Source organism: Georgenia satyanarayanai (genome assembly GCF_023715365.1).
GTDB lineage: Bacteria > Actinomycetota > Actinomycetes > Actinomycetales > Actinomycetaceae > Oceanitalea > Oceanitalea satyanarayanai_B.
This window is the reverse complement of the sequence record NZ_JAMBNZ010000007.1, coordinates 1-57671: the sequence shown is the minus strand read 5'-3', so window position 1 is coordinate 57671 and position 57671 is coordinate 1. Positions and strand designations below refer to the sequence as shown.

Here is a 57671-nt window from a genome sequence, read left to right as displayed (position 1 = left end):
CCGGCCGCGTCGTGGCCACAGGCGGATCGGTCCTCCTCGAGAGCACCGTCGCGGGCCGCGCGGTCGAGACGAGCGACACCCAGTACACGGACATCCTCGACACCGTGGTCGGCGGTGCCCTCACGGTCACCGGCACCGACTTCGGTGCGCTGGTCTGTGGCAGCGAGGTCGATGGGCACGCCACCTTCGCGAGCAACGGCGAGGGCGTCCAGCTCGGTGCCGGCGGCGCGCTCGGTGAGTGCGAGCTCGGCACGAGCGTGTGGGGCGGCAACGTGACGGTCGCCGGCACCACCGGCCACGTCCAGGTCTCCGGCAACATCGTCCGCGGCAACCTCGACGGCACGGGCAACGAGTCCGTCGCCCAGAGCGACAACCGCATCCGCGGCGAGCTCCGTGGCCAGTTCGCCGAGCAGGCGCAGCAGCGCATGCGGATGCAGCTCGAGGCACCCGCCGCCGAGTCCGGCGCCGAGCGCGAGGTGCTCGAGCAGCTGCGCAGCGAGCGTCTGGCCAAGGCCGAGGCCGGCGCCGAGCAGGCCGGTCCCGCGAACCTCTGACCGACCCCGTGCCGGGGGCTGGTCGTGCACGCGCGCGGCCGGTTCCCGGCACAGGCGTGTCCGGGGCTGGTCGTGCACGCGCGCGGCCGGTTCCCGGCACAGGCGCGTCCGGGGCCGTGGTCGTGCACGCGCGCGGCCGGTTCCCGGCACAGGCGCGTCCGCGGCCGTGAACCGGTCTGCCCCGGCCCGGTGTCCGGCTAGCCTCGCACCGTGCGACTTCTCCGGGCATGGCTGCCCGCCCTCCTCGCTGCTGCGCTGTGGCTCGTCTCCGGCGTCATCGAGTGGCGGAGCCGGGCGGCGCCCGGCTTCCTCCTCCGCGTCCTCGACCTCCTCGCGCCCGAGACCGTGCCGGTCGGCCAGCTCCTGGCGCCCGCGCCGTGGCCCGCCGTCCTCGCCGGGCTGTCGGCCCTCGCCGTCGCCGGCGCCCACGCCGCCACGCTCGCCCTCGTCCGCGCCCGACGGCGGGAGGCGCCCGTCCTCACGACGCTCGCCGCGTACTGGATGTGCGCCGTCGTCGCCGGGGCGGTGACGGCCGCGATCCCCTTCGTCGCCGCCGTGGTCGGGGCGCTCGTCGAGGGGCGCATGCCGTCCGGCCTCGCCGGGACCTACCTCGTGACGGGAGCGCACTGGGGGCTGCTGTGGGGCTGGCTGCCCGCGCTGCTCGCCCGCGCCCTCGACACCGATGACGCCGCCGTGCGCTCGCGAGCTGGGCTCGTCGCCGCCGGGGCGCTCGTCCTCGTCGCCGCCGGGGTCGCCACGGCCGTGGCATCCCCGATGGCCGATGCCGCCCGGCAGGCGGCCATCCCGGCCGCGCCCGAGCCCGAGCCGGTGCCGACGGGCACCCCGGTGCCCGAGGTGGCGCCGGGGGAGTGGCAGGTCGACCCGCTGTGGTGCACGAGCGGCCAGCTCGAGTTCACCGCGGGCCCGGTCGACGCGGCGCTCGGCGTGCGCGCCATGCCCGTCCACGCCACCAACGTGGCGGACGCCGCCTGCGTGCTCGAGGGCTACCCCGACATCGCCCTCGGTGCCACGCGCACCGGCGCCGTCGACGTCGAGGTCGACTTCGGAGGGGACACCGTGGTGGAGGACCCCGGGTTGCGCCGCATCGAGCTCGCGCCGGGGGAGCGTGCGGTCACCGTCCTGGGGTGGCGCGCGCCCGCGGCCTCGAGTGCCGAGCCGGCCGACTGGCTGCACGTGGCGGGGTACCACGGCGGCAGGCGGGAGATGGTCGAGGTCGACACCGACATCACGGGCGGCACGGTCTCGGTGACGGCGTGGGAGCTCGCGGCGGACTGACGCGTCGCGGATGGTTCCCCAAGAACCCGCGGCTCCTGCCGATCCACCGGCGCAAGCACGGCTGAGCGCACCCCCTCGCCCGACCTGGCGGTGGGCAGGGCTGTCCCCTGGGGTTTCTAGGTCTGTTCGTGCTTGGCGGTGATGAGCTGGCCGTGGCGGGTGTAGAAGTGCCAGCGTCCTGCGGCGCGGACGATGGTGGTGCCGTAGGCGTGGACCCAGTCGTGGTGGTGCCAGCACAGCAGGATGCCGTGCTCCACGCAGGTGTCTCCGCCGTCGCGGTACCACTGCAGGGAGTGGTGGATCTCCCCGGCCCCGGGTGGTTGGTCGCAGTCGGGGTACTGGCACGTCTTGTCCCGGGCGATGATCGCGCGGACCATGTGGGCGGGGAAGATCCGCTGCTCCCGTCCCACGTCCAGGACGGTGGAGTCCGGTCCGAACACCACCCGGGACAGCGAGGACTCGCACACCAGCCTTGCCAGCATGGCCGGCGGGATGGGGGTGCCGTCCTCCAGGGTGGCCGGCTTGATGCCGGTCACCGCTCGGGGGTCGATGGCGGTGGAGATGACGTGGGTGTCACCGGGCTGCCAGGCGTCCATCCAGGCCTGCGCCTGCGGGGACAGCGTGAACGGATCCTGCGCGCTACGGCTGGGGTCGCGGGGGCCGCCGGGTGCGGTGAACAGGGCCTCTTCCCAGAAGCCGAGCTCACCGCCCGGCTCGTGCTCCCGCCCACCGGCTGTGACGGGCGGGCGGGGTGAGCCGGTGGCCCCAGCGAGGGCGCGCAGGGTCTCGATGTCGGCGGTGACGCTCACGTGGGGCCGGATGCGGGCACCCTTGCCCTGCTCACCGGCGTCCAGTGACTGCCGCGCCAGCGACGTCAGCGCCGCCGCCCGGCGCTGGGCCGGGGTGCGCTCATCACCCTTGGCCTTGCGGCCCATGTGCGCCCGCAGCGCGGTGTCCACGCTCTGCCCCGACAGCTCATCCAGCCACCCGTTCAAGTGGTAGCCGTCCATGGTCCGCGAGAGGGTCAGCTGTTCCTTGGCGCCGTCCTCGCGCCAGGCACGGTCGGCGGCCTCGGGGTCGGCAGCGATCGCCCAGTGGCTCACGAGCTTGGCGAAGGACCCGGCGTCCATCCGCTGAGCCTGCTCCACCAGGAACGCCTCACCGGCCTGGTCGTCGGACAGCTGGACCCGCAACCGGTCCGTGGCGGTCGCCCCGCGCACCAGGACGCCCACATGCTCCTCACTGATCCGCCCCTGCGCCAGCGCCGCCCGCGACAGGGGCAGCAGGTCCCGCAGCGCACGGGCGTGACGCACCTGCCGCGACGCACTCTGGGCGGTCGCGTCGGTCTGCGTACGCAGCCACGCGGCGAAGGTCCGCTGCCCGTCCAACGCCCACAGCCCGTTCGCCTCGATCGTGGACAGCATCTGCGCCTGCGTCCCGGACAGGACCCGCACCAGCTGCACCATCGTGCCGAGCGCCTCGTGGAGCCGGTGACCGTCGACCTCGTGCCAGTCCGTCCCCGCGATGCCGCCGGCCGCGACGAGCATGGCGCTCAGCCGCTCGACCGGGTCGGTGGACTGCCACGCGTGCTCGGGCGGGGACGCTGCGCCGTCGGCGACTTCTACGGCCACTGTCCCCACCCCCTCTTTCGAGCCTTCGTGTGCTGCTGGTCACATCGTCTCAGTGAGCACTGACATTCGACGGCGTGTCGCTGACCGGGCCGTGGACAGCGCCGCCAGAGACAACGTGGATGCCGGGCCCGCGCCGTCGACCATGTCCGTGACCACTGCACCCACCTCCTCGACCGTCGTTGTGCTCCCGGTCACATCGTCCCAACGACCACTGACATCGGTCGGCCCCCGGTCGGTGCCGCCAGTTGCGTAAGGTGCACCGCGTGTCCTTCGACGAGGTCCGCGAGGCGTACTCCGGGCGTGCGGGCGAGTACGTCGACGCCGTCGGCAAGATCGAGCACGCGACCGAGCGCGACCGGGACGCCCTGCTCGCCTGGGCGCGCGCCGTCGACGGCCCGATACTCGACGTGGGCTGTGGCCCCGGCCAGTGGACGAGCTTCCTCCACCACCGGGGCATCGACATCGAGGGCGTCGACCCTGTCGAGTCCTTCCTCGCGGACGCCCGCACCCGTTACCCCGGCGCGCGCTACCGGACCGGACGGGCGGAGGACCTCGGCGTCCCCGACGGCAGCCTCGGCGGGATCCTCGCCTGGTTCTCCCTCATCCACACCGACCCGCGCGACATCGACGCCCCGCTCAGCGAGCTCGCCCGCTGCCTGCGACAAGGCGGCAGCCTCGCGCTCGGCTTCTTCGTCGGGCCGGACCACGAGCCCTTCGACCACGCGATCACGACGGCGTACCTCTGGTCCGTCGACGGGCTCGGTCGCCGCGTGGCACAGGCGGGCTTCACGGTCGTTGAGACGCGCACCCGTACCACCCCCGGCACGCGCCCCTACGCTCTACTCGTCGCCGAGCGCCGCGCTACCGCCAGCCGAGCGCCGGCGCGAGGTGCGTGAGGACGCTCTCGATGACGTGGGCGTTGTACTCCACGCCCAGCTGGTTCGGCACCGTGAGCAGCAGCGTGTCCGCGGCGGCGATCGCCTCGTCCTCGGCGAGCTCCTCGACCAGCGTGTCCGGCTCACCGGCGTAGGACTTCCCGAACCGCGCGAGCCCACCCTCCAGCCGCCCGACCTGGTCGGTGGAGTGGGTGTCGCGCCAGAAGAGCTGGCGATCGAGGTCGCTGACGAGCGGGAAGATCGAGCGGCTCACCGACACGCGGGGCTCCCAGTTGTGCCCGGCGGCGGCCCACGCGTCGCGGTAGCGCTGGATCTGCTCGGCCTGGAGCTGGTGGAAGGGCACGCCGGTGTCCTCGGTGAGCAAGGTGGAGCTCATGAGGTTCATGCCGTGCTGAGCGGTCCACTCGGCGGTGGCGCGGGACCCGGCACCCCACCAAATCCGACGGCGCAGCCCGGGGGAGTGCGGCTCGATGCGCAGCAGGCCGGGCGGGTTGGGGAACATCGGACGCGGGTTGGGCTCGGCGAAGCCCTCGCCGTCGAGCACCTCGAGGAACCGGCGCGTGTGCGAACGGGCCATGTCGGCGTCGGAGGTGCCGTCGTCGGGCACGTGACCGAAGTGCTCGTACCCGCGGACCACCTGCTCCGGTGAGCCGCGGCTGATGCCGAGCTGCAGGCGGCCACCGGAGATGAGGTCGGCGGCGCCGGCGTCCTCGGCCATGGAGAGCGGGTTCTCGTAGCGCATGTCGATGACTCCGGTGCCGATCTCGATGCGGCTCGTGCGGGCGCCGACGGCGGCGAGGAGCGGGAACGGCGAGGCCAGCTGGCGGGCGAAGTGGTGGACGCGGAAGTACGCGCCGTCGGCCCCGAGCTCCTCGGCGGCGACCGCCAGGTCGATGGACTGCAGCAGCGCGTCGGAGGCGGAACGCACCATGGACTGCGGCGAGGGCGTCCAGTGGCCGAAGGAGAGGAAGCCGATGTTCTTCATGGCCGGGACAACGCTGCGGACCTGGGCCTATTCCGCGGACCCGGCGCTCTGGGCGCGGTGATGTGGCTACAGGGCTGAGCGCACGAGCTCGACGGCCTCGTGCATGGCGTAACGGTCGGCGAGCACGGTGAGCACGTCCCCCTCGGACAGCTCGGGCCCGTGTCGCCCCGACCTGGCGGCGATCTGACTGATGGCGCGACGAGCGCTCGTCGGGCTGAGTGCCACTGTGTTGAGCGCGAACTCGGCCGGGCTGAGTGGCTCGATCGTGCCCGGAAGCAGCGCAGCCGGGAAGTGCCGGAGGTTGCTCGTCACGATGGCTCCGGCGTCGGCGATGACGGCTGCCGCGAGAACGTGCTCGTCGTCAGGGTCGGGCAGGCCAAAACTCCCTTCGAGCGCTTCCCAACCTTCGACGAGTGCGTCGTCGAAGGCTGTTCGCATGGTCTCCACGAGACGATGGGAGCGTTCGCTCGCGGTCGTGTCGTCCGCGCCCCGACTGATCAGCTTGGCGTGCTCGGTCCGTTCGAGCTCGTCGAGGATGGCGTCGGACCAGACCGCGCGATACATCCCTTCGATTGCGAGCGACAGGAGAAAGTCCCGCTGGAGGCTCGGCCACAGCACGCTCGTGTCGAGGAGCGCCGTGAACATGCGCCGATCGTCTCAGGAAGTCCTTCTGCGGCGCTCCGAAACGGTCCGGCGAGCCTCTCGCAGAAACTCGTGCAGCTCGTCGGGGTCGGCCGGCTCGTCCTCCGCCGTCGCCGCAAGGGCCGCGTACTGTGCGGCTCGACGGTTCTCGCGGTACTCCAGGAGGTCCCCGAGGCGGATGCGCCGGTGCGTGCGGACCTTCTCGAAGGGGATCTCCCCGCCGTCGAGGAGCTTGATGACAGTCGGCCGCGAGACGCCGAGGATGTCGGCTGCCTCCTGGGTGGTGAGGATGTGGTTCGTCGGCGCGATGGTCACCGCCTGGCCGCGTCCGATGGCGTCGATGATCTGCCGAAGCATCGCGTGGACGTCCGGTGTCAGCTCGACCATGTCTCCCGCCTCTGCACCCGCGAGGAAGTAGCGGGGCTCGGGCGGCTCGTGGCCAGCACGCTCACGCGCAGCCATGAAGTCGATGATCTTGGCGACCTGGTCGCGCGTGGACTGATTCGGCAGGTACGTCTTCGTGTCCGCAGATGTTCGCATCACTTCACTCCTCATTCGCCCACAACGTAACCCTGTTGCGTTTCTTGCGTCTACGGTCTTTGCCCAACTGTGATGCGCGGCTCCGTAGAACGCACGTTGGGGTACGGGTCGCGGACGGACGCGATGCGCCGCGAACGAGCTACACGGCCGTCGCCACCCCCTCAGCCGGCGCAGGCGCTCCGTCCTCGGCCATCGCACCCGGAGGCACGTCGTCCTCCCGCCCGAAGAGGACGAGCAGCGCGACCGCCGTCGCCGTCCCGAGGATGAGCGCGAGCTTGGTGAAGGGCTCCGGGTCGGCGAGCGCGGCGATGACGAGGACGACGAGGGCGGCGACGGCGAAGGCCGGCACCCCGATCTCGATGAGCCCCCGTCGCACCTCCGCCTCGAGGTCCGACTCCGGCGCATGGGCCTCCCGCATCGACGGCACCGGCCGGGCCGGGAACTGCCGCCCCGCGTACTCGCGCCGTCGCTGAGCTCCTCCTGCTCGGCCGTGGACAGGCGGCGCATCCGGCAGTCGTCGTCGTTGTCCCACCGCTCGAGCCTGCGGCGCAGGTCCTGACGGCGGCGCTCGTACGCCTCGCGGTGGCCGTCCCACGAGCCGTGCTCGGGGTGGGAGTCCTGCACGCGCCGGTGGAAGTCGAACAGCCGGTGGCGGTCCTCCTCCGCCTGCCGGAGGCGGTCGGCCACCTCCTGCAGCAGCCGGATGATCTCCGAGAGGAGGTCGAAGCAGCCGTCGCGCGGGCCGGAGCGGTCACCGTCGGTGATCTGACGGGCCACGACGACGACGGCGGGTCCCGGCACCGGCCGGCCGACCAGCGCCGCCGTGGCCCGGTTCCCCGCGGACCGCTGCAGGGCGAGGACCGCGTGCACGGGTCCCGGCAGCGACTGGCCGACAGGCGAACGCGGTCTGGCGCACGACGCCGTACGTGCGGCGGAGTCACTGCCCGTCCTGTCCAGGACGGCACGTCCGGCATCCATGCGCCCTCCGACCCGCTACGGACCACGCGTGCTCCCAGGGTCCCAGCACCGCGGGGCGAAGCAGTGCCCGCGCTGGATACCCGATCGGGTAGGCCCGACGAGTTCCGCCGTCGTCGCCGGTCAGCACGGGCATGAGCGAGATCGTGGTGCAGGCGTACCTCACCCTCGACGGCGTGGTGCAGGGCGGTGGGGGACCGCACGAGGACGACGACGGCGGGTTCCCGCACGGCGGATGGGCGGCCGACTACGACGCCGCGCACGGCGGTGAGGGCTACGGCAACCTTGTGGAGGAGTGGGAGTCGAGGACGGACGCGCTGCTCCTCGGACGCCGGACCTACGAGATCTTCGCCGGCTCGTGGGGCGTGTGGGACGAGAACGCCGACGGCTTCACCGGCGAGCTCACGCGGCGGTACAACCGGGTGCCGAAGTACGTGGCTTCGCGCACGCTCACCGAGCTGAGCTGGGTGAACTCCCACCTCCTGGGACCGGACCTCGTCGCGGACGTCCGCCACATCCGGGAGCAGCCCGGCCGGGAGGTGCGCGTGTGGGGCAGCACCGAGCTGGTCCGCACGCTGGGAGAGCACGACCTGGTGGACGAGTACCGCCTCGCGGTCTACCCGCTGGTGCTCGGCACGGGCAAGCGGCTGTTCACGGCCGGGTTCACGCCCTCGACGTTCGCGCTCGCCGAGTCGTGGCCGCTGTCGTCCGGCGTCGTGGTGAGCCGCTACCGCCGTCGGGACCGCGCCTGAGCCCGTCGCCCGACATGCCCGCCCCTCGGCCCCGGCCTACCCTGCGAAGAGGCAAGGACGCACACACAGGAGGCAGTTCCATGAGCCAGACCCCCGGTACCGCCGAGCAGGACGTCGTCGACTTCCTCACCAACGACCACGCGCTGATGATCGCGCTGCTCGAGGAGATCCAGGAGACCGCCGGCCCGAAGGAGCGCCGCGACCTCGCGGACACGCTCATCGCGGAGGTGATGCGGCACGCCGTCGCCGAGGAGATGCACGTCTACCCGGTGATCGAGAAGCACGTGCCGAACGGCAAGGAGGAGGTCGAGCACGACAAGAAGGAGCACGACGAGCTCGTCGACGTCATGAAGCGCATCGAGGACCTCGACTCCGAGGACCCCCGGTTCCTGCAGGAGATCCGCGAGATGCACGCGTTGCTCAAGCACCACGCGAACGACGAGGAGACCGACCAGTTCCCCAAGCTCCGCCAGCACATCCCCCGGGAGGAGCTCGTCGAGCTGCGCGAGAAGGTCGAGGCCGCGATGAAGGCCGCGCCCACCCGCCCGCACCCCAGCGCCCCGCACTCCGAGCTCTTCCACAAGACGCTCGGCCCCGGCGTGGGGTTCATCGACCGGCTGCGCGACAAGCTCTCCGGTCGCAACACCGACGCCTGACTTTCGCGGACCGACGGCGCGGACCAGCCCTGCCGGTCCACGCCGTCGTTGCGTGTCGCCCACCTGATCCAACGCGCGCGGCGTCAAGCGCGGCGACGACGGCGGCGGGGTACGCGCCGTCGTCGTCGCCGCCGGGAACCGGGCCTCAGCAGACGAGGTCGGCAAGCTCCCGGAAGAACGCGCCGATGCCGGTGGCCCCGTTCCACGGGAGGTCACCATCGCCGGCGACCTCCACCATCCGGCGCGGCAGCTCCAGGCCGTGCGTGTCGGCCAGCGTGAGGAGCGTCGCCGCGATCTGCTGCGCGCTGGGGCGGGCGGCGGCGTCGAGGGCGGTGGCGGTCGACACCAGCCGCAGCAGCCGGACGGTGACCGGCTCGCCGAGGATCCAGTAGCGGGGGTCGTAGGGCGTGCTCGCCCGGTGGTGGGCCAGCTGGTCGGCGAAGCCCTCCAGGTACAGCGCGAGCCCGCTGGCCTGGTCGCCGTTGCGGTCGCGGCGCGAGCCCTGAGGCAGGATGCGGAGGCACAGCGGGAAGTCGGCCAGCGCCCGCAGCGTGGTCGCCACCTGGCGCGCCGTGGGGGCCGGCTGGTCACCGAGAAGATGACGGGCGACGTCGTCGCGGTGCAGGGCCGCGAGGACCCGCTCGGCGTGGTCGCGGGAGGAGAGGTGGGGCTCGTGGAGGAGGGACGCTGCGGTCACGGTGGGCTCCGGGGAGAGTGCGGCTGTACCCCTATGGTCGGGCGCCCGGCGCCCCGGATGAGGGGTCGAAGGGCCCACGTGCCGTGCGGGTGCGCACCTGGCCGGGCCCGCTGCTACACCAGCCCCGCGTCGTGGGCGAGGAGCGCGACCTGGGTGCGGTTCCCGACGTCGAGCGCAGCGAGGATGTGGGAGACCTGCGCCTTGACGGTCGCGACCGAGACGTGGAGCTCCGCGGCGATCTCCGCGTTGGTCAGTCCCCGCCCGACGGCGGCGACGACGTCCCGCTCCCGGGCGGTCAGCGCGGCCAGCCGGGTGCGGGCGTCGTCGGCCACGTCGGCGTGGTCCACGGCCTGCTCGACGAGCCGCCGGGTGACGGCGGAGGACAGCGTCGCCTCCCCGGCCGCGGCCCGGCGCACCGCCTCGGCGATCCGCGGCGGCGGCGTGTCCTTGAGCAGGTAGCCGGAGGCGCCGGCGCGCAGCGCCCCGAGGATCTCCTCGTCGGTGTCGAAGGTCGTGAGGACGAGCACCGCGGGGGCGCCGGGGCGGGCGCGCAGGCGGGCGGTGGCCGTGACGCCGTCGACCCGCGGCATGCGCAGGTCCATGAGGACGACGTCGACGGGGTGGCGGTCCAGTGCCGCCGGCACCTCCGCGCCGTCGGCGGCCTCGGCGACGACGGCGATGTCCTGCGCGCCGTCGAGCATCATGACGAGCGCGGCGCGCACGAGTGCGTCGTCATCGACGACGAGGACCCGGACCGTCACGGCGGCCATGGTAGCCACGCGGACAGGCGGAACTCCCCGCCGTCGGGACCGTGCTCGAGCCGGCCGCCGACGATCCGCACCCGTTCGGTGAGCCCGAGGAGCCCGGTCCCGGACCCGGGGATGTCGGCCCGCCCCGGCCGCAGCGGGTTCGACACGGTGACCTCGACGCCGGCGCCCGGGCCGCCGCTCACCCGCACCCGCACGGGCTCGGTCGGGGCGTGCTTGCGGGCGTTGGTCAGCCCCTCCTGCACGAGGCGGTAGACCGTCCGGCCGGCCATCCCGGGCGGGACGCCGTCGAGCGCGACGACGACGTCGACCTCGCCCCCGGCCGCCCGTGCCTCGCGGACGAGCGCGTCCAGCTGGTCGAGGTCGGGGGACGGCGGCGGTACCCCGCCCACGGCCGGGTCGTCCCGCAGCACGCCGACGACGTCGCGCACCTCCTCCAGGGCCTGGTGGACGCCGGCCCGCACCACCCCCGCAGCCTGGGCGAGCCGCTCCGGTGAGGAGTCCGGCCGGTACTCCAGCGCGCCGGCGTAGGTGGCGAGCAGGGAGAGCCGGTGCGCGAGGACGTCGTGCATCTCCCGGGCGATCCGGGTCCGCTCCGCGGTGACCGCCTCGGCGACCAAGCGATCGCGGTCCGCCTCCGCGCTCCTGGCCCGCTCGGTGAGGCCGGCGAGCAGGGCGCTGCGGGCCTGCGCCAGGGCTCCCGCGGCGAGCAGCGCGGCGTGGGTGGCGAGCACGAGCACCAGCCACCACCCGAACGCGAGCCCGTGCACCGGCCGCCACAGCCCGCTCACCGCGTGCCCCGCGACACCGGCGACGGCGACGGCGGCGGCGGTGCTGAGCCGTCGGTAGCGGCCGACGACGTAGGTGGCGGCAGTCGACGGCGGCGTGGCAGTCGGTGCGAGGGCCGCCAGCACGGCGAGCGCGACGGCGGCGGGGACGGGGCGCCGGAACAGGACGGGGATCAGCGCCACCGCAATCAGGCTGACCGTGACGTCGAGGGCCAGCGGGGCCGCGGGGCTGCCCGGGGAGCTGCGCTCGCCGACCAGCGTCCACGCGCTCAGCAGGCCCATCGCCGCGGTGGCGGCGGCGACCGTCCGGCGGGACGGACGCCGGCCCCGCGGGGGCTCGGTGCACGGGTCGGCCGTCATCCAGCGAGCGTACGGAGAGGCCCGGCCTGGCGGAACCGCCGAAGGTCGACCGGCCTGGTCCGAGTGGCCACCGGCCGTGGCCGGGCGGCCGATGACCGCGGGCGCAGGGCGGCGAGAGCGTGGGCGTACCCGAACACAAGGGCGTACCCGAACACAAGGGCGTACCCGAGCACCAGGAGGAACCATGAGCTCGTCATCAACCACGCAGACACGGGCGCGGCGCGGAGCGACCGTCGCCGGCGCCGCCGCGGCGGGGCTGGCCGTCTGGATCGTCACCGTCCCCGTCCTCGGCGTCGAGGTGACAGCCCGCGCCGGGGAGGGTGAGATGGTCGTCGGTGCACCGGCGGTCGCCGCCGCCGGAGTCGTCGCCGCGCTCGCGGGCTGGGGCCTGCTGGCCGTGCTCGAGCGGGCCGGTGCCCGGGCGCGCACGGTGTGGACGAGGGTCGCCCTTGCCGTGCTCGTCGCCTCGCTCGTCCCGCCGCTGCTCCAGGCGACCACGGTGACCGCCGGGGCCGTCCTCGTGGCGATGCACGTCGCCGTCGGGGCGACGATCATCGCCGGCCTCGGCCGCACCGCCCGCAGCGTGTCCTCGAGCGAGCGGTCCGGTGCCCTTCACCCGCAGGCCGCCCGATGAGTTAGCTCCGTGGCCGGGGTCCACACCTGGGACAGCACACCAGCACCGGGAAGGACCCCAGCCATGAGGGTCACCGTCAACACCTTCGTCTCCCTCGACGGCGTCATGCAGGGCCCCGGCAGCCCGGAGGAGGACACCAGCGGCGGCTTCGACCGCGGCGGTTGGATGGTCCCCGTCGCCGGCGAGGCCTTCGGCGCCGTCGTCGACGCCTGGTTCCAGCGGACCACCGAGCTCCTCTTTGGCCGCGTCACCTACGAGATCATGGCCGGGTTCTGGCCGCAGGTCACCGACCCCGCCGATCCCGTCGCAGGCAAGCTCAACGGCCTTCCCAAGCACGTCGTCTCGACGACGCTCACCACGCCTGTGTGGGACAACACGGCCGGCATCATCGCCGACGACGTCGCCGCCTCGGTCCGCGCCCTCAAGGAGCGGCCGGGGGAGGAGCTGCAGGTCCACGGGTCGTGGCAGCTCATCCAGACGCTGCACAACGAGAGCCTGGTCGACGAGTACCGCGTCATCGAGTTCCCCGTCGTCGTCGGGAAGGGCAAGCGGCTCTTCCACGACGGCGCGGCCCCGAGCGGCTTCGAGGTCGTCGACACCCAGGTGCTCGACGGCGGGGCGGTCTACCGCGTCCTGCGACCTGCCCCCTTCGGATCGGGGACGTACGCCGTCGAGGACGGGCGGGAGGTCACCGTCGAGCCCTGAGGCAGCAGCCTCGTTCCCGAAGGGGCGCCGTGGGCGGTGGTCCCGGCGGCGGGCCCGTGTGCGACGGCGGCCGGGGGAGGACCGTGATCGCCAAAAGCGAGCGGCATGGCTGCCGCTCGCCCGGTGTGGTGGGGCCACAAGGCCCCGGTGGTGTCAGTCGCTGTGCGCGCTCGGGCTCGGGCTCGGCTCGGCCATGGACGGCTCGAGCGGCTCGCCGTCCGCGCCCACGATGTCGACGAGCTCACCGATCCGGGTGACGTCCAGGAGGAAGCGCACCACGGGGGGCGGGCTGATGAACGTCGGTCGCTCGCCGGACGCCTGGATGAGGCGGCTCAGGGCGGCGAGCGCCGAGGAGTCCATGAACGTCACATCACGGACGTCGACCTCGACCCGGACGTCGTGCAGCACGGCCTCGTGGACGGCGTCGAGCAGCTCAGTCTTCATGAGCATGTCGAGCTCACCGCTGAGGATGAGCCGAACGCGGTCCGGCGACGCGATGAGCGTGACGCTGCCCGCTGCAGGTAGGGGGGTGTGGGGGTGAGCAGCCATCATGGCCTCTTCTCTCCCGGCAAGACAGGCGCCGCTGTCTTGTCGGTGATCTGGATATGGGCACCCGCACGTGGGAGAAGGTCGCAGGCTGAGCCGCGGAGGTCGAGCGTACCGCAGAGCATGGTGCGGATATAGGTCGGGATCGAGATTCGCCGGTTGCGTCAGTCGACAGAGTAAGTCTACGGTGTACATCTACGCAAGCGCGGCGCCGCCTCTCGGTCTGGTGCCGCGCTGCACCGGAAGGAACTCAGTGCCCACGTCCGAACGGACCACGGTCGACGCAGTCTCCAAGGGGAACGGTGGTAGCCGGCGTGAGCCGTTGAGCCGCGAGCGTGTCCTCACCACGGCGCTCGACATGGTCGACGCCGACGGGATCGAGGCGTTGTCGATGCGTGGGCTTGCGCGCGAGCTCGGTTGCACCCCGATGGCCCTCTACCGTTATGCCGACAGTCGGGACGCGCTGCTCGACAGTCTCGTGGAGAGCGTCCTGGCCAAGCTGGTCAGTACCCCCGTCACGGGTGACTGGGTCACCGAGCTGCGGCGCGTGGCTCACGGCTTCCGGGAGCTCGCGCTCGCCCACCCCCGCATGGTGCCGCTGCTCGTCACGCGTCCGCTGGCCACGCCTCTCGGGCTGCGCCCGCGCGGCACGCTGCGCCCGCTCGAGATGCTGCTCGGCCTGCTCATCAATGCCGGCTTCTCACCGGCCGACGCTCTACACGTCTACCGAACCTTCTTCGGGCTCCTCTACGGCCACGTCCTCACCGAGCTGCAGGAGGTGGTCACCGATCCGGAGGAGAGTGACGCCCTGCTCCGTCTGGGCCTCCACCGCCTCCCGCCGCAGGAGTTTCCTCACGTGCGCGAGCTCGCCAACGAGCTCGCGACCTACGACGGCGTCGCCGAGCTGGACAAGGGCCTCGACATGCTCGTCGCCGGGCTGCAGCGCCAGCTCCTCGGTCAGGCGGACTGACTGGGCGGCGGCACATGCCGCACCAGCGGGCATCGTTGCCTTCCCGACGGGGGAGCCGCGCTCGACGGTGGTGGTGCCGTTCCGAAAAGGACCGGCACCACCATCCGACCCTCAGCCGGCGAACGGCTCCAGGTGGCGGCCCAGATGGTCCGCCAAGATGTCCGCGTACAGCTCGTGGTGACGTGCGAGCACCTCACGAAGCGCTACGTCCAGGTAGCGGTTCCCACCACGATCCGTGGCGGTGAGGACATCCCCGTAGCCCACGTGCAGGATCTGACGGCTGTCGAACGTTGCCACGAGGTCCTGCAGCTCTCCGTCGCTCACGGCGCCCGGGTCCGGCGTGCTGTCGACGTCCGCCGACACCTGGTAGGTGGCGCGGGAGCGACGGTATGACTCGCGGCTCACTGCGTACATCTCCCGCAAGAGGTCCGGTTCGTGCAGCGCCACGACCTCGAGGGCGCTGAGGTAGCTCGTGCCGGACGTCTTGAGGTGGATGTGCCCGCCGGTCGCCTCGACCGCCGCGGCATAGATGCTGAACTTGTCCGAACCGGAGTGCAGCGAGATCTTGTAGCCGCCCAGCTGTTCGGCTACTGCGGCGTGGCCACGGAGGTTCACCGCGAGGTCGTCCACCCGGCCGAGGTACTCCACCCCCTTCTCGAAACCGTCCGCGTACCGCGGGGCGAAGCTCACCCAGTCCACCCCGAGACGCTGCAGCTCGGCGGCGACGTAGTAGTGCTCGGCAACGGACGTGACGAGGTCCGTCTCGTCGATGGCCACCTCGATCTCCACGTCGTGGCGGGCGCGCTCCCGAAGATGGCGGCTCAGACGCACGGTATCCGCTACGGCGGCGCCGTACTTGACGGCGCCGCGTAGCAGTTGGTCCTCCGTGATGACGAGCGGCGTCCCGGCGACGCTGATGCTCGTACCGCTGTAGCGCCGGACGAGTGCCGCTGGGTCGTCCTCGAGACTTCCCCAGGGCACGAGCGCGGAGATATCGCCTCGCGCGGTGTCCGGGTCCACGACGTGGTCGCCGGGGTCGAGAGTGAAGGTGGTGAACCCAGCATCGAGACCGCGGTCGATGCCCTCTGTGGTCTTGATGTGGTCGGTGTCGGCGCCCACGGCGCCGTTCCACTCGGCCTCGACGCATCCGAAGGTCGCGTCATCGAGGACTTCCTGGGCCGTCCGGCCGAGCCGGTCCATCTCGCGGATGGACTGCTGGGCGAACACAGGGGTCACGCCGTGTCCATGCCTCTGGAACGCACGCACGTGCCCGGGCGTCGCCAGGCCGAGCCGGTCCCCGGTTCCCATCGAGCGGCCGACGCCTAGCGGCCGTGGCCGGAGATTGTCGACCGTGGAGCGCAGCGCCGCGGCGTTGGTGGGCGACAGGGGGCCGGTGAGCTGGTACCCGTTGCCCGCAGAAGCGCTCACGCCCTCGAACAGATCGAGGTCCGGCGCGTGGGGAGTGCTCACCGCGAGGGTGCGCCGTCCGTAGGAGTCGCGCTCCACGGAGGCGACGAGCTGATTCACCGGCGCCCTCATGACGACCTCGTCGGTGATCCAGCGGTGGCCGTGGCGGGGTCGAGCAGAGCCGCAGAGTCGGCATCGAGGAACAAGCGGGCGTGCGGTTGGCGGCGCAGGATCGAGGCCGGCACCGCCGGCGTGATCGGGCCCTCGAGTGCTGCCTTGACGATCGCCGCCTTCCGCGCTTCGGGCGTGTTGACGAGCACCGTCGCCGGACGGAGCAGCGCCGGGATGGTCATCGTGAGGGCGTGGGTCGGTGCCTCCGCCAACGAGGAGAAGTGCCCCTCGCCGACCTGCTGCTGCCGGGACACCTCGTCCATCGCCACCAGGCGCATGAGATCGGGTGTCTCGAAGTCAGCGGGCGGGTCGTTGAACGCGAGGTGGCCGTTCTCCCCGATTCCCATGACGCAGACAGCCGGCTCCAGCTCCTCGATGAGCCGCGTGTAGCGAGCGAGCTCCTCCTCGACAGGCTCGTGGTCGCCCTTGACGCCCTCGAGTGCCTTGAGGTTGACCTTCTCGGCGAGGTTCTCCCGCATCCACCGCCGGAAGCTTGCGGGGTGCTCGGCCGACATCCCGAGGTACTCGTCCATGTGCAGCACGGTGATACGCGACCAGTCGATGTCGTCCCGGGCCGTCGCCGCCTCGGTGAAGGCGAGCTGGGAGTTGCCGGTCGCGAGGATGACAGCGATCTCATCCCTCGTAGCTAGCGCCTCTCTCACGGCGACGGCGAAGGCCTCCGCTGCGACGGCACCTGCCTCCTCGTTGGTGGGCAGGACGGTGACCTCGAGATCTCCGTAGTGCGTGCTGGTCATCGAATCGTTCCTTCCGTCGGTGCGGTGGTGTGCCACGTGCCCCGCAGGGCGACGGCGCGTGGCACGAGGTCGTGGTCGAACAGAGTGAGGTCGGCCCGGTAGCCGGGCAGGAGATGCCCGACGTCAGGTAGTCGGGCGGCGCGCGCGGGGACGGAGGTCACCATGGTGATGAGGTCGGGCAGCGGGAGCCCGAGGGCGTCCCGCGCGATCGGCAGCATGTGCCCGAGTAGAGTGGTGCTCCCGCCGAAAGAGTCGCGCTCGAGCGTCATGCCGACGCCGTCGACGACGTCGTAGCTCGTGGTCGCGATCTCGTACCGGCTGCCCTCAGGCAGCCCGGCTCCTGCTGTGGCGTCGGAGACGAGACACAGCCGGTCGCCGGCCCCGCGGTGCGCGAGGCGCATGAGGAGGGGTGGCAGGTGCTTGCCGTCAGCGATCATCTCGACCGTGAGGGTGTCCGACGCGAGCGTCGCCTCGAGCATTCCCGGAACTCTCCACGGCCCCCGTCGTAGCGTGGTGGACTGGCCGGAGAAGACGTGGATGACATGGCTGAGTCCGACGGCCTCGCAGCGCGCGAGGTCGTCCGCTGTGCCGTCGGTGTGCCCCGCGGCAGCGACGATGCCGGCGGCGACGAGCCGCTCGGTCAGGTGAACGGCACCGTCGAGCTCCGGCGCAAAGCTCATCATGGTGATGGCGTCGGCTCGCTCGAGCAGCATCTCCACGGAGCCGTCGCTGGGCACACGAAGCGCAGTTGAGTCTTGTGCACCGCGCTGCCCGTGCGAGAAGTAGGGGCCTTCCAGATGAGCACCCGGTAGGGAGGGGCCGATGGCCGAGGCTCCGCGGAACGCCTCGAGCGCGTCTAGCGCAGTGCTGAGGTCGGGCACGGGTGCGCTCGCGAGTGTCGGCAGAGCTGTCGTGACACCGGCCGCGAGCAATGCTGTGCCGATGGAGGCGAAAGCCTCCGGTGTCGCCTCGTGGTACCCGCGTCCAGCTGCGCCGTGGACGTGGACATCGATGAGTCCCGCGGTGAGGTAGCCCGGCCCGAGATCGGTGACCCGAACGCCACTTGGAAGCTGCGCCCGAGGCAGCACCGCCTCGATACGTCCGTCGGACACGAGGACCGCATGGTCGGACAGGACGTCGTGGCCGGTGACGATCTCGGGTCCGGCGTAGGCAGTGCGCCCGGAACTCGCCGCACTCGCTGACACGGTGTGCCCCACGGAGTCTCCTTCGTTGCAGATCCCCGACCCACCACGGTGTTGAGCCGGCGTGCTGCACAACGTAGCAACATGCTGCGATCAACTGCAAGCGTTGCAATCGCCCAATGCTCCGGATGCCACTGCTGCCTCGCAGTGGTGAGCTGCGGCATTTCGGTGCGGCCCCGCACGTGGACCCTGGCACGCCAGACATAGGAAAGTGGGAGGTGGTTGCTGCAGCATGCTGCATGCTCTACAGTCACCTTCACAAAGTTGCACTCTGTGGTGCAACCCACCTACGGCGAGGTAGAGGGGCACGAGACGATGGCAGGACCTGTCGCGACATCGGTTCGGGGAGTTGTCGAGCAGCCACCACCCCTCGCTCCGCAGCGAGCAAGGCGGCGGCGCGGCTCGACGCTTGCCGGAGTGCTCTTCGTTCTGCCGGCGTCGCTCTTCATCTTTGTGTTCATGCTGTACCCGCTGCTGCACTCGGGGTACCTCAGCTTCACCGAGTACAACTTTGTCTACGACGAGAGTCCTCGGTTCGTCGGACTCGACAACTACACCAGCGCGTTCCAGGACGCGCAGTTCCTCACGAGTCTGCGCAACACCCTCGTCTACGCGATCTTCTACTTCACGCTGGTCACCGGAGCATCATTCGGTCTGGCGCTCCTCCTGTTTCGCAAGCTGCGGCTGAGCTCCTTCTACCGCTCGGCCATTTTCATGCCGATCGTGGTGCCGCTCTCTCTCGCGGGCCTCATTTTCGTGTGGATCCTGCAGCCCAACTACGGCCTGCTCAACCACGTCCTCGGCAACGTCCTCGGGCTGGAAGGCCTCACCCGGGCGTGGCTCAGCAGCGGCGGCACGGCCATGGCGGCCGTCGTCGGGCTCTCCCTGTGGGCGACGGTCGGCTTCATGACCATCCTTTTCCTCTCAGGGCTCCAGGCAATCCCCCAGGAGGTGCTCGAGGCCGCGGAGATGGACGGCGCTAGCGGATGGCGCAGGACGCTCTACATCGTGATGCCGAACCTGCGACCCACCTTCGTCATCGCCGGGACCTGGGCCATCCTCCAGGCGCTCAAGGTCTTCGTCGAGCCGATGGTGCTCACCGACGGTGGGCCAGGTACGAGCACCCTCGTGCTCTACCAGCAGGTCTACCTCACTGCGTTCAGCTTTTACGAGATGGGTTACGCGTCGGCGATGGGCTACATCCTCGGCGTCATCATCCTCGCGTTCATCGGCCTCAACTACTTCGTGACCATGCGGAAGGCGGGCAAGCGTGCGTAGCGCCACCAAGGACCGGAGCGTGCACAGCGTCGGGCGGAGCTCGCTCGTCAACGTCGCGCTCGTTGCGATCTCCGTCCTCTTCCTCGCGCCTCTCATCTACATCGTCCTCAACTCTTTCAAACCGGCGGCTGAGGTCTTCGTGACGCCGCCGACGATCCTCCCGCAGCAGTGGACCCTGGAGAACTACCAGGAGGTCGCGGAGGGGCACTTCGGTGCGTACTTCACCAACAGCGTGGTCATCACCCTTGGCGGCGTGGCGCTCGTCATCCTGCTGAGCATGCTCGCTGGCTACGGCTTCTCGAAGGTGAAGTTCCGGGGCTCCGGGCTGCTCCTGGCAGCCATCATCGCGACGCTCACCGTGCCGCTCGCCATCCTTCTCGTGCCGATGTTCCTCATGGAGAACGCGGCTGGTCTGCTCAACACCAACCTCGGGCTCATCCTCCCGAACGTCGCGGTGTGCCTGCCGTTCGCGATCCTCATCATGAAGGCGAACTTCGACGACATCCCGGATGAGATCGAGGAGTCGGCGCAGATCGACGGCGCCTCCCGCCTGCGGCGGTGGTGGTCGATCATGGTCCCGCTGACGAAGAACGGCCTCATCCTCGTCACTGTCATCACGACGTACAACATCTGGGGCGAGTACACGCTCGCAAAGACCCTCGCGATCGACCCGCCCGCCATGCCGCTGACGGTCGGTCTCACGCTGCTCAAGGGCGAGGTCTGGGAGTACGGCGTGCTCGCGGCGGTCATCACGCTGGCCGTCCTGCCGCCCATCATCATCTTCGCCATCTTCCAACGGCACATCGTCCAGGGGGTCGCCCAGGGGGCGGTCAAGGGATGACCGCGCCTGCGCGACCTGTCACGAACGGGCGTCGTCACCTGGTGGCGTCCGGAACTCTCTCGATTGGGAAAGGGAAGACCATGACCCGTAACGGTCGGAGGATTACCGCGCTGGGGGGCGCAACGATGCTGCTCGCCCTGGCGGCCTGCAGCGGCACCCCGTACGACGAAGGCGAGGACGGCTCGACCGCCGGGTCCGGCGCCGGTGGCGACGAGACGTTGACGATCGCTATTCAGGCGTGGATGAGCGACAAGCTCTACCTCAATCAGATGGCAGAGAGCTTCGAGGAAGAGACGGGCGTGACCGTCAACCTCGTGGAGTACGCCGACAACCAGGCGTTGTCGAACTTCGCGCTGCAGTGGAGCCAGGGCACCTCCAACCAGGACATCGTCGTCGTCGACGGGGCCTCCACGGCGGTCCAGTTCCTCACTCGAGGGCTCATCATCGACTTCAACACGACGGACTTCTTCACGGGGGATCTCGCGAAGGAGAACTTTGTCGGGGAGTCGCTGTCGTTCACCGAGCTCGACGGCGTGCAGTTCGCCATTCCTTTCGGCCTCGAGGTTTACAACATCAGCGCCAACCGCACCTTCTTCGAGGAGGCGGACCTCCTGGACGCGGACGGCAACATTCCCGTGCCGGCAGACTGGGAGGAGCTGTACGAGATATCGGCGGCGCTCTCCGAGCACACGGGCGGTCCCGGGATGACGATTCAGTGGGGGCCGAACGCCGTCCCGACCATGCTCGCCGTCGAGCAGGCGGCGCGCGGTGACATCTTCGCCGACGACGGATCCACGCTGACCTTCGACACCCCCGAGATGCGCGAGATCCTCGAAATCTGGCGCCGTGGCGTCGAGGAGGGCGTGTTCTCCGTCGACACATTCGCCAACAAGGACGCGGGGCGGAGCAACTTCAACGCCGGCGGGCTGCCGATGCTGCTCGAGACGGCCTCCCGCGTGCCGGAGGCCGCCCCCACCATCGGCGTCGAGAACGCCGAGGTCATTGCGATGCCTGGTTCGCTGGAGAACGGGTCCTTCGGGTTCAGTGCGGGCGTCATCATTCCCACCGAGTCGGAGAACCAGGAGCTGGCGCTTCAGTTCATCCGGGAGGCGATGATGTCCGAGCACCAGGTCGGTGCGGGTCAGGAGTGGGGCAAGCTGCCCGTCCTCACCACCTACTTCGACGAGATCGAGGCCGACTGGAAGGACGACATGTACGAGTTCGTCCGCCTCTCCGTTCCCGCACCGATGTACCGCGACCTCCCCGTCATCCAGGAGCGTGGCAAGCAGATGCTCCAGGAGTACCTCACGGGCAGCACCGATGTTGACGGCTTCCTCGAGCAGGTCGAGGGCATGATCGCCGACTCCAACCTCGGCACCCAGTAGGACGTCCACCCGCCTCAGCGGGCTCCGGTCCCCGGACGGGACCGGAGCCCGCTTCGACGTGTGGCGTCATGCCCGGGACGGCGCTGGAGCGGTAGAGCTGCGCACGAGCAGCCGCGTCTCGATCTGTGTGGACCGCTGGAGCGGGGAGGAAGGCTCGCCCTCGACATGGGCGTCGATGAGGTCGAGCAGCATATCGACCGCCTGCACGCCGGCGTGGGCACCTGGGACGTGCACGGTCGTGAGAGTGGGGTACGCCATGCCGGACATCGGGCTGTCATCGATGCCGACCACGCTCATCTCCGGGCCAACCCTGACCCCGCGCTCTGTGAGGCGAGCCATGACGCCGAGCGCGATGAGGTCGTCGTAGGCGATAACGGCGGTAGCAGGGGAGGCGTTAAGAAGGTCAGCTGCGTGTGCGCCGGCCTGGATCTGCGGCTCGAATGGGCCGAACTCGATGAGCTCGACGTCATTCTGCGCGCATGCTTCGCGGACGGCCGTCTGGCGCTGGGTGTTGGACCACGATCGCTTCGGGCCGTTGAGGTAGCTGATCGTTCGGTGACCCAACGCGGCGAGGTGCTCGACGGCCTCGTGAATGCCGGCAGCATTCTCGATAGTGACGTTCGAGATGTTCGGGTGCTGGCGGTTCACGAGCACGAGGGGCAGCTTGTCGTTGAGTTCCTCCAGCTGCTCGTCGGCGCTGCGCGCGGACGCGATGATGAGGCCGTCCACCCTGCTCGCTAGGAACTCGGCGCGACGGATCTCATCAGCTGCGTACTCGTCGACGTCGGCGACGGCGACTGTGCGGCCCAGCGCCCCGGCACGCGCCTGGACGGCTTTGATGATGGGTGGGAAGAAGGGGTTGGCGATGTCGGGCACGATGAGGCCGATCGCCTCTGTCCGAGGCCCTGCGGGTTGCCGAGGAACGTGGGAAGAGACGTAGCCCATCTCGCGCGCAATGCGGCGCACACGTTTTGCAGTCTCGACGTTCACCATGCCGGGGGCAGAAAGGGCTCGAGACACCGTTGACGGCGATATTCCCGCGGCACGAGCGACATCCGCCAGGGTCACGTTCACGTCGTCCTCCATGCTTGAGCGGTGCGTCTTCTGACTTGTTGCGGCGGCGGCATCCGGTGAACGCTGGCTCGCTGCGTCGCAGGGATGGCGACCAGAGTGCGACACAATGACGCAAGCGACTGCAAGATTTTGTGGCAACACTGCAGATTATGCAACGTCGACGAAAGGCGGTCAATCACCGAAAGGTTGGGTCCTCGCGAGAGCACGCCCTGCCGAGGGCTGGCATCGCTCAGGCAGGCACGCGGAAGTTTCACATCTGCGTGATGCGGAACGGCGCCGGTGCCGCACCCCGGACCATGACAGGGTCATAGGAACTCGTGACTGCTGGCGCCAGTTCTGATCTGGTCGCATGTCGAACGAGCCCGTGCAGTCAGTCGCCGCACAGAGGCGTGGTGCAGCGTCGCCGTGGCGTTTCACCCTGGACTGCTCTCACACTATGCAGGTGGAACTGACGTCCACCGGCCCGCGGGGAGGCTGAGCCCGGCGTCACCGTCAGGCGGTCGCCCCGGCCCCCAGCACCACCCTCGCGATCACCCGCACGGCCTCGATCAGCTGGTCGAAGGACTCCTCGTACACCTCGTCCGAGCGGCGGTACGGGTCGACGACGTCGTCCAGCTCGGCCGGCACCTGCGTCCGCTCACGCGCGGCGAGCGGCACCAGCGCCGCCAGGCGCTCGGCCGGCCGGGCACCCGGCCCGGCGGCGTCGTCCAGCTCGGCAGTGTCCACGGCCGCCGCCAGCCGTGCGAACTCACGCAGCGTGAAGGCCCGCCGCACCGCGGCCGGCACCTGGTCGACGACGTCGGCGCGGTGCTTGCGCGTCGCGGTGAGCACGAGGTCCGCCCCGGCGACCATCGGCTCGGTGATGCGGCGCGCGGCGAAGCCGTCCGCGGAGACGCCGGCCTGCTCGAGGAGCGCCACCATCGGCGGCTGGATCGGCTCGTCCACAAGCGCCCCGGTCCCCGCGCTATGCACCGAGATCCCGCTCCCCGGCGCGAAGGCGGAACGGAAGAGTCGTTCGATGGCGGGGGAGCGGCAGATGTTGCCCGTGCAGACGATGAGAAGAGTGAAGTCCTCACCCGATCGGTATGCCGCCATGGTCATCCCTTTCCCGCTCGCCAGTAGGACCGAGCCTACCGACATCATCCCTGTGCTCGATGGCGCGTCCATCCGGGCAGGAGCAGAATTGTCCGTACCGGCTGCCACATCTCCGGCGAGCCGGAGCAACGGTGCAAGGGTGCAGTGATGACTCTGTTCAACCCGTCGGGCGGCGACACCGACTTCGCCGAGGTTCTGCCGGGCGGCCACGAGCTACCTGTTCTCGACACGCTCAGCTCAGCGACGTCGTCGGCGTCTGTACGACGCACGACGACGTCTACTTCCGGTTCAGCCAGAGCCCGGACGACTCGGACACGAGCGCCCGCCGTGAGCGGGAGAGTGGCTACCTGCTGCCCGGGGTGCCCGCGTGGCCGCTGTGCCCCGAGCAGTGGTGGGGGCGCCGGCTCGCGCACGTGGATCGCCCGCCAGCTCACCCGCCACTCCCACCTCGCGCACAGCAGCATCGAGCCGTGGCTCGTCAGGGGACAGGTGCGCGGGCGCGGAGCGGACTGCGAGCCGCTCATCGCCCACGTCAGGCCGCTGGCGCGCGTGGGTCACCGGGCGCTGCTCGAGGCGGACGAGTCCTACGCCGCGTGGCAGACGCGCGCCTTCCGCTCGCTGACGGGGTAGCCGCGGCGAGGCGTCAGCCGTGACAGGTGCTCGACGTCGCGAAGTGAGCAACGACGACGACGACGAGTCCCTACACCAGCACGTGCCCACGGTCTGGAGAGGTGACCATGCTGATCTGCCGGACGGCCTGCGCCGCCTGCTGGTAGGAGCGCTGGTACACCTCGTCGCTCTGCAGGAACGGGTCGACGATGTCGTCGAGCTCGACCGGCACCTCGGCACGCCGCGCCGCGGCGAGGGGGATGAGAGCGTCGAGGCGGGCGGCGAGGTGAGCGTCCGGTCCGGCAGCGGCCTCGAGGTCCGATCCCTTCACCGATGACGCCAGCCGGGCGAACTCCCGGACGGTGAACAAGCGCCGCACCACGGAGGGAAGAATGTCGGCGACATCACCACGCAGCTCCCGAGTGGCGGCGAGGACCAGGTCCGCGTGCGCGAGCATCGTCGCGGTCACCGCGCGGGCTGCGAACCCGTCGACGGTGTGCCCGTGCCGTTCGAGCAGCCGCTCCATCGGCGGCTGGATCGGTCGGTCCACCTGGGCTCGGGTGCCGGCGCTGTGGACGGCGACCGTGCCGTCGCCGTTGAGCGCCGAGCGGAGCAGGTGCTCGACGGCGGGCGAGCGGCACACATTGCCGATGCACACGACGAGCACCGTGAAGTGCTGTCCCGAACCGTCACCAGTCATTGTTGCCTCCATCTGCCGCGTCTGAGATCTGGACGCTAGTCGCAGCTGCGCAAAGTGCTCCTACTTTCGGAGGGGGACAGGGGGTCGATAGTTGGAGGTTGCACTTCTCACTCCGGGGTGAGTGGGAGTGAGACGGCCCGCGAGCGACGATGCCGCGAGTCGGGGCCGTGACATGGAGGTCGGCTGGCTCAGCGGCCACCCCCGGGTGATTCGGAGATCACCCGCCAATCGGCCACCGACGCGCCCGTTGTGCCCGTAGCCTCCAGTCAGTTCGGGCGGACGTGACGACGGCAATGGAGGCTTCGATGTCTGCACGGATACGAGGACGCGCACCCCGTCCGCAAGGAGGGGACCATCCCCCGAAGGGTCGGCAACGCCGCTCACGGTGGATCGGGCTCGCCATGCTCATGGCACTCTCGCTGCTGCCCCAGCTTCCCGCCCTCGGGCACGCGGCGGACCTCGACCTGTGGGTGAGCGCGAACGCCAACCGTGCAGGCTCGGTCAACCTGAGCGGAGCGGCCATCGACGGCAACGCGTACATCTACCTTCCCTCCGACCCGGCCATCACCAAGGTCGAGTTCTGGCTGGACAACCCCGCCATGGCCGGAGCTCCTCGGCAGACGGAACGTGAGGGTCCCTTCGACTTCGCCGGCGGTTCGGCCACGGCGGCCAACCCGTTCAACACCGGCACGGTGGCGGACGGCCCCCACGCGATCAGCGCCCGCATCACCACCTCGGACGGGCACGTCGAGGTCCTCGAGGCGAACTTCACGGTCGGGTCCGCCCCGGTCGAGCAGCCGCCGCCGGCGCAGAGCGCCACTACCCTGCGGATCAACGCCGGGGGACCGTCAGTGACGACCGGCGGCGTCACGTGGCTCGCCGACACCTACTTCACGGGCGGCAAGTCATACACGAACGCCAAGGTCACGGCGATCAGCGGGACGACCGACGACGTCCTCTACCGCACCGAGCGGAGCGCCACGAAGGACCTAGGTGGCTTCTCCTACGCCCTGCCCGCCCCCACAGACGGCACGTACACGGTCCGCCTGCACTTCGCAGAGATCTACTTCGGGGCGACCGGTGGTGGCGCGGCCGGGGCCGGGAAGCGCGTCTTCGACGTCAACGCCGAGGGCGGCCCGGTGGAGCTGGACAACTACGACGTCTACGCCTCCGTCGGCGCGATGGCCGCGGACGTGAAGACCTTCACGACGACGGTCACCGACGGGACTCTCGACCTCGCCTTCTCGGCGTCGGTCAACCAGCCCAAGATCTCCGCCATCGAGTTCGTCCCGCCCACCGCAGACCCGGACCCGGACCCGGCCCCGGACCCCGACCCGGATCCCGACCCCGACCCGCTCCCCACTGGCCAGACGCTGCGCATCAACGCCGGCGGTCCAGCCGTCACGACGGGCGGCGTCACCTGGGCGGCCGACTCCCACTTCTCCGGCGGGAAGTCGTGGTCGACGTCATCCACCACGGCGATCGGCGGGACCACCGACGACGTCCTGTACCGCACCGAGCGGAGCGCCACCCAGGACCTCGCCGGCTTCTCCTACGCGATCCCTGCCCCCAAGGCGGGCGCCTACACCGTGCGGCTGCACTTCGCCGAGATCTACTTCACCGCCAACGGCAAGCGCGTCTTCGACGCCAACATCGAGGGCAGCGCGGTCGAGGTCGACGACTTCGACATCCACGCGGCCGTCGGGGCGAAGACTGCCGCCGTGCGGACCTTCACCCGGACCGTCACCGACGGCACCCTCGACATCGCCTTTACGGCCTCGGTGAACCAGCCGAAGGTGTCCGCGATCGAGGTCGTCTTCCCGGACGGCAGTACTCCGCCACCGGACGAGGAGGAGCCGCCGCCGTCCTCGCAGGACCCCTCGCTCTTCTCCTGGGACAGCAAGGCCGACTCTCCGATCGGCCGCTCCGAGGCTCAGGGCACCGCCGTCGGCACGAAGGTCTACGCGTTCGGCGGCTTCCAGACCGGGACCAAGACGACGCCTCGCAGCGACGTCTACGACACCGTAACCAACACGTGGTCCCGCCTGCCCGACATGCCGCAGCAGCTGACGCACTCGCCGGCCATCGCCGACGGCAAGACGATCTGGCTCATCGGCGGGTATGACGGCAACCATCCCGGCGGGTCGACCCGCAACGTGTGGAAGTTCAACACGGAGACGTTGACGTGGTCCGCCGGACCGCAGCTCCCCGAGGCGCGCGGTGCGGGCGGGGCGACCATCGTGGGTCGCAACCTCCACTTCTTCGGCGGCACCAGCCGCGTGGCCGGCTCCACCGCCGATCCCGACGAGGCGGAGCACTGGGTCCTCAACCTCGACGGCGGCACGACGTGGCAGCCTCGAGCGCCGCTGCCCAACCCGCGCAACCACCTCGTCGGCGCGACGCTCGGCGGCAAGGTCTACGCCATCGGTGGCCAGCACAACGAGAACGAGAACACCGGCCTCCAGTCCGACGTCCACCGGTATGACCCGGCGACGAACGCGTGGACGAAGGTGGCCAGCCTGCCGGTGGCACGCAGCCACACCGCCGTCGTCGTCCGCAACGGCTCCATCGTCGTGCTGGGCGGGACGAACCCGGGCAACCAGGCCAGCCGCTACGTCACGGCGTACCACCCGAAGGAGAACGTGTGGACGAACCTGCCCCAGCTCCCCGCCGGCCGGAAGACGCCGGTGGCCGCCATGGTGGGGGACGTCCTGCACATCACCACGGGCAGCCACGCGGTGACGAACTGGACGGGCCGCTTCGCCGACCGGTGGGAGAGCGGTCCGTCGCTGCCCGTGTCGATCGGCGAGGTCGCCGGCGGGATCATCGGCAAGACCATGTACATGATCGGTGAGAGCAACAAGGCGACGACGGCGCTCGACCTGTCGACCGGCACCTGGCGGTCCAACCTCGCCGTCCGGCCCTTCCAGGGGCACCACCACGCGGCCGAGGTGGTCGGTGGCAAGCTCTTCCTCATCGGTGGGCTGGGCGGGAGCTCCGCCGGGAAGGTGCAGATCTACGACCCGGCGACGAACGTGTGGTCGCTCGGGGCGGACATGCCGTTCGCGGCGGGCTCGAGCTCGACGGCGGTCATCGGCGGCAAGATCTACGCCGCCGGCGGGATCATCGGTTCCTCGACGACGACGCGCAGCGCCGTCTACAACCCCGCGACGAACTCGTGGACCGAGATCGCGCCCATGCCGCAGGGCCGTAACCACGCGGCGGCGACCACTGACGGCTCCAAGCTCTACGTCGCCGGCGGTCGTGGTCCGGGCAGCGGCGACGCGAACGTCGTCGCCAACGGCTTCGACAACCTCCAGGTCTACGACCCCGCGAGCAACACGTGGCGCTCGAGCGCCACGGCCGGATCGGGGCTCGCCCCGCTCCCGCAGGCACGTGGGGGGATGGGCAAGGCCGTCTGGTATGACGGGGAGATGTACGTGATCGGCGGCGAGACTCAGAACGGTGCGGGCGCCACCGCTCAGCGGGTCTACAACCGGGTGGACATCTACAACCCCGCGACCAACAAGTGGCGGCTGGGGACGCCGATGCCGACGGCGCGGCACGGGATCTTCCCGCTGCTCATGGGGAACCGGATCGTCGTCGCCGGCGGCGGCACCACGGCAGGGTTCTCGCACTCGACGGTGGTCGAGACGTACAACCCGCGGTGAGCGCGGGAGGCGGTCCGGACGGTGACATCGTCCGGACCGACTCTCCCCGTGCGTCCCGACACATGATGAAATGCCCCTGTGACGGACAACTTCCCCAGCTGGCTCGAGGACGACGGCGCATCCGCCACGCGCGAGGACCGGCCCGCTACCGGTTCGGGCGACGACGGCGGTACCTCGCGTCGTCGTCGTCAGTCGAAGCGCCGCAACCGCTCAGTGGTCGCGCTCGTCATCGTGACCGTGCTGCTCGGCATCCTCGCTCTCCTCGTCCTCTTCGCCGTCCAGGCGCGCGCTGCGTACACAGAGATGCGGGCGGCGATGCCGCTGGTCTCCGAGCTGCGTGAGGAGGCGCTCGGCGGCCAGACCGACGCGGCGGGCACCACCGTCGCCGAGCTGCGCGAGCACACGAGTGCCGCCCGGGACGCTGTCTCCGGCCCGCACTGGGCGGTCGCGGCGAAGCTCCCGTGGCTCGGTACGAACGTCGGGGCCGTCCGCACGGCCACGGTCGTGGTGGACGACCTCGCGGCGGACGCGCTCCCGGATCTTGTCGCCGCCACGGACATCGTTGACCCTGCGCGGCTCGCGCCGCAGGACGGCCGGATCGACCTCGCGCCCTTCGCCGAGGTGGCGCCTCGAGTGGTCGCCGCCAACGACGCCGTTCTGGTGGGCAGGGACCGTCTCGACACCGTGGACACCGGTGGGCTGGTCGATCTGCTGGGCGAGCAGGTCGACAACCTCAAGGGCCAGGTCGACGAGCTCGCCGGCCTCACTGCCACGGCGTCGCGTGCGGTCCAGCTCATCCCGCCGATGCTCGGCGCCGACGAGCCGCGCGAGTACATCTTCATGGTTCAGAACAACGCCGAGCCGAGGGCCACCGGTGGCCTCACCGGTGCCTTCCTTCTCCTCCGAGCCGACGATGGCGAGGTCGAGCTGGTCGAGCAGCGCTCGGCGGGCGATGTCGGCTACTTCGCCGACGGTGCCGTCGACCTGACGGAGACAGAGGTGGCCCTCTTCGGTACTGAGCTGGCGCGTTTCCCGGGCAACGTGACCTCGACGCCCGACTTCCCCCGCAGCGCCGAGATCGTCCGGGCGATGTGGAGCGAGGGCGTCGGCGGCGAGGTGGACGGCGTGCTCTCCCTCGACCCGGTTGCTCTCGGTGGGCTTCTCGAGGCCACCGGACCGATCGGTCTGGACGACGACGAGCTCCGCGCGCTGGGAGTTCCGTCAGAAATGTTTGACGGTGACGCCGAGCTGAGCGCAGACAACGCGGCCGACATCATGCTCAACGGGGTGTACCGGTACATCGAGGACCCTGATTCCCAGGATGAGTTCTTCGAGGTCGCCGCGGCGGGGATCTTCTCCGCCGTCATGGATGGTAAGGCCGCACCGGCCGCCACGGTTGCCGGGCTGGTGCAGGCTGCGGACGAGGGACGCATGTTCGTGTGGTCTGCGCACGGCGAGGAGCAGGAGCTGCTCAGCGGCACCACGCTGAGCGGTGAGCTCCACGGGGACGACGGCCGGGGCGCTCCCGTCGTCGGTGTCTACGTCAACGACATGAGCGAGGCGAAGATCGCCTACTACCAGCGGATGGAGGTGGAGGTCGAGGCTCGCCAGTGCCACGCCAACGGCAACCAGGACCTCACCGTCACGGTCACGCTCGCCTCGGAGGCGCCCGAAGATGCGTCCAAGTTCCCGCCGTCCCTCGTGGGCGGAGGTAGAGCGGTGGACGAGGGCGACATGAGGTCGAGTGTCCTCGTGTACGCGCCAACGGGCGGGCGCATCACCGAAGCCCGTGATCCGGACACGGACGACATCTCGGTAGCTCCGCAGATCCATGACCACCAAGTGGTCGTGGCTCGACGAGTGGATCTTAGTCCGGGTGACTCCGTCACGACCCAGTTCGACATCACCACCGGCCCGGGCTTCACTCAGGACGCGGTCCTGAGGATGACTCCGGGGCCGGGCGGTGAGAAGTTCGTCTCCTCCGCGTTGACATGTCGACAGTAGCCGATAACCTTTAATCCGACCGATCGACCGACACGGTCTTGACGACCCTTTGGGGGATACACCATGATCCGACGCGCATTTGCTGGCCTGCTCGCGGCCGCGCTGCTCGTTCTTGCTCCGTCCGCCGCTTTCGCGACGCGGTACACGCCGCCGTTCGACGCCGCCATCTCGACCACCAACCCCGCGCCGGGCGAGAGTTTCACGGTGACCGTCGAGGCGCCTTCTGGTGAGGACGTCACCCTCACGGTCTCCTCGGACGCCGTGGAGGACGACGACATCCAGATCGCCGGCACCAAGTCCCTGACCAAGACCGCTGTTGACGGCGCTGCCGTCTTCACCGTGACCCTCACGGAGGAGGCGGTCTACAGCATCGTCGCCACCGACGCTGACGGCAACGTCATCGAGACGTTCCAGGTCGTCGTCGGCGACGGCGGCACCACCGACGCCCCGGGCGACGGCGCGACTGTCGCTCCCGGTGCTGGCGGCGGCGCCGCTGGCCCGGCCCTGCCCGAGACCGGTGCGACTGCCACCCCGCTCATCATCGGTGGCGCTGTGCTGCTGCTGGTCGGCGCTGCGGCTCTGTTCCTCGCCCGTCGCGGCAAGGTCACTGCCTGACACCCCAACGTCACGACCGTCCCTGGAAGGCCCCTGCGACATTCGCAGGGGCCTTTCAGGCTCGCGCAGAGGCAGGAGCAACGTGACAATGCTGCACGGAAGTGATCGCTACGTCGTTACGGCAATATTGGTTTTGGCGCTGCTGCTCGCCTCCTGCAGTCCGTCACGGGACGTCGCTAACCAGGGCGCCTCTGTGCGTTGGACATCCTCGGACCCTGCGGCCTTCGCAGAACAGGTCACTCGCCTTACGAACGAGGTGCGCAGCAGTGAAGAACTCCATGAACTCGAGGGCTCCGATTGTGCGCGCGACCTCTCATTAAAGCGAGCGGCGGCGCTCGTTGGGGCAGAAGAGCTTAAGCATGCACCGTTAGCGCCGGTCATTTTGGAATGCAGCCCGTGGACCGTTGCTGCTGAAAATCTTGTCAGGAGCACGGCATCTCCAGAGGAGGTGGTGGGAGCATGGCTTAACTCGCCCGGCCATCGCGCCAACATAGTCGACCCAGAACTCACAGAGATCGGGGTCGGCTGCGTCCCGGACGGGGAGAAGATGCTGTGCTCGCAACTTTTTCTCGGGCCGTAGTGTCTTCTCCTCGGCGTTGATACCGTTCCGCACGACCCTGCTGCCCGAGTTCGCAACGCAGTCTCAACCTTCCGCGCGACGACGTGGTCACAGGCGCGGTGGATGCGCGATGCGCTCACTAGGCCGGACTCCACGTGGAACTCGGCTGGGACTGCTCTCCCGTGATCGACGACGGGCCGAGAGTCGGCCACGGGGGCAAGGAGGCACGGACGGGCGTAGAGGCGCGGCGCGGCGGAGGTCGCCTGCGCGCATCGCGGCTGGGCGCCGTGTCGCCGCCTGGCAGAGTGTCGCGCGAGCAGTCCTCCGCAGCGCCTTCTCATCAGCGAAGAACAGCACGGGGACGACGGGCGCGACTCTGGCGGCGCTACGTCCAGGAACCCCCAGATGGTGGAGGGCTTGCTGCTCATCGGCAGGAGGGCTGGAGTTTCGACAAGTGCGTCTGGGCCAGTTCGTATGCTGGAGAAGTATGTACCAGTGCGAGGCCCTGGCGAGGCCCGGTTACCTTCTGGTCTGGAACTGTGCGACGATACCTCGGCATTATTCAACGGCCAAACGGGGGCTCGAATGGAACTGGGCGACTACCTACGCGTGCTGCGCAGCCGGTGGCTCACGATCGTCGGAGTGGCGCTGCTCACGTTAGCGGCCACGGCTGTCGGCACACTGCTGGCGACGCCGCAGTACACCTCTTCCACCCGGATTTTCTTCGCTGTGCAGGCTGGCGAATCTGTGTCGGACTTAGCGCAGGGCTCTACCTTCACCGAGAAGCAGATGGCATCGTACGCAGAGGTCGCTAGATCTCCGATCGTCCTCGAGCCCGTAGCAGAGCGACTCAACCTTGAAGGCAACGCCGCTGCAGTCGGGAGCTCGCTCAGCGTGGCTGTAGCGGCGGACACCACCATCCTCCAAATATCCGCTACGGATGAAGATCCCGTTCTAGCCCGCGATATGGCGAACGCAGTTGCGGACCAGCTCGCAACTACAGTTGGAGGTCTTTCGCCTGAACGTCCTGATGGGACGGAGGCCGTCCGCGCAACGATGCTCAGCGAAGCGCAGGCGGCAAGTTCCCCGTCCTCGCCACAGGTTTCACGAAACCTTATCCTCGGACTGGCCCTCGGGCTTATGCTCGGCGGAGCATTGGCCCTCCTCCGCGAGGTCCTCGATACGAAGGTTCGCGACAACTCTGACATCGCTGCTGTCACCGACGTGACGCCGCTCGCAACCGTGCCATTTGAAGACTCGGGGACGTCGCATCCCGTTTTCATGCATGATGACTCGATGGGTCTCCGCGCTGAGGCGATTCGTCGGCTGCGTACGAACCTTCAATTCGTTGATTTCCAGGACCGCCCGAGTTCTATCGTGGTGACCTCGTCAGTTCCCGGCGAAGGTAAGACGACGGCATCCATCAACCTAGCGGCCTCTCTTGCGGATGCGGGCGCCCGGGTGATCCTCGTCGATGCGGATCTTCGTCGCCCGAGCGTCGCGAAGTATCTAGGCTTCGAAGGACGAGTTGGCCTTACAACTGTGCTTATCGGCCGTGCGAAGGTCGAGGATGTCGCTCAGCCATGGCAAGGCTCGTCGTTGGATGTTCTGCCTTCCGGCCAGGTTCCTCCGAATCCCAGTGAGCTGCTTGGCTCGCGAGCCATGTCCCAGCTCCTCGCGGACCTCGCCGCCACATACGACGTCATCGTCATCGACAGCCCTCCGCTGCTCCCTGTGACCGATGCCGCTATTCTTAGCAAGATGGCTGGTGGCACGCTCCTCGTCGCGGGAGCGGACAGGCTTCAAAAGCAACAACTACGCGCTTCGCTGGAATCACTCGAGCAGGTCGATGCTCATGTTCTCGGGATCGTCCTCAATAAGGCTCAGCGCAAGGACCGTGACCGCTACGCTTACGAGTACTACAGCAGTGACGATCCGTCGCTCACAGGTTCGCGCGTTTCGCGCACGCGCTCCGGACGGAGGACCCCGTCCCCGGCCCCGATGCATGCTAAGCGTTCGACGTGGCCCGGGGAGAAGTTGTCGGCGGCGCGGCGCTGATTCACATAGGGGACGCCGATCAGTAGTCGGACGTCATGGGGCCCGCTCGGTCACGTTAGCTAGCGCCACCGCGGGATGGTGAGCCGCTCTCGACTACGGGCGTCGGAAGCTTGTCCAGACCGGGGCTAGGTCGACTCGGGCGCCCGTCGCTCGGAGTTCTGCGGACTTTTCGGAGGCGTCAATGGACAGGTATAGGCCCCGACCCGGGCGCACATAGTTGCCAGTCCAGACGCAGCATCACCGGCGGCAGCCGCATCTTCTTCTTGTCGGCCGCGAGGGTCTGATGCACGGATAGGTGACAGGTCGGGTTACGCAGCCTGAGTGGCTGACGCGGTCATCTGGCCTCGTACTCGATGGGGGTCAATCAGCCGAGGGCGTCTCGTCGGCGGTGCCGGTGGTAGGTCTTCTCGATCCACGAGACGATGGCGATGCGCAGGGGCTCGCGAGTGGGCCAGGTACGTCGGTCGAGAACGTTCTCTTGGAGCAAGCTGAAGAGGCTCTCCATGGAGGCGCTGCCAGCCCACCGCGCGACGGCAGAACAGGTCGGTGACGAAGGCGGCGTAGAGGCAGCCGGCGAAAGTGCGGCAGTAGGTGATGTCGGCGACCCAGAGCTGGTTCGGTGCCGTGGCGGTGGAGTCGCAGTCCACCAGGTCGTGTCGAGTGTCGGGCCCGGCGCCGGGCATCGTGGTGCGCGGCCCTTTGGCGCGACTGATCCCGCGTGAGCCCGCCCCGCGCATGAGGCGGTTGACCGTGCAGCGCGCGATCTGATGCCCTTGACGGAGCATTACGCGATGAACCTTGGTGACCCCGTAGACGCCGTAGTTCTCGGCGTGCACCCTGCCGATGACCTCCAGCATCGCCGCGTCGCTGACCGACGGGACACGGATCTTGGCGGCGTAGTACGTGCTCGGGGCGACCTGCAGCTGGCTGCAGATCGGCTCGGCCCCGAAGTCGTCCTTGTGGTCGTCGATGAACTCGACGATTAACGCTGTGGGCGGTCGAGCTCCGCCGCGAAAGAAGCTGATGCGCTTGAGAATCGCGTTCGCCCGCCGCAACTCGCGGTTCTCCCGCTCCAGCTCCGCCAGCCGCTGCGCATCAGAGGTCGTGGTCCCCGGGCGGTCCCCGGCATCGACCTCCCCTTGGGCCACCCAGTTTGCGCAGCGTCTCGGGATTGATCCACAGCTGTTCGCCGACCCGCGCCAATGTCAACGCCCTCTGACGCGTGGCCGGGTCACGCCGTAGGCCGACGGCCATCCGGATCGCACGCTCCCGAAGCTCCTCGGGTACTTCCTCGGTGCTGCCATGACTCTCTCGTCCACTGGGTTGAGAGCCTCCATCAGACCCAGCACAAGACAACGCCTCGTCCTGGAATGCCCATGTGGTCGCGTATGCTGGCATAGCCTGGACGAGCTGGGCATGCTATTTCTTTGCTCGAGTGGCGCGTACGGCGAGTTTGGGAGGCGAAAGTGCCCGGGGGAACGCTGGTCCGGCGGAGTGTCGTTTGCGCCTGGGACGCCGCCGCATGGTGTCTAGCAGTCGCGCTCATTGTCGGTACCCGATACGAGTTCTATCTCAGCGCCGAGCAGTGGAGCACGGTCTTCCTCTATGCCGCACTGGCGTGCGTTTCGCAACTCATCGTGGGCACGCTGCTGAAGTTATACCGCGGGAAGTACCGTTTGGGAAGCTTTGAAGAGAGCCTCGGGCTCCTTCTCTCCACGGTTGTAGTCGCATTGCTCCTCGTGGTTGCGTTTGTGGCGCTGCGGGGACTCGACGAGTTTCCCCGGGGCATTGCGTTCCTCGCTCCACCGTTCGCGCTGGTGACTATGGCGGCAGGACGGTGGGCATACCGTGCCTGGCAGGGGTCGAAGCGACTGCCTATAGAAGGAGCGGAGAATGTCCTTGTCTACGGCGCCGGCGACGCTGGCTATCAATTGCTCAGACTAGTCGATATCGACAGCAGCTCACCGTTTCGCGTTGTCGGCCTCGTTGATGACGATCCACGCAAGAGGCATCTAAGCCTACTCGGCAGGCCTGTCCTGGGTGGTCGTACCGATCTTGTGCGTGCCGCGCGCGAGCGAGACGTGTCGACAGTAATACTTGCGATCTCTGGTGCAGGTAAGAGTCTGATTACCGAGGTCGCGGATATCGTCGAGGGCGCCGGCATGAAGTTTCTCTTACTCCCGCCGCTGAAGCAAATGCTCGGCGGACGCGTGAAGCTCAGCGATGTTAAAGAATTCGAAATCACCGATATACTTGGGCGGCGTCAGGTCGAAACCGACGTAGCCTCCATTGCTGAGTACTTGACAGATCGACGCGTTCTAGTCACTGGCGCCGGCGGTTCAATCGGCTCCGAGCTCGCTTCGCAGGTTCATCGTTTCGGCCCGTCGCGACTGATCCTCCTCGACCGCGATGAGTCAGCTCTCCATAGTGTCCAGCTTGCGATTTACGGCAAGGCGCTTCTTGATACGCCGGACGTGGTTCTTGCCAGCATTCGAGATGCGCGGTCGTTGCGGGAGGCGTTTGAGAGGCATCGGCCCCAAGTGGTGTTCCATGCTGCGGCGTTAAAGCACTTGCCGATGCTTGAGCAATACCCCGCCGAGGGCTGGAAGACGAACGTCTGGGGCACGAATAACCTGCTGGAACTAGCCGCGGAATTCGGCGTCGAGAAGTTCGTGAACATCTCGACAGATAAGGCTGCGAACCCGACGAGCATCTTGGGGCGGACGAAGCAACTAGCGGAACGGCTCACGTCATGGTATGGGGCGAACGCGGCTGGGACATACCTATCGGTCCGATTTGGAAACGTTCTCGGCTCGCGTGGGTCAATGCTCCATACGTTTCAGCAGCAGATTGCGCGCGGTGGCCCGATTACGGTGACCCACCCCGAGGTGTCTCGGTACTTTATGACGATACCAGAGGCTTGCGAGTTGGTGATCCAAGCCGGCGCGATAGGCAGCGATGGCGAGGTGCTGGTATTGGATATGGGCGAGCCGATTAGGATTCTAGACGTCGCCCACCGGCTCATTGTAAACTCGGGCAAGGACATCGACGTGGTTTTCACAGGGCTCCGGCCAAACGAGAAGCTTCATGAGGACTTATTGGGCACCGGGGAGGCGGGAGTGCAAAAGCGTCACCCGCTCATCACACACGTGTCCGTTCTACCTCTTAGCCCGAGCGTTCTCGAAAGTTATGATCCACAGACGGCTAGCCCACTGATCGAGCAGACTGACGGTTGCCCGCCGGCGCGCGAGGCGGGGGATAGCATTGACTAAGCGAATCTTCCTTTCGCCGCCCGATGTCGGCGAGGCAGAGGAGGCCGCAGTCGTGCGAGCTCTGAAGTCTGGTTGGATAGCGCCCCTAGGGCCCGAGGTGGACGCGTTCGAGTTCGAAGTAGCCGCCCGGACGGCTCGCAAGCACGCTGTGGCTCTCTCATCTGGTACGGCTGCGCTGCACCTTGCGCTATTAGCACTAGATGTCGGCCCCGGCGATGTTGTGGTGACGGCATCCATGACGTTCGCGGCTACAGCTAACGCGATCGTCTACACGGGAGCAGAACCGATTTTCGTTGACTCTGACGAGTCGGGCAATATCGATGTGAACTTGCTGGCGGATGCCTTAAGTGGTTTGCAGCGTCGCGGCGAGCGAATCTCCGCGATAGTCGCGGTCGACCTGCTCGGAAAGGTCGCAGACTACGACGGAATCACGGCCGTTGCAGCGGAGTGGGGTGTGCCCGTCGTTTCGGACGCCGCAGAATCGTTAGGGGCGTATCTCGGAGGCCGCCCGGCGGGCACCTTTGGCGATATTGCTATATTATCTTTCAATGGGAACAAGGTGATGACCACCTCGGGAGGCGGAATGCTGCTCACGGACAGTGAGCGCATCGCGAACCGTGTCCGGTATCTCTCGACGCAAGCACGGCAGCCTGTGATCCACTATGAGCACGAGGAGATCGGGTACAATTACAGACTGTCGAACATACTCGCAGCGATGGGCCGAGCGCAATTAGCGCGACTTGACGGCATGATCGAACGGAGGCGACAAATCCGCCTCGGTTATGAAGCGTTTTTTTCTGACGTTGCAGGGGTTGAGTTATTCGGGACCCCGGACGGTAGAGAAGGAGACAGCGCGACGCGTGACAACTTCTGGCTCACATCCGTATTGGTAGACTATGAGCGTACGGGGTGGAGCTCAGAGGATCTGATCCAGTGGCTAGCAAAGGTGGATATCGAGGCTCGCCCCCTCTGGAAACCCATGCATTTGCAGCCGGTGTTCGCGCGAGCCCATGCCTACATAAGCGGTACCGCGGAGCGTTTATTTCGGACGGGTGTTTCATTGCCGAGTGGCTCAGGGATGACCGATGAAGATCTCGCGCGCGTAACGCGTGCCATTGAAGCATTCGACAGACAGTGGAGATGATAACTGTGGAGGGCCAGACAGGGCGGGCGCGGCGAGCCGACTTGCTGCACGGCATCGTCTCAAGTGCGTGGAACTGCTAGGAGGCGGTGGTGGGGCTGAATATCGGCGTGCTCACTAGTGTTGGGCAGACAGTAGACGCATTTTTCCCACCGTTGATAGGTACTTGGCGATCCCAGGGCCACGATGTGCGGGTCGCAGCTGGATCGCCCGCACAGCTTGTCGAAACTACTGTCATAACCGGCCTGACGCGAAAGGCTGGCCCCAGGCTGGCTCGCGCGCCTAAGGCGCTTCGCGCGTGGGTATCAGACAACAAGATAGATGTCGTCCTCACCAGTACCGCGACTGCATCCGCCATCGCCCGTACTAGCCGGCTCGGCGTACCCGTGGTCTACTTTTGTCATGGCCTGCATTGGGATAGGCCAAGTCTAACCAACCTACACTTTCGGCTCATCGAGAAGGTGTTGCTTCGTCGGACTGACGGCATAGTTACCCTAAACAGTGCTGACACGGATTGGTTCGCGGCGAACGGACGAGGCATACCAACGATTAGATTGCCTTTCGGTGTCGGGCTCGAAGCGGAGGCGTATCCGAGGTCGAAGGCTCCGATCGAGGGGGGCAGGGCTCGATTGGTTTGGATCGGAGAGTTCAGTGCGCGCAAAGCGCCGATGGAGGCCGTCGAGCTCGCATCGGCGCTGCGCGATCTCGGAGTTGATTTTTCGCTGACGATGGTGGGCGAAGGGGCCGAGCGGGACCGGGTTGTTCGTTCTTTGCAGGACCGATCGCTCGGCGATCGCGTTTCGGCTCCCGGGCGGCAGTCGGCGTCGAAGGTGCTCGCTGAAGCGAGTGCGATCGTTCACACTGCTCACTGGGAGGGCCTACCGCGGGTACTACTCGAGGCGGTGAGCGTGGGGCGGCCTATTTATGCCTTCGACGCGAAGGGAGTGCGAGACATCCCCGGGGCGGTATTGGTGGACCGACGAGACGCTCGCGAGCTTGCTCATTTAATTGCGCGCGACATCGGTCGGCCAGGGAGTTTGAGCGATCGTGTGGCCGCCTATCCTGAACCTCATGCTCTCTCGTCCGATGTGTCTGCTGGACTGCTAGCCGAGTTTCTTCTTCGGCACTTCGAGCGGCCATTGCAGCCTCGATAGCGTCAGGGTCTGGAAGCGTTCGCTACGTCGCCGTCAGCTACCGCTCCCGTAGGGCATGCGGAAGCCGTACAAGGGAGACGTTTGGTTCCCGATGTGGCGCAGCTTCGATCCGTCGCGGCTCACGGCAGAGACGCCGGCTGACCAGACGTCCCTCGAATCGCACCGCTAGAGCGCGCTCCCCACACGAGTCGGCAGGCGCTAGCGCGACCGCGCTGCCCTCGGGTCGGAGCGTCGAGAGCTTTAGAGCTACAGTCTGGGTATGGAGGCGCTCAAGCGTATGGTGGACGTGATAACCGCGACTTGTGGCTTAGTCGCAACTTCTCCCGTCATAGCTGCACTGGCGGTTGCCATATGGGCAGAGGACGGAGGGCCCGTGTTCTTCAAGCAGGAGCGGATCGGCCGCTCGGGGCGTCCGTTCCAGATCATCAAGTTGCGCACGATGACTGACGGAGCGCAGGCTGTGCGGCGTGGCATCGCTCCCGATGACGTCCGAATCACTCGGGTGGGGAGGTTTTTGCGCGCGACCAGTCTGGATGAGCTGCCGCAACTTGTGAATGTACTACGGGGCGAGATGACCCTCGTTGGGCCCCGCCCGACTCTGCGCTATCAAGTAGAACAATACTCCGCACGCGAGCTGAGGCGCTTGGAAGTATTGCCGGGACTTACAGGATGGGCCCAGATCAACGGCCGGAACCAATTGAGTTGGCCAGAGCGCATAGAGTTGGACATTTGGTATATAGACAACCACTCATGGCGTTTGGATCTCCGGATTCTCGCTCGCACAGTCGTAAAAGTCCTCAGGCGCGAGGGGACATACGCCGCCGGCGGTGGTGTGCCTACTTACGAGGTGGAAGATCGATGACTACGCCGATCGTGATCATCGGTGCCGGGGGATTTGGCCGTCACGCCCACGACGTCGTTGACGCCATGAACGCCAGTTCGCCGACTTACGAGATGTTAGGTTTCCTGGACGATGGACGCCCGGACGAGCGTCTCTTACACGAACGAAACGCGGATCTTATCGGCTCTGTGTCGCTCCTTGAGGAGCTTCCCGTCGACGTTAACTATGTGATTGCTATCGGCTCCGGCGATGTGCGGAGGAGGATCGATAGATGGGCCACATCGTTGGGGAGAAAGGCCGCCACACTCAGGCACCCGTCCTCCACGCTAGGTCGCCACGTAGCGCTCGGGGAAGGAAGCGTAATCTGTTCGCATGTAAGCATCGGCACGAATGTGAAGATCGGTCGCCACGCGCATATCAACTTCAACTGTACAGTCGGCCACGATGCAATCTTATCGGACTACGTCACGGCGTATCCTGGCGCCAACATAGCAGGGAATGTATTCCTCGGTGAGTCCACCACGGTGGGAAGCGGCGCTGTCATCATTCAGGGGCTAAGTGTCGGGGCGGACTCCACCATAGGCGCCTCTGCTTGCGTTGTGCGTGATCTGCCGTCGCGGGTCACCGCCGTTGGCGTGCCGGCGAAGGCGGAGACAGGGCGAACCGATAGCCACGGCTGGGGGGCTACATAGCAGCCTAGTTGGCCTAAGAGTTATGCTCACGTTCTCGTGACTCACCGGTTCAACAAACATGCCCTGAGGTAGAGGGAAGGGGGGACACCGCGTGTTTATGAAGATGATCGCGCCTCATAACAGACCGTTATACTGGAGACCTTTGATGCTTGGCCGTGAATTCGGCGACGAAGGTCACGGTGCCAAAATCTCGTGATTTGTACGTGTGCTCCGATGGCGCGACGGGGGCGCCAGAAGTGCTGGAAGGGACGGGAATCGTGAGGAAGACGCTGGCGATCGTAGGATTTTGCTACGGGAGTCGATATCAGCAGTTCCTGCCGTTTTATGCGTATTCGGCTCTCCGGGCCTACCCGGAGCATACCGTCCTGTTGTATGTCGACCGGCCACTTGCATCCGAAGTGGAGACTTCTCTAACTAGACTCAAGCAGTATGGTGATGTACGAGTAACGGCGCCCTACGATTTTGGTCTAAAAGGGCGGACGCCCGCTAGCAGCGCGGCATTCCGGAGCTTGCGCTGGCTCTTCTTCGACCCTGAGTTTGAACAGTTCGACGCCGTGTATTCCGGAGACATAGACATCTTCTTTGCTCGCGAACAGGACGGTATCCTGGCACCCCACGCCGCGCACGCGAAGATGTTGGGATTGCCTTACAGCAATTATCTCCGACTGACCGCCGACGAGCCCGCAAGACCCCTACGCCAGACTCTCGCAGCCGCACGAGATGGGCGATGGCGCTCTGCACTGGGATACTCGCGCAGACTCCCTGTCGTGCGGAACCGTTTGTCGGGCCTGCATTTCGTGATGACGGCGGAGTACTTCCCCCGAGTGGTCGATCGATTCGACAGCTTTGTCGACCAGCTGTCAGACGGTCGATCCATGCTCGCATCCATGACTGATGAAGAGGTGCTTTATCAACTCATGCGGTCGGCGGGGGTAGGCCTTCCTCCCGTCAGCCCTAACTCACCGGAGATGGATGGTCGTAATTTCGGGTCAGTGGCGTACCGCCCCCACCATGGGATCCACCTTGGTGTCTTTCGCGACGAGAGTACGATACTTCGATCGAGGCAAGTTCTTCAGAGTTATGTCTATAGGGACTATTTCGATCAGTATAGGGCGTGCAATAGTTCGGACGTACTGTTCCGGAATTTGCGCAAAGACGCGGGGCCGTACGTGAGGCGCTTATTCTCGCGTATGGATCGGTACTTGGCGGAACACGATGATAATGCATGATGAGTCGCGGGCAGCGGAGAAGCCGGATCACATAAACTCTGAGGGGCGCGTCCCCGTTATTCTCCTCGCGATTTTTCTCGGCCTGTTGTATATGACAGGACCGAGCGCGGTGCCCGCGAGTGCCGCCAATATAGCGGCATTCGCACTGATCGGATTGTCACTCCACCGACTCGCCCGCAATACCAGGCGGCGGATTGACCCGCGTGCTCTTGCACATCTTGCGATCATACCGATTTTGGTGTTCGGCGCTCTATATGCGCGTGACCAGGATTACTCGCTCTCCATTGTCCGCACCGCGACGGCCGTCGCCATTCTCGTGTTCGCCTTGGTAATCATATTAGACACCCCGCGTCTGCTGGAACTTGCAGTTGCGTCACTTGTCGCAGCGGGGATAGCGATGGTGTTCTATCTCGTTGCGAGCGCCGGCTTCGCGCCCATCATCGCGGGACTCACGACGGCTTCCAGGCTCGGATATGAAATCAGCCAACCAAACACCGTAGGCCACTATGCGGCGGTGGGGGCAGTTGCGGCACTCCACTTTGCTGCGCAAGGTGGACGCTTGCGATCAACCGTCTCTGGACTGTCATTCACTACCCTCGCTCTCGTAGTCGTCGCCAGCCAATCCCGTCGGGCCCTACTCGTTTTAGTGCTAGGCGGCGCAATCATCCTAGGGTATAGGGCAACGCGCGAGGGACGGCTGCTGCGATGGCTTACCGTCGGGTCTGCGGCGATGATCGGTCTCTGGGGTCTTGGCCTACGGGCGATCGAGGATGGCGCGGGAACCAGACTCGAATCTCTTCTGAGTTTCGTTCCAGGGGGCGAGAGAGCCTTGTCATCGTCAGATTTGGTCCGCGGCGAACTCATCGCTCGCGGTTGGGATCTTTTCTTCGATCGCCCGCTGATGGGGCATGGTACGGGCGAGTTCAGGTTCCTCACGGGGATCAGCGGAAGAGACGAAATAGCGTCGCATAACAATTTCGTCGAACTGGCTACAAACAACGGCGTACTCGGTCTCTTAGCTTTCTACCTTCCCGTGCTCTGGCTGCTAATCGGCCTCTGGCGACAGGTGAGGTGGCAGCACGGCCGGTTAGCTTTGACACTGTTCGCCTTACTATTCACGAATGTCGTTGTAACGGGCATGTCGGCTGTCACCTACACCGATAGACTTTCGATGGTAATATACGCCGTTTGCGCTGCATTTTTATTGTCCGCGCGTTCGCGTGCTGGCGGCGCCGACGTCCCGCGACGGCAGCCGACGGGTGTAGCGGTTCCGACACATGGATAACGATGGAAGACGTAATATGATACGAGTTCTGATTGCTTGCGGGCGCATGTCAATCGGCGGTGTGCAGAAGAGTCTCGTGAACGCGCTCAACGAAGTCGACTTCGCCAAATTTGACGTGACGCTCGTAGTAGACGAGTTGGAAGGCGAGCTGCTCCCAGACGTTCCGAACGCGGTGCGAATTGTGAGATTGCAAGAAGAGTACCGACGTATCCATGACTTTGGACTGCGACGGTCGGCGACTCTTAGCGCATTGAGGAAGCACCCGCTTATTGTGACCCGAGCTTTGATCGCCCGATTGCGAGGCCAAGGGTTCAGTCGAAAGAAGGTTTTGACGCAGTTGTGGCTCGCGCGACGTCGCGAGCGACCGGTTGATAGTAGCCTACCGGTCTTCGATGTTGCCGTCGCGTATGCCGGTGGCATGGGTATCTGGAACCACTACATACTTGATGCCGTGCACGCGCATCGTAAGATTTGCTGGATTCATGGCGACTACCGAAGGATCTGGTCCGGGCACCCGTACGACCAGCTTATCCTCCCGGACTTCGATGCGGTCGTGGCTGTGTCTCCGAGTTGTCGCGATATTCTTTTGGACACGACTGCAGTACCGCCGGAGCGCGTATTGGTTCGAGAGAACGAAGTACCAGTCAGCGAAATCGTGAGTCGCGCGGGCGAAGCGCCATATCCCGCTTCAGACAACGGTTTGTTCAAGTTCGTCAGCATGGGTCGCTTGGATGTCGGCAAGGGATACGACCTTGCGCTACAGGCGGCTGCGGCACTGCGCGATCGGGGCGCGCACTTCCGGTGGTACATCCTAGGCGAGGGACCGGATCGATCTAGACTGGAGCGATTCATAGCGAAGTACGGACTTTCGGAAGTTGTGCGTTTGCTCGGGGCTGTCCCTAACCCCTACCCATATTTGGGGCATTGTGACGCGTTTCTGCATCCATCGCGCGGCGAGGGAAAGTCGCTATCAGTGGAAGAGGCTAAGAGCTTCTGCCTGCCTATCGTCATAACGGCTTACCCGACGGTGGGTGACCAGGTGGCTGATCTTACGACAGGCCTCGTGGTGCCTATAAGCTCAGAGGGGCTCGCTGAAGGTATGGAGCGGATCATGAAGGACGAGGTACTGAGGGGACGCTTCCGAGAAAACCTTAGAGATCATGCAGCCAGTGGGAGGACCGCGCCGGCGTTTACAGATGTCATCTGTGGCGAAGCCTAATGTCACGTACGCGGAAATCCGGGAAGAATTTCCTATTCGGCACAGCCTTTCAGGCAGTCACCATTGGCGCCAACTTAGCCATTCGTGTGGCTTTCCTCCGCATTCTTGGCACCGAATATTTAGGGCTGTCTGAATTCTTCCTCAGCACAGTGGCGCTGCTGTCGCTCACGGAAATGGGCGCGGGCGTCGCGTTCGGTTATTTCTTGTACGCGCCACTTGCTGTGCGAGATGAAGTTCGGATTGCGAAGCTGCTCAACTTCTATCGATCGGTGTATCGCATGATCGCGATCGGTACTCTCGTGCTAGGCGCGGCGCTGGCGCCGGTGATGTTCGCCGTTGTCAATACGGAGATCGGTGCAGCGGAGTTCTTTCTTGCGTACGCTGTGTTTGTGGTCGACGCTTGCATCACCTACCTATTCGCGCATAAGCGGACGCTGATCGCAGCTGACCAGAACCAGTGGGTCGTCAGCGCGTACGCTACGGGCGCCACGCTCGCACGACTAGCTTTTCAGTTCGCTGTACTCTATGCGTTTCCGCAGTTCGTACTTTACGTCCTAGTTCAGCTGCTCACCAATCTCTTGCAGAATGCGGCGATCTCGAACCGCGCGAATCGTGCGTATCCGTTCATCGTCGAACGCAGGTCCGTCCGTCTGGACAAGCAAGAGGTGGCAGAGCTTCGCAAGTATATGTGGGCGATGGTCATGCACCGCGTCGGAGCGACAGCGGCGAGAAGTACGGACAATCTTGTGCTCGGTATTGCAGTTGGTGTGTCGCAGGTGGCCTATCTAGCCAACTATCGACTCGTGATTGCCGCGGTCGAACGGCCTGTTCTGCAATTGTACTCCGCGATGGCCGCGAGTATCGGGAATCTGGGAGCAACGGCAACAAGGGAGCGTAGCTATTCAGCGTTCCGCGCGGTGTTCGTCATGAACGCGTGGGTCGGTATTGTGTGCTCGGTCGGGCTTGCAACGCTCCTCAATGAGTTCATCGATCTGTGGCTGGGATCTGAATACGTTTTGAGTCAGGGCCTCGTGCTGATTCTGGCGGTGAACTTCTTATTCCAGATAATGCGTCAGTCGACTAATACGTTTAAGACGTCGTGGGGGTTGTTCTGGAACGATCGCTTTCGGCCCCTGGCTGAGGCAGTGGTAAACGTTGGAGCGTCCCTATTGCTGGTGGGGCCGCTCGGCATAGGAGGTGTTCTTATCGGCACGTCCGTCGGATTTGTACTGGTCAATATGTGGACGGAGCCGTATGTGCTCTATCGGTATGGCTTTGGGCGCCAGTTGCGAGAGTACTTCGTTGGCTTCGCCAGTGTGGTCGCGGGGGCCGCCGTCCTATATGTGATCGTGACGCTACTGATGAGCCTACTTCCTAATGATGGCGGCTTTTGGAGATTGCTCGTTGCGGCTTCCATATGCTTGGCGACGACGAACGGGGCCTTGCTCCTTGCTCTCGGGCGTACGCGCGAGTTTGCGACGCTATACGGCTGGGCGAGCAGCCTGTGGCGGCGGTGAGGGATATAGTGTCCGTCGCGCGATAGCCGAATAATAGTCATGACCCTCGGCCGGTCGAGGAAACTCGCGGCGACCCCATATTCCGACTAGTTTTCGGTCGGCGTAACGCTACAAAATATGTGTGGTTGCTACCCTTTGCCGAACGGGGTCGGCGAAGCCCTGTCCACCGCTACTGCGGAAGCTGGTCGTTAAATCCCGTGATATCAGAGCTGGCACTGCAGTCCGGCAACGAGGCGAGCGAAGCGCGGCCGCGTGCACCTGAGTTTGGTCACCGCGTCGCGTTTCGGGAGAGCGCGGCTCGCTGACCTGGGGTGATGAGTGCTTGAGTGACGGTTCTAAGGCACTAATTGGTGCTCTACCGTGGGGTTCGTGGCGTGGATTTGGCGGGTGCGGACGGCCTCGGGAGCGACGGCCGTGCAGATCGCTGAGTCCGTGAACGGTCGGCGGCGGATCGTTGCGCATGTCGGTTCTGCGCATACCGAGGCCGAGCTCGGGCTGCTCGTCGAGCGGGCGCGTGAGCTTCTGGACGATCCAGGGCAGGACGAACTCGACCTGGGCGTGGAGTCCCTGGCACCCAGGACGACGCTGATCGGCCAGCCCGGAGCGCCGGCGCTCTTCGACGAGCCGAGCTCCGCGGCGGGTGAGCGGGGTCCGGTCGCACCGCCGCAGGTGGTGGGGACCTCCTCTCGGGTGCTCTACGACGCCCTGGCCGCGGTGTTCACCGAGTTGGGGTTCGACGCCCTGGGCGACGCGGTGTTCCGGGACCTGGTGATCGCCCGGATCGTGGAGCCGACCTCGATCCTGGACACCGCCCGGGTGCGGAGCGATCTGGGCGCCCGGCCGGTGAGTGAGAAGACGATGCGCCGCACCCTTGCCCGGGCCGCAGCCGGCCAGGGTCTGGGCGCCTACCGGGACCAGGTCGCCGCGTTGTGCTTTGACCACGCCGCGTCCAGCGGTGATGTCCCGCTGTGCTTGTATGACGTCACGACGTTGTACTTCGAGGCGGAGAAGGAGGACGACCTGCGCAAGGTCGGCTACTCCAAGGAACGCCGCGTCGATCCCCAGATCGTCGTCGGTCTGCTCGTCGACCGCCACGGGTTCCCCCTGGAGATCGGCTGCTACGAGGGCAACAAGGCCGAGACGTCCACGATCATCCCGATCGTCAAGCAGTTCCAGGAGCGGCACGACATCGAGGACATGGTCATCGTCGCTGACGCCGGCATGCTGTCGGCGAGCAATCTGACGGCGTTGGAGGAGGCGAACCTGCGGTTCATCGTCGGCTCGCGGGTGACGAAGGCGCCGCTGGACCTGGCCTCGCACTTTCGCTGGCACGGGGACGCGTTCATCGGCGGGCAGGTCATCGACACCATCACCCCCCGCACCGGGCGCCACCGCAGTGAGAACAACGAAGCGCTGCGTGCCGAGCCAGTCTGGGACCGTCAGCAGCATCCGGGGTCGTGGCGGGCGGTGTGGGCCTACTCGACCAAACGGGCAGTGCGGGACACCAAGACGTTGACGTTGCAGGAGAACCGGGCCCAGGCGGTCATCGCCGGCGAGAAGGCCGCCCGCACCCCACGGTTCGTCAAGACCACCGGCGACGCACGCCGCCTGGACGAGGCCGCCCTGGCCAGGGCGCGGCGTTTGGTCGGGCTGAAGGGCTACGTCACCAACATCCCCGCGCAGCTGATGTCGGCCGACGAGGTCATCGGGTCTTACCACGAGCTCTGGCACGTGGAGCAGTCGTTCCGGATGTCCAAGACCGACCTGGCTGCCAGGCCGATGTTCGTTCGGACCCGGGAAGCGATCGAGGCCCACCTGACCATCGTCTTCACCGCGCTGGCCGTCTCCCGCGAGGTCCAGCGACGCTCCGGACTCGCGATCCGCAACGTCATCCGCCAGCTCCGCCCGCTGCGCTCAGCGACCATCACGGCCAACGGCGCCATCCAGACCATCCCGCCGCAGATCGACACCGACCGACGAGCCATCATCGACGCCCTCATGACTGAGAAATCTTAGGCACTAAGCGAATGACCAAACTCAGGTTAAATCCCGTGATATCAGAGCTGGCACTGCAGTCCGGCAACGAGGCGAGCGAAGCGCGGCCGCGTGCACTATCGTTCTTCAGATGTGCGCGGTGGCAGTGATTGAAAATGGGATCACTGACTGCGTTCAAGAGCCCGCTAGACGGTGCATCTATCTTGACGTCGGTCGTGGCCGCTCGGCAGTGCTGGGAAGTGAGCTACTTCATCTCGGAGCAGTTTTCCGAGCCTCGCGGCGGCGCCGCATACTGGGACGGCTCAGTCGAGAGCGCGTCGGTGGATCGACGGTTCTAACAGCCGACGACACGGCAGCGTGTGTCGTGGAGCGCTTGGAGTCCCTTGTGATGTGCGGTGTGCGTCGCCCACGCGTGGTGGTATTGTCAAGTGTTGGCGCTTTAGTTTCGCGCTGCGAGACATGCATGAACGCGGGGGGATGCTCGGCTGCCTGCGCTTATGTGTGATTGGTCCAGGCGTTCGATCTTGTAGGAGAATAGGATGCGCGTTCTTATCACGGGCGGTGCGGGGTTCATCGGCTCCAACTTGGCCCGGACCTTGATCGACGATCAGGCGTTCACTGCTGTTGCGGTGCTCGACGATTTTTCGACTGGGTCGCGAAGCAATGTGGCGGGTCTCGATGTGGAGTTAGTTGAGGGTTCGATCCTCGACCCGGATGTTCTTGACGCCGTGTGCTCTCGCGCGGACGCCATCGTCCACCTGGCGGCGATTCCCAGCGTTCCGCGGTCCATCGCGTACCCCCGAGCCTCGCACGACGCTAACGCAACAGGGACGCTTAATGTGCTTGAGGCCGCTCGAGCGGCTGAGGTTTCCCAAGTGATCGTCGCATCGTCGAGTTCGGTGTACGGTGCCAATCCTGTTTTGCCGAAAGGGCCGTTCGACTGGACACGCCCATTGAGTCCTTACGCGGTGTCGAAGTTGGCTACGGAAAGTTACGCCATTGCTTACCACCATTCCTATGGCCTCCAGACGTTGGCGTTCAGGTTCTTCAACGTATACGGACCGAATCAAGCGGCCGGCCATGCTTATGCGGCGGTGATCCCGAAGTTCCTCGAAGCCGTTTTTGAGGGCCGGCCAATTACCGTCCACGGCGATGGGCTCCAGTCCCGTGACTTCACCTACGTCGGCACCGTCACGCAGGTAATCGCCGCAGCGCTCGCTCGTGGGGTCATGTCCGACAAGCCGGTCAACCTTGCGTACGGGACGAACACTACCATTCTAGACATGGTAGGCGTTCTAGAAGACATTCTGCAGCGCGAGTTGCCGCGAGTGCATCTCGAGGAGCGTTTGGGCGATGTTCGTGCATCGCAAGCTGACCCGGCACATCTGCTGAAACTGTTTCCGACGGTTGGGCCGGTTTCATTGAGAGAGGGGCTCGAGCAGACAGTCGAATGGTTTGCCGACGGCAAGAGTATGGCTGTCTGAGCGGCCGATTCTAGGGAACAGAGGCTGGTAGCGGTATATTGAAGAGTCCACTGGCATTGTGTAGTGCTCGGCGAAGGGGGCGAGGAGTTGTTCTCTTCGCTGGGAGCTTCTACCCGCAAGAGGGTGGCGCTGAACGGCAGCTCAGGCAGGTATTGAGCAAGTTGCGCGACCGGGGTATACCCGTGTCTGTGATCACGCAGCAGTTACCTTCAACGCCGGCTCGATCTGTCCTTGAGGACGGCACACGCATATGCCGATTGGGAGCACCTGGCGGACTCGGTCGCCACTCGCGGCTGAACCAGCTGGTGTTCGTCGCGAGAGCGATCCTGTTGGCAGCCCGTATCAACCCTGAGATAGTTATTAGTCTGCAATTGGGCTCTGCTAGCACGGCTGCATCTGTGGTCGCTCGACTCGGTGGGCGACCTCACTATTTGCGGTTAACCGGTGACGGCACGACTCTGTTCCGCAGTGAGTCGGTGGCTCGGCGTAACAGCATTGTTGGTCGCGCGATTGTGGCAGCTGTGGCGATGAGTAGGCCGATTGTCGTGGCTCCTGCTCGTCATTTGCTCAGAGACTTTGAGGAGAGTTTCCCCCGCTACGGTCTACGCCTCGAGATGGTGCCAAACGGCGTCGCGTGCGTGAGTGCCGTCGAGAGCCGCGACCAGGAGGTGATCTGGTACGCGCGCCGCGGGGAGGTTAAGAGCATAGACGCATTCCTTTCAATCGCTGAGGCGCTTTCAGATGTGAAGTTTACGGTCATTGGAGAGGTTTCGTCGCCTTCTGTGAGGCTTCCGGACAACGTCTCCTATCTCGGCTGGTTGGCGGAGCCTGAGCGTGCAATTGCAAGACATCGCGTCCTATTGAACACTTCGCCGGTTGAGGGGATGCCGAACACGGCGTTGCAGGCACTGGCGGCGGGCCTCCGAGTCGTCGCGTTCGATAATGCGGGTATACGGGAGTTGGCGACAAATTACCCCGGCTACGTTCACTTCGTGCGCGGAGGAGATGTCAGCGGAATGTCTGCCTTACTGAAGACGGTGTTAGGACTCCCGGTGGGAGATGCGCAGGATGTCCCGACCGTTGAAGATGTGGTGGAAGCATGGCAATCCTTGCTGGGAGGACGCGGAGACTGATATCGGAGTGGGCAACGCTTGGAGGCGGGCGACCCACTACGGGTAGGCAGGTGTGCCCTACATGCGCGTGGGCGGGGGCTACATTAAAGATAAGGAAAAAGGGCGTGCGTGATAATCGACCCCGGGTGCTCCATGTAATTACGAGCCTCGATGAAGGGGGCGCGCAGGGAATGCTTTACCGCCTTTGTGCCGCGGACCGAGGGCGAGTTCACCATTCTGTCGTGTCGCTGATGTCCCCAGGCATCTACGGACCCCGACTCGAAGCGCTCGGCGTGCATGTTCACGCGCTCGGTCTTAAACGCAAGCGCGTCAGCGTGCTAGCCATACTGCGGTTGGCGCGTATAGTGCGCGGATCTCGCCCGTCAGCGGTGCAGACTTGGCTATACCATGCAGATTTGCTCGGGGGGGCGGTCGCGCGCCTGTGTCGTGTGCCCCGCGTAGCGTGGAACGTCCGGCACGCGAACCTGAGACCTGGGGAAACAAAGCGCAGCACTATTCTGATAGCGCGCTTGTGTGCGATGCTCTCTCAGTTGATCCCAGACGTCATCGTCTGTTGTGCCGAGGAGGCCTTTCGCGTGCATCGAGAGCTTGGGTACGACGCGCAGCGAATGGTTGTTATCGGGAACGGGTTCGAATTTGCGCCCACCACGGTGGACCAGTCTCTAGCGATGTCGGTTAGAAAACGGTGGGGCGTGACCGATTCCTCGGACGCCGTTATAGGTACCGTTGCTCGTTGGGATATCCTGAAGGATCACCACAATTTGTTCGGTGCGCTGGCCTTGCTCAAGGGGGCAGGCGTGACGCCGATATGCGTTCTCGCTGGAAGCGGGATGACACATGACAACGCTGATCTTATGTCGACGGCCGGCGACTATGGTGTAGTTTCGCAGTTGCGGCTACTCGGTCATGTGTCGGACGTGGGCACGATGATGCAGTCGCTGGATGTGCATGTCTTGTCTTCAATGTCCGAGGCGTTCCCGAACGTGCTGGTGGAAGCGATGGCAGTGGGAACGCCGTGTATAGCGACCGATGTCGGCGAGTCTCGCAAGATTATCGGTGATACGGGGTGGATCGTTACGCCGCGAGACCCGAATGCGCTCGCGGCGGCCATAGCGCAGGCCCTCGCTGCCAAGGGCGCGGATCCGGAAGCATGGAACGCTCAACAGGCTCGATCGCGCGGGCGTGTTGAGAGGCTGTTCCATATGGATAGGGTGGTGTCTCGATATCACAGAGAGGTGTGGCAGGTTGGGGCGGTGTGATCTCGAGGTAGTTTGAACGGCCTGGATCTTCAGGAGGGTGTCAGTTGCGCGACCTCCTGGGGTGGGCTCACGGTCGTGGCCTGCCGGTGGACGTGTGTCTCGTTCAGGGTTTAGTGGAGGCTCGGAACTGATGCTTCGGCCTTCGCCGGAGCGTTGTTCTGACGGTAGTGGTTTGCTGGCTCTTCGGACATCCGGTGGGGAGCGGACTCGCGGCTGTAACTGAGGGTGGGTAGAGGTCGAGGTCCCCGATGATCAGTAGCGACCAAGCAACTGTTCATTCCGAGGACCTCGACGTTGACCAACGCTACGGGGTGCAGCGATGCGCCCACCACTGATCCTTGCGCGCGCTGCGACACACTCCTGGGCATCGCCGACCTTCATGTGGAGGGCGTGGAGCGCACCGCCGTCCTGTTGACCGTCACGGTCTCCACGCCGTGGCAGCTGATGGGCTGCCCGACCTGCGGGGTGGTGGCGCCCAGCCGCGGGCGACGGCGTCGGGAGCTGCATGACGTGCCGGGCGTCGTGGCGGTGCGGGTCATCTGGCGGCAACGCACCTGGCGCTGCCCCGACCCCGACTGCTCGAGGGGCACGTTCGTCGAGCAGGTTCCCGGTCTCGTCGCCCCACGCGGGTCGCTGACCACCAGGGCCGTGAGGTGGGCGGTCGGTCAGCTGCGCCGCGAGCACGCCACCGTGCAGGGGCTGGCCCGGCAGCTTGGGGTGGACTGGAAGACGCTGTGGCGCGCGATCAAGCCCCGCCTGATGGAGCTGGCCGCCGATGAGTCCCGCTTCGCCGGGGTCGTTAGTCTCGGGGTCGATGAGCGCATCTGGCACCACGTCGACCCCAGGCGCCGCGGAGCCAAGGAGCTCACGGGCATGGTCGACCTGACCCGCGACGCCGAGGGCAAGGTCCGCGCCCGGCTCCTCGATCTCGTGCCCGGGAGGTCGACGAAGGCCTACGCCGACTGGCTCACCGACCGTGGTGCTGAGTTTCGTGCAGGGGTGCAGGTCGCGGCGCTGGACCCCTTCGCCGGCTACAAGACTGCGATCGATGACGAGCTCGCCGATGCGACCGCCGTGCTGGACGCCTTCCACGTCGTCAAGCTCGCCACCCAAGCCGTCGACGAGGTCCGCCGCCGCGTCCAGCAAGAGACCCTGGGCCACCGCGGCCGCAAGGGCGACCCGCTCTACGGAATCCAACGCCTGTTGCGGGCCGGGGCGGAGAACCTCACCGACCGCCAGCTCCAGCGCCTGGCCACCGCGATCGAGGCCGACGAAGCCCACCAGGCCGTCTACCTCGCCTGGCGCTGCGCCCAGGACTTGCGCGCCGCCTACCGCTGCGCGGACCTGGCCGCCGGCCGAGCCATGGCCGAGCGGGTCGTGAACATCTTCCACACCTGCCCCGTCCCCGAGATCGCCCGGCTGGGACGGACCCTACGCCGCTGGAAACAGGCGTTCTTGGCCTACTTCACCACCGACAGGTCCAACAACGGCGGCACCGAGGCCATCAACGGCATCATCGAGCTCCACCGCCGCCTCGCCCGCGGCTACCGCAACCTCACCAACCACCGACTCCGCATGCTCCTCGTCGCCGGAGGACTCAAGACCTGATCCCCACCGGATGTCCGAAGAGCCCCAAATCGACCCCGACCGACGAGCGATCATCGACGCCCTCACGACCGGGACTTCTCAGGCACTAAGCGATTGACCAAACTCAGGTCAGAGGTCGTGGTCCCCGGGCGGTCCCCGGCATCGACCTCCCCTTGGGCCACCCAGTTTGCGCAGCGTCTCGGGATTGGTCCACAGCTGTTCGCCGACCCGCGCCAACGCCCTCTGACGCGTGGCCGGGTCACGCCGTAGGCCGACGGCCATCCGGATCGCACGCTCCCGAAGCTCCTCGGGTACTTCCTCCGTGCTGCCATGACTCTCTCGTCCACTGGATTGAGCCTCCATCAGACCCAGCACAAGACGGGACATCCGTACAGCAGGAGCAAGCGGTCATGTCGGAGTTGGTGATCAGACTCCGATGGCTCTACTACGGCTGAGGTGGCGGGGGACCGAGCGTCCACCCGGGGGAGCCAGGCCACGATGTGCTAGCCGCGAGGGGCAAGGTGCACCTCGGGCTCACCCCTCGCTCACCCCTTCAGCTGGAAGCGGTCATCCCAGAGAGCCCACTGGAGCCCTACCAAAGTTGGAGTCGACGACTGTCTCCTAGTTCTTGCGTAGCAGCGACGCTCCGCAAGTGGGTCGGCGAAGCAACGGCCCTTGACGAAGAAAGAGACCGATCACCCCAATGTGTGCCCCCTCCACGGCCGGTGCTCGTGCGCGCTCCAGCGCCAGCGGCCGGCTCTTCCAAGCGGATGGACACGGCGAATGTCTGTCCGCGGTCGTCCCGACGACTGTCTCCTGAGAGGAACGACGATGCCCAAACACTCTCGTAGCGCTCGACCCCCGCGGAGGCTCAGGCCCCGCAGCGCAGTCGCGGCTTCCCTTGCGGTCGCGATGCTGTCCACGATGTCGGCCGGCGCGACGTCCGCCATCGCGCTCGACATCGCAGATGTCCCCGCTGACCCTGCCGAGTGGGCCACCAGCCCCTATTCACCCCTCGAGCCGAGCGCGATCGCCGCTCCGGACAACAGCGTCCAGCTCGACTTCACCGGTGAAGAGGGCGGCCTCAATGCCGCCGGGGATGTCGGGACCGGCTTCACGATGGTCCAGCCGTCGAGCGCGGACGCGACGTACTACCTGCCGCAGAACCTCTCGGTCGCTGACAGCAAGCTCACCATCCTCGCGACGCCCGGGATCGCGCACGCCAAGGCCGGCGGCGCGACCGGTGACGTCAACAAGCAGGACAACACGCTGGGTGTCGGCCTGGACACCGACGACGGCAAGTCGGTCCGCCTGACGACCACCCTGCAAAGCCCCAACGGGGCCTGGAACTCGGCCCAGGGCGGTCTGTGGTTCGGCCCCAACGACGACAACTACGTCAAGCTCGCCGTCATCGGCAACAGCACGTCGGCGAGCAACACCTCGTCCCGTCAGGTGCAGCTCTCGCGTGAGACCGTCGGCGCCGTGCCGAACGCGACGACCGACCAGCGCTCGGTGACGACGACGCAGACCGCCCTCAGCGGCGGCCCGGTGACGCTCACCCTCGATGTCAACAGCGAGGCTGGGACGATCACCGGTACCTACCGGGTAGGTGACGGCGCCCTCCAGCAGGTCGGGACCCTCCCGCTGCCCGCGAGCTTCACCGACGGTGACCTGCTCGCCCGCGACGTCCCCGACGTGACGAGCTTCGGCGGCATCTTCGCCACGAAGCGCAACATGCCGGTCGCGACGCCGATGAGCTTCTCCTTCGACAGCTTCTCCGCCGCCGAGCTCGACACCACGCCGCCGGAGGCACCGGCGGACGTCGAGGCTTCGGCTGACACCAGCGGCGTCACGCTGTCGTGGACGCCCTCGGACGCGTCCTCCGACGTCCTCGGCTACCGCGTGTTCCGCGGTGAGACGACGCCCGTCGCGACGACCGGCCCCGGCCTGGGTGGCAACGCGCTGCTGACGTCACCAGAGTTCGAGGACGACTCCACCTTCATCGGCCAGACGTACCACTACGCCGTGGTTGCGGTCGATGAGGCGGGGAACCTCTCCGCGCCCGCCGGCGACGAGGTGACGATCCCGCAGGTCGACGGAGAGCTCGTCGAGAAGGTCAACTTCCAGACGGGCGACATCGGCCCCCCCTCCGGCTACACCGCCGACACAGGACTGCCCTACTCCTCGGAGCGCGGCTACGGCTGGGTCGCCGAGGACGACGGCGCACCGCTCGACAACACGGCGAACATGCGTCTGCGCACGGGTGCGGGGATCACCTCGGACCTGCGGCTCGCGACGATCGCGCACATGGACATTCCGAACAACACCATCGAGGAGGGTGTCTGGCAGTACGACCTTCCCGACGGCAGTTACACCGTGGTGACCGCTGTCGGTGACGGCGCCAACTACGACAGCACCCACGTGGTGCGTGCCGAGGGCACGACGATTCTCGACAACTTCGTCGGAACCGCCTCCCGCCAGTTCGACGAGGCCGTGGGCACCGTCGAGGTTACGGACGGCATCCTCACGATCGACCAGGTGGGCGGCAACAACACCAAGCTCGCCTACGTGGAGATCTACGCCAACGCCGATGAGGTCGCCGCTCCGGCTGCTCCGTCTGACGTCTCCGCAACGCCCGGTGCGTCCGGCGTGACCGTCGAGTGGACCGGGAGCGAGGGAGCCCACAGCTACAACGTCCTCCGCGCCCCCGACGCCGACGCACTCGCCGACGCTTCCCCGATCAACGTCGAGCCGGTCACCGGCACGGAGTACCTCGACGAGACGGCCGAGGCGGGGGCGACCTACGTCTACGCCGTCGTTGCCGTGAACGCCGGCGGCACGTCGCCGCTGTCCGAGGCCACCTCCGTCGACGTTCCCGCTGCTCCCACCGCGCCCGCCGCACCGGCGGACCTCGCGGGTGACGTCACCGACTCCGGTGTCAGCCTGTCCTGGACCGAGTCCGACGGCGCCACCGGCTACGTCGTGTACCGCTCCGACGACGAGGAGACCCTCACCGACGGTGAGCCCCTCGCCGAGGTGACCGACCCGACGTACCTCGACGAGGACGTTGCTGCTGGCACGACCTACGTCTACGGCGTCGTCGCCGTGAACGAGGTCGGCGAGTCCGACATCGCGACCGTCACGGTCACGGTCCCCGAGCAGGCTCCCGAGGCGCCCGGCGCCCCGGGTGGCGTCGCTGCGACTGTTCGCTCCGACGGCGCCGTCGCGCTCCGTTGGGACGCGGCCACGGGCGCCGAGGGCTACAACGTGTACCGCGGCATCGGCGCTCCTGCCACGATGGAGGACGCTCCGATCAACGGCTCTACGCCGATCGCCGAGCTCGCGCTCGTCGACCAGGACGTCCAGCCGGGTACCACCTACCACTACCTCGTCGTCGCCGTGGGTGACGGCGGGGAGACCCCCGCTGCCAGCCAGGCCGTCGCCACGACGCCTCCTGCGACGCCCGCGTGCCCGGAGGGCCAGTGGGCTGCGGAGTACTTCGATGGGCGTGAGCTCGAGGGTGATGTGGTCTCGCGTGAGTGCCTGAGCGCGCTCGACAAGAACTGGAGCAGGTCTGGCCCCGCGGGTCTGGGGGGTGACAACTATTCGGCGCGGTTCACGAAGACGATCAACGACGGTGCCGGGACTTATGAGTTCCAGGCCCAGGCCGATGACGGCGTGCGTGTCTACGTTGATGGCGAGCTCGTTGTTGACAAGTGGCGTGCCAGTTCTTGGTCGGTTCTGCAGACCGGTCAGGCTGAGCTCGATGGGGGATCCCACGAGGTCGTCGTCGAGTACTACGAGGCCACCGGCGCAGCCCGCGTCACCGTGGACTACTTCCCTGTTGAGCCGGGCGCTCCGCAGGAGTGTGCGATCGGTGAGTGGGCGGCGGAGTACTTCGATGGCCAGGACCTGGACGGTGATGTGGTCTCGCGTGAGTGCCTGAGCGCGCTCGACAAGAACTGGAGCAGGTCTGGCCCCGCGGGTCTGGGGGGTGACAACTATTCGGCGCGGTTCACGAAGACGATCAACGACGGTGCCGGGA

Annotated in this window: 46 protein-coding genes, 2 pseudogenes and 1 other annotated feature (1 of these 49 running past the window's edge); of the genes and pseudogenes, 32 read left to right on the top strand and 16 right to left on the bottom strand. The window is 66.7% G+C overall.

Translation table 11 applies throughout. The features are described from left to right. Window positions 1–554: the 3' portion of a hypothetical protein gene (locus tag M3148_RS10250; protein ID WP_251304599.1), read on the top strand. The gene continues 418 nt to the left of window position 1, outside the view; the window shows 554 of its 972 coding nt (coding positions 419–972); its start codon lies beyond the left edge, outside the window; its stop codon occupies window positions 552–554. Between the two features lie 210 nt (window positions 555–764). Beyond that, window positions 765–1850 carry a DUF4232 domain-containing protein gene (locus tag M3148_RS17925; protein ID WP_251304598.1) on the top strand — a complete coding sequence of 362 codons (1086 nt, stop codon included), beginning with the start codon at window positions 765–767 and terminating at the stop codon, window positions 1848–1850. A 116-nt stretch (window positions 1851–1966) separates the two neighbouring features. Here M3148_RS17925 and M3148_RS10240 read toward each other — a convergent pair whose 3' ends face one another. After that, window positions 1967–3481 carry an HNH endonuclease signature motif containing protein gene (locus M3148_RS10240; protein WP_251304597.1) on the bottom strand — a complete coding sequence of 505 codons (1515 nt, stop codon included), beginning with the start codon at window positions 3479–3481 and terminating at the stop codon, window positions 1967–1969. A gap of 263 nt (window positions 3482–3744) precedes the next feature. On the opposite strand from M3148_RS10240, the gene M3148_RS10235 reads away from it, so the two are divergent. Next, complete coding sequence (locus tag M3148_RS10235; protein WP_251304596.1) at window positions 3745–4377, top strand: class I SAM-dependent methyltransferase; 633 nt, start codon at window positions 3745–3747, stop codon at window positions 4375–4377. On the opposite strand, the gene M3148_RS10230 is transcribed toward M3148_RS10235, so the two are convergent. The 4 genes from M3148_RS10230 to M3148_RS10215 all read right to left on the bottom strand — a co-directional run bounded on the left by M3148_RS10230 (window position 4343) and on the right by M3148_RS10215 (window position 7076). Continuing rightward, window positions 4343–5362 (bottom strand): LLM class flavin-dependent oxidoreductase, encoded by a 1020-nt coding sequence (locus M3148_RS10230; protein WP_251304595.1) that lies wholly within the window; start codon window positions 5360–5362, stop codon window positions 4343–4345. The genes M3148_RS10235 and M3148_RS10230 overlap by 35 nt on opposite strands. 66 nt (window positions 5363–5428) lie before the next feature. Further along, the gene (locus M3148_RS10225; RefSeq protein WP_251304594.1) at window positions 5429–6007 is read right to left on the bottom strand and encodes a PIN domain-containing protein; all 579 of its coding nucleotides are present in this window, start codon (window positions 6005–6007) and stop codon (window positions 5429–5431) included. A gap of 12 nt (window positions 6008–6019) precedes the next feature. Beyond that, a complete protein-coding gene (locus M3148_RS10220) occupies window positions 6020–6544 on the bottom strand; it encodes a helix-turn-helix domain-containing protein (protein WP_251304593.1) in 525 nt (174 codons plus the stop codon). A gap of 139 nt (window positions 6545–6683) precedes the next feature. After that, window positions 6684–7076 carry a hypothetical protein gene (locus tag M3148_RS10215; protein WP_251304592.1) on the bottom strand — a complete coding sequence of 131 codons (393 nt, stop codon included), beginning with the start codon at window positions 7074–7076 and terminating at the stop codon, window positions 6684–6686. Between the two features lie 577 nt (window positions 7077–7653). Here M3148_RS10215 and M3148_RS10205 point away from each other — a divergent pair. Both M3148_RS10205 and M3148_RS10200 read left to right on the top strand, forming a co-directional pair. Next, window positions 7654–8271: a dihydrofolate reductase family protein gene (locus M3148_RS10205; RefSeq protein ID WP_251304591.1), complete on the top strand. Its 618-nt coding sequence runs from the start codon at window positions 7654–7656 to the stop codon at window positions 8269–8271. Between the two features lie 80 nt (window positions 8272–8351). Beyond that, the gene (locus M3148_RS10200; RefSeq protein ID WP_251304590.1) at window positions 8352–8927 is read left to right on the top strand and encodes a hemerythrin domain-containing protein; all 576 of its coding nucleotides are present in this window, start codon (window positions 8352–8354) and stop codon (window positions 8925–8927) included. Between the two features lie 145 nt (window positions 8928–9072). Here the strand turns inward: M3148_RS10200 and M3148_RS10195 are convergent, their stop codons facing one another. From M3148_RS10195 to M3148_RS10185, 3 genes are all read right to left on the bottom strand, one after another. Then, window positions 9073–9624 carry a hypothetical protein gene (locus M3148_RS10195; protein WP_251304589.1) on the bottom strand — a complete coding sequence of 184 codons (552 nt, stop codon included), beginning with the start codon at window positions 9622–9624 and terminating at the stop codon, window positions 9073–9075. A gap of 113 nt (window positions 9625–9737) precedes the next feature. Further along, complete coding sequence (locus tag M3148_RS10190) at window positions 9738–10394, bottom strand: response regulator transcription factor (protein ID WP_251304716.1); 657 nt, start codon at window positions 10392–10394, stop codon at window positions 9738–9740. Continuing rightward, complete coding sequence (locus M3148_RS10185; RefSeq protein WP_251304588.1) at window positions 10382–11539, bottom strand: sensor histidine kinase; 1158 nt, start codon at window positions 11537–11539, stop codon at window positions 10382–10384. The genes M3148_RS10190 and M3148_RS10185 overlap by 13 nt, the downstream gene beginning before the upstream one ends. Before the next feature lie 184 nt (window positions 11540–11723). Between M3148_RS10185 and M3148_RS10180 the strand changes: the two genes are divergently transcribed. Next, on the top strand, window positions 11724–12173 hold the full coding sequence (locus tag M3148_RS10180) for a DUF6069 family protein (protein WP_251304587.1): 450 nt from the start codon (window positions 11724–11726) through the stop codon (window positions 12171–12173). 63 nt (window positions 12174–12236) lie between these two features. Next, window positions 12237–12878 (top strand): dihydrofolate reductase family protein, encoded by a 642-nt coding sequence (locus tag M3148_RS10175; RefSeq protein ID WP_251304586.1) that lies wholly within the window; start codon window positions 12237–12239, stop codon window positions 12876–12878. 153 nt (window positions 12879–13031) lie between these two features. Here the strand turns inward: M3148_RS10175 and M3148_RS10170 are convergent, their stop codons facing one another. Next, a complete protein-coding gene (locus tag M3148_RS10170) occupies window positions 13032–13430 on the bottom strand; it encodes an STAS domain-containing protein (protein ID WP_251304585.1) in 399 nt (132 codons plus the stop codon). A 316-nt stretch (window positions 13431–13746) separates the two neighbouring features. Between M3148_RS10170 and M3148_RS10165 the strand changes: the two genes are divergently transcribed. Continuing rightward, on the top strand, window positions 13747–14394 hold the full coding sequence (locus M3148_RS10165) for a TetR/AcrR family transcriptional regulator (RefSeq protein ID WP_251304584.1): 648 nt from the start codon (window positions 13747–13749) through the stop codon (window positions 14392–14394). A 111-nt stretch (window positions 14395–14505) separates the two neighbouring features. Here M3148_RS10165 and M3148_RS10160 read toward each other — a convergent pair whose 3' ends face one another. The 3 genes from M3148_RS10160 to M3148_RS10150 are packed head-to-tail and all read right to left on the bottom strand — an operon-like array spanning window position 14506 to window position 17944. Continuing rightward, window positions 14506–15933: a tagaturonate epimerase family protein gene (locus M3148_RS10160; protein WP_251304583.1), complete on the bottom strand. Its 1428-nt coding sequence runs from the start codon at window positions 15931–15933 to the stop codon at window positions 14506–14508. Further along, a complete protein-coding gene (locus tag M3148_RS10155; RefSeq protein WP_251304582.1) occupies window positions 15930–16727 on the bottom strand; it encodes a 6-phosphogluconolactonase in 798 nt (265 codons plus the stop codon). Before M3148_RS10155 ends, M3148_RS10160 begins: the two co-directional genes overlap by 4 nt. Beyond that, complete coding sequence (locus M3148_RS10150; protein WP_251304581.1) at window positions 16724–17944, bottom strand: N-acetylglucosamine-6-phosphate deacetylase; 1221 nt, start codon at window positions 17942–17944, stop codon at window positions 16724–16726. The genes M3148_RS10155 and M3148_RS10150 overlap by 4 nt, the downstream gene beginning before the upstream one ends. A 402-nt stretch (window positions 17945–18346) precedes the next feature. Here M3148_RS10150 and M3148_RS10145 point away from each other — a divergent pair, with 402 nt between their 5' ends. The 3 genes from M3148_RS10145 to M3148_RS10135 all read left to right on the top strand — a co-directional run bounded on the left by M3148_RS10145 (window position 18347) and on the right by M3148_RS10135 (window position 21433). Beyond that, window positions 18347–19207, top strand: coding sequence for a carbohydrate ABC transporter permease (locus M3148_RS10145; RefSeq protein ID WP_251304580.1), 861 nt, complete (start codon window positions 18347–18349; stop codon window positions 19205–19207). Next, complete coding sequence (locus M3148_RS10140; RefSeq protein WP_251304579.1) at window positions 19200–20048, top strand: carbohydrate ABC transporter permease; 849 nt, start codon at window positions 19200–19202, stop codon at window positions 20046–20048. The genes M3148_RS10145 and M3148_RS10140 overlap by 8 nt, the downstream gene beginning before the upstream one ends. A gap of 125 nt (window positions 20049–20173) precedes the next feature. Further along, complete coding sequence (locus M3148_RS10135; protein WP_251304578.1) at window positions 20174–21433, top strand: ABC transporter substrate-binding protein; 1260 nt, start codon at window positions 20174–20176, stop codon at window positions 21431–21433. 66 nt (window positions 21434–21499) lie between these two features. On the opposite strand, the gene M3148_RS10130 is transcribed toward M3148_RS10135, so the two are convergent. Together M3148_RS10130 and M3148_RS10125 are read right to left on the bottom strand one after the other, a co-directional pair. Next, window positions 21500–22507 carry a LacI family DNA-binding transcriptional regulator gene (locus tag M3148_RS10130; protein ID WP_251304577.1) on the bottom strand — a complete coding sequence of 336 codons (1008 nt, stop codon included), beginning with the start codon at window positions 22505–22507 and terminating at the stop codon, window positions 21500–21502. 492 nt (window positions 22508–22999) lie between these two features. Next, the gene (locus tag M3148_RS10125) at window positions 23000–23602 is read right to left on the bottom strand and encodes an arsenate reductase/protein-tyrosine-phosphatase family protein (RefSeq protein WP_251304576.1); all 603 of its coding nucleotides are present in this window, start codon (window positions 23600–23602) and stop codon (window positions 23000–23002) included. Here M3148_RS10125 and M3148_RS18425 point away from each other — a divergent pair. Next, window positions 23593–24232, top strand: a pseudogene (locus tag M3148_RS18425) (DUF6098 family protein). The gene M3148_RS10125 and the pseudogene M3148_RS18425 sit on opposite strands and share 10 nt — an antisense overlap. A 70-nt stretch (window positions 24233–24302) precedes the next feature. On the opposite strand, the gene M3148_RS10115 reads toward M3148_RS18425, so the two are convergent. After that, window positions 24303–24911 carry an arsenate reductase/protein-tyrosine-phosphatase family protein gene (locus M3148_RS10115; protein ID WP_251304574.1) on the bottom strand — a complete coding sequence of 203 codons (609 nt, stop codon included), beginning with the start codon at window positions 24909–24911 and terminating at the stop codon, window positions 24303–24305. A gap of 401 nt (window positions 24912–25312) precedes the next feature. Between M3148_RS10115 and M3148_RS10110 the strand changes: the two genes are divergently transcribed. The 5 genes from M3148_RS10110 to M3148_RS10090 all read left to right on the top strand — a co-directional run bounded on the left by M3148_RS10110 (window position 25313) and on the right by M3148_RS10090 (window position 33818). Then, window positions 25313–28582, top strand: coding sequence for a malectin domain-containing carbohydrate-binding protein (locus M3148_RS10110; RefSeq protein WP_251304573.1), 3270 nt, complete (start codon window positions 25313–25315; stop codon window positions 28580–28582). Window positions 28583–28660: 78 nt separating this feature from the next. Beyond that, window positions 28661–30586, top strand: coding sequence for a DUF4012 domain-containing protein (locus M3148_RS17915; protein ID WP_251304572.1), 1926 nt, complete (start codon window positions 28661–28663; stop codon window positions 30584–30586). A gap of 63 nt (window positions 30587–30649) precedes the next feature. Beyond that, window positions 30650–31201 carry an LPXTG cell wall anchor domain-containing protein gene (locus tag M3148_RS10100; protein ID WP_251304571.1) on the top strand — a complete coding sequence of 184 codons (552 nt, stop codon included), beginning with the start codon at window positions 30650–30652 and terminating at the stop codon, window positions 31199–31201. An 88-nt stretch (window positions 31202–31289) separates the two neighbouring features. Next, entirely contained in the window at window positions 31290–31781 is a 492-nt protein-coding gene (locus M3148_RS10095; RefSeq protein WP_251304715.1) for a CAP domain-containing protein, read from the top strand. A 564-nt stretch (window positions 31782–32345) separates the two neighbouring features. Further along, on the top strand, window positions 32346–33818 hold the full coding sequence (locus M3148_RS10090) for a polysaccharide biosynthesis tyrosine autokinase (protein ID WP_251304570.1): 1473 nt from the start codon (window positions 32346–32348) through the stop codon (window positions 33816–33818). Window positions 33819–34126: 308 nt separating this feature from the next. Here M3148_RS10090 and M3148_RS18900 read toward each other — a convergent pair whose 3' ends face one another. Further along, complete coding sequence (locus M3148_RS18900) at window positions 34127–34966, bottom strand: IS3 family transposase (RefSeq protein ID WP_440136919.1); 840 nt, start codon at window positions 34964–34966, stop codon at window positions 34127–34129. Then, window positions 34727–34840, bottom strand: a sequence feature (AL1L pseudoknot). It overlaps the preceding gene by 114 nt. Window positions 34967–35245: 279 nt before the next feature. On the opposite strand from M3148_RS18900, the gene M3148_RS10075 reads away from it, so the two are divergent. The 15 genes and pseudogenes from M3148_RS10075 to M3148_RS10020 all read left to right on the top strand — a co-directional run. Beyond that, window positions 35246–37090 carry a polysaccharide biosynthesis protein gene (locus M3148_RS10075; RefSeq protein ID WP_251304569.1) on the top strand — a complete coding sequence of 615 codons (1845 nt, stop codon included), beginning with the start codon at window positions 35246–35248 and terminating at the stop codon, window positions 37088–37090. Then, entirely contained in the window at window positions 37083–38234 is a 1152-nt protein-coding gene (locus M3148_RS10070; protein WP_251304568.1) for a DegT/DnrJ/EryC1/StrS family aminotransferase, read from the top strand. The genes M3148_RS10075 and M3148_RS10070 overlap by 8 nt, the downstream gene beginning before the upstream one ends. Before the next feature lie 86 nt (window positions 38235–38320). Then, window positions 38321–39385: a glycosyltransferase gene (locus M3148_RS18420; protein WP_368859548.1), complete on the top strand. Its 1065-nt coding sequence runs from the start codon at window positions 38321–38323 to the stop codon at window positions 39383–39385. 259 nt (window positions 39386–39644) lie between these two features. Continuing rightward, window positions 39645–40247: a sugar transferase gene (locus tag M3148_RS18415; protein ID WP_368859547.1), complete on the top strand. Its 603-nt coding sequence runs from the start codon at window positions 39645–39647 to the stop codon at window positions 40245–40247. Next, window positions 40244–40918, top strand: a complete 675-nt coding sequence (locus tag M3148_RS10065) for an acetyltransferase (protein ID WP_251304567.1) — start codon at window positions 40244–40246, stop codon at window positions 40916–40918. The genes M3148_RS18415 and M3148_RS10065 overlap by 4 nt, the downstream gene beginning before the upstream one ends. A gap of 1215 nt (window positions 40919–42133) precedes the next feature. Continuing rightward, entirely contained in the window at window positions 42134–43432 is a 1299-nt protein-coding gene (locus M3148_RS10060) for an O-antigen ligase family protein (protein ID WP_251304566.1), read from the top strand. Between the two features lie 76 nt (window positions 43433–43508). Continuing rightward, window positions 43509–44651, top strand: a complete 1143-nt coding sequence (locus M3148_RS10055; protein WP_251304565.1) for a glycosyltransferase — start codon at window positions 43509–43511, stop codon at window positions 44649–44651. Next, the gene (locus M3148_RS10050; protein WP_251304564.1) at window positions 44651–46168 is read left to right on the top strand and encodes a lipopolysaccharide biosynthesis protein; all 1518 of its coding nucleotides are present in this window, start codon (window positions 44651–44653) and stop codon (window positions 46166–46168) included. The genes M3148_RS10055 and M3148_RS10050 overlap by 1 nt, the downstream gene beginning before the upstream one ends. A gap of 369 nt (window positions 46169–46537) precedes the next feature. Continuing rightward, window positions 46538–48184, top strand: coding sequence for an IS1634 family transposase (locus tag M3148_RS10045; RefSeq protein WP_251304563.1), 1647 nt, complete (start codon window positions 46538–46540; stop codon window positions 48182–48184). Window positions 48185–48702: 518 nt separating this feature from the next. Further along, window positions 48703–49647, top strand: a complete 945-nt coding sequence (locus M3148_RS10040) for an NAD-dependent epimerase/dehydratase family protein (protein ID WP_251304562.1) — start codon at window positions 48703–48705, stop codon at window positions 49645–49647. Between the two features lie 38 nt (window positions 49648–49685). Then, window positions 49686–50267, top strand: a pseudogene (locus M3148_RS18410) (glycosyltransferase family 4 protein); the annotation flags it as partial. A gap of 18 nt (window positions 50268–50285) precedes the next feature. Further along, window positions 50286–50780 carry a glycosyltransferase family 4 protein gene (locus M3148_RS10035; protein WP_251304561.1) on the top strand — a complete coding sequence of 165 codons (495 nt, stop codon included), beginning with the start codon at window positions 50286–50288 and terminating at the stop codon, window positions 50778–50780. Next, complete coding sequence (locus M3148_RS10030; RefSeq protein ID WP_285884115.1) at window positions 50747–52039, top strand: glycosyltransferase; 1293 nt, start codon at window positions 50747–50749, stop codon at window positions 52037–52039. Before M3148_RS10035 ends, M3148_RS10030 begins: the two co-directional genes overlap by 34 nt. Window positions 52040–52333: 294 nt before the next feature. Further along, window positions 52334–53647 carry an ISL3 family transposase gene (locus M3148_RS10025; RefSeq protein WP_251304560.1) on the top strand — a complete coding sequence of 438 codons (1314 nt, stop codon included), beginning with the start codon at window positions 52334–52336 and terminating at the stop codon, window positions 53645–53647. Between the two features lie 891 nt (window positions 53648–54538). Beyond that, a partial coding sequence (locus M3148_RS10020) for a PA14 domain-containing protein (RefSeq protein WP_251304559.1) occupies window positions 54539–57671 on the top strand: 3133 nt, incomplete at its 3' end.

Bases quoted from the DNA above. Each gene is read 5' to 3' on its own strand.
- M3148_RS10230 (WP_251304595.1), bottom strand. From the start codon at position 5,362: ATGAAGAACATCGGCTTCCTCTCCTTCGGCCACTGGACGCCCTCGCCG.
- M3148_RS10225 (WP_251304594.1), bottom strand. From the start codon at position 6,007: ATGTTCACGGCGCTCCTCGACACGAGCGTGCTGTGGCCGAGCCTCCAG.
- M3148_RS10220 (WP_251304593.1), bottom strand. From the start codon at position 6,544: ATGCGAACATCTGCGGACACGAAGACGTACCTGCCGAATCAGTCCACG.
- M3148_RS10205 (WP_251304591.1), top strand. From the start codon at position 7,654: ATGAGCGAGATCGTGGTGCAGGCGTACCTCACCCTCGACGGCGTGGTG.
- M3148_RS10200 (WP_251304590.1), top strand. From the start codon at position 8,352: ATGAGCCAGACCCCCGGTACCGCCGAGCAGGACGTCGTCGACTTCCTC.
- M3148_RS10190 (WP_251304716.1), bottom strand. From the start codon at position 10,394: ATGGCCGCCGTGACGGTCCGGGTCCTCGTCGTCGATGACGACGCACTC.
- M3148_RS10185 (WP_251304588.1), bottom strand. From the start codon at position 11,539: ATGACGGCCGACCCGTGCACCGAGCCCCCGCGGGGCCGGCGTCCGTCC.
- M3148_RS10180 (WP_251304587.1), top strand. From the start codon at position 11,724: ATGAGCTCGTCATCAACCACGCAGACACGGGCGCGGCGCGGAGCGACC.
- M3148_RS10175 (WP_251304586.1), top strand. From the start codon at position 12,237: ATGAGGGTCACCGTCAACACCTTCGTCTCCCTCGACGGCGTCATGCAG.
- M3148_RS10170 (WP_251304585.1), bottom strand. From the start codon at position 13,430: ATGATGGCTGCTCACCCCCACACCCCCCTACCTGCAGCGGGCAGCGTC.
- M3148_RS10160 (WP_251304583.1), bottom strand. From the start codon at position 15,933: ATGAGGGCGCCGGTGAATCAGCTCGTCGCCTCCGTGGAGCGCGACTCC.
- M3148_RS10155 (WP_251304582.1), bottom strand. From the start codon at position 16,727: ATGACCAGCACGCACTACGGAGATCTCGAGGTCACCGTCCTGCCCACC.
- M3148_RS10135 (WP_251304578.1), top strand. From the start codon at position 20,174: ATGCTGCTCGCCCTGGCGGCCTGCAGCGGCACCCCGTACGACGAAGGC.
- M3148_RS10125 (WP_251304576.1), bottom strand. From the start codon at position 23,602: ATGGCGGCATACCGATCGGGTGAGGACTTCACTCTTCTCATCGTCTGC.
- M3148_RS10115 (WP_251304574.1), bottom strand. From the start codon at position 24,911: ATGACTGGTGACGGTTCGGGACAGCACTTCACGGTGCTCGTCGTGTGC.
- M3148_RS10110 (WP_251304573.1), top strand. From the start codon at position 25,313: ATGCTCATGGCACTCTCGCTGCTGCCCCAGCTTCCCGCCCTCGGGCAC.
- M3148_RS10100 (WP_251304571.1), top strand. From the start codon at position 30,650: ATGATCCGACGCGCATTTGCTGGCCTGCTCGCGGCCGCGCTGCTCGTT.
- M3148_RS10095 (WP_251304715.1), top strand. From the start codon at position 31,290: ATGCTGCACGGAAGTGATCGCTACGTCGTTACGGCAATATTGGTTTTG.
- M3148_RS10090 (WP_251304570.1), top strand. From the start codon at position 32,346: ATGGAACTGGGCGACTACCTACGCGTGCTGCGCAGCCGGTGGCTCACG.
- M3148_RS18415 (WP_368859547.1), top strand. From the start codon at position 39,645: ATGGAGGCGCTCAAGCGTATGGTGGACGTGATAACCGCGACTTGTGGC.
- M3148_RS10065 (WP_251304567.1), top strand. From the start codon at position 40,244: ATGACTACGCCGATCGTGATCATCGGTGCCGGGGGATTTGGCCGTCAC.
- M3148_RS10060 (WP_251304566.1), top strand. From the start codon at position 42,134: ATGATAATGCATGATGAGTCGCGGGCAGCGGAGAAGCCGGATCACATA.
- M3148_RS10050 (WP_251304564.1), top strand. From the start codon at position 44,651: ATGTCACGTACGCGGAAATCCGGGAAGAATTTCCTATTCGGCACAGCC.
- M3148_RS10040 (WP_251304562.1), top strand. From the start codon at position 48,703: ATGCGCGTTCTTATCACGGGCGGTGCGGGGTTCATCGGCTCCAACTTG.
- M3148_RS10030 (WP_285884115.1), top strand. From the start codon at position 50,747: ATGGCAATCCTTGCTGGGAGGACGCGGAGACTGATATCGGAGTGGGCA.